This window comes from Blastococcus sp. SYSU DS0828, from assembly GCF_054050975.1.
Genome location: NZ_JBJHAK010000027.1, coordinates 1 through 54088, shown reverse-complemented (window position 1 = coordinate 54088; position 54088 = coordinate 1). Strand labels below are relative to the sequence as shown.

Below are 54088 nucleotides of genomic sequence, written 5' to 3'. Positions count from 1 at the left end.
CCGCTGCGCATCGACGCCGAGCACCTGGTGCTCGCCGCGCTCCGTGACGTCCCGCTGATCGAGGTCGAGGCCGAGGGGTTGCCGCTGTCGCTGGTCCGCGCGGCCGAGGCCGCCACCCGGTCGGCCGCCGTCCCCGAGCCCGTGCCGGTACCCGACGAGAGCCTGGCCGGTGCGCTGTTCCTCGCCCGGGCGGCGCTCGAGGCTTCCGGCTGCACGGTGCCCGTACCGCCGGAGGAGGCCGACCTCCTGCTGGCCGCGCTCGGCGACACCGGGCTGGAGGCCGAGGAGGTGCCGTCGGTGCTGGTGCACCTGCCCGTGGAGGAGGGCACGATCACCCGGATCGCGGCCACGCTCGCCGGCCACTGATCCCTGCTCCATGTGTCCGGGATCGCTGCCGGGGTAGCCATCGACCCATGGCTAAGAACAACGACCAGGACGCCCAGCGCGCCGCCGTCCGCGAGGCCAAGAAGCAGGGTGTGGCGCCCAGCGCGGCCGGTGTCACCACCGGGGCCAGCAAGCAGATCGAGCACCACACCCACAAGGACGACCGGCACGAGCACTCCAGCGCCCAGGGGAAGAGCAAGACCTGACCCGCGGCGACCCCGGGTTCGTCCGGGGGGCGCCGGTCAGACCTCTTCGACGGCGAAGCTGCGCGACGGCGTCACGAACTCGTCCTGCGCGGCGACCAGCAGGATCTCCCGTGAACCGGCGTCCTCGGTGCGCTGGAGCAGACCGAACACCGACGCCGCCGCCCGCCCCAGCGCCTCACCCGCCGAGCGGGTGTCGAGCCAGTGGGCCAGGAAGAGGGCGGCGATCGCGTCGCCGGCGCCGTTCACCGACACCCCCAGCCGCGGGGTGCGCACGCGGAAGTGCCGGCCGCCCTCGGAGGCGAGCAGGTCGACGGCGTCCTCGGGGGTGTCCTCGGCGACGAGCGACGTGGTGAGCACGACCCGCGGCCCGAGCGCGTGCACCGCCGCGACCGCGTCCTTGACCGAGGTCAGCGAGCGGGTCGGGGTGCCGGAGAGCAGGTCCAGCTCGTAGTGGTTCGGCGTCACCAGGTCCGCGGCCGGGACGGCGACCTCGCGCATGAACTCCTCGATGCCCGGGCGCACGAAAACACCGCGACCGACGTCGCCGATCACCGGATCGCAGCAGTACACGGCGGCCGGGTTGGCCGCCCGCACCCGCGCCACCGTGCCGACGACGGCGTGCCCGATGTCGGCGGAGCCGAGGTAGCCCGACAGCACCGCGTCGCAGCTGCCGAGCACGCCGCGGTCGGCGACCCCCTGGACCAGTTCCTCGATCGACTGGCCGTCGTAGACCCGGCCCGTCCACTGGCCGTAGCCGGTGTGGTTGGAGAACTGGACGGTGTGCACCGGCCAGACCTCGATGCCCAGGCGCTGCAGCGGGAAGACCGCGGAGCTGTTCCCGACGTGGCCGTAGGTGACGTGCGACTGGATGGAGAGGACGGCGGTCACGGGACAGACCCTGGCACATCGGACCCGCTGATCTTCACGGGCGTTCAGCCGGCGCCGGCCGCCCGACCCGGGGGCAGCTGCACGTGCGGGCGGGACTGCCACAGCGCCCACTCGGCGCTGATGTCCCCGGCGGTGCGGAGCAACTGCGGCAGGTGCTCGCCGACCAGCCGCTCGGTGGAGGTCTCGGCGGCGTGCACGGTCACGTTCATGGCCGCACGGACGACGCCGTCGCCGTCGCGGACGGGCACGGCCACCGAGCGGACCCCCGGGGCGAGCTCCTCGTCGGCGAGCGCCCAGCCGCGGGCGCGCACCTCGGTGAGCTCCGCCCGCAGCTGCTCGGGCGAGCGGCCGATCATCGGCGGCAGCCCGGCCCGGCTGGGCTGGGCGAGGGTGTCGACCAGCTGGTCGGGCGGCAGGGCGGCGAGCAGCACCTTGCCCTGCGACGTCTGGGTGGCCGGGAAGCGCGTGCCGATGTCGACCCGCAGTGCGATCAGCTTGGGCACCGCGACCCGCGCGACGTAGACGATGTCGGAGCCGTCGAGCTGGGCCATCGACGAGGACTCGCCGGTGCGGGCGACCAGCGCCTCCAGGTGCGGGCGGGCGATGTCCCACAGGCCGAGGGCGCCGACGTAGGCCATCCCCAGGGTCAGCACCTTGGGGGTGAGGGCGAACCCGCCGGCCGACGACCGGACGAAGCCCAGCTCCTCGAGCGTCAGCAGCAGCCGCCGGGCGGTGGGGCGGGCCAGCCCGGCGGCTGCTGCCACCTCCGACAGCGTCATCGTCGGGTGCTCGCGGTCGAAGCAGGCGAGCACGTCCAGACCCCGTGCGAGCGCCTCGACGAAGTCGGGCCCGCTGCCTCGCCCTGCCATCCCGTTCCCTCCGTCGTCCGCCGTGCCGAGATCGCGCGATCCCCTCGCTCCCGGATGGGAGCAGTGTGCGAGATCGCGCGACCTCGGCGCGCGATGGTGTGCCCGCGGGCACGCTTCCTCAGTGCTCGGTGACCGCCCCGGCCGGACGCTCGGTGGCCAGGTGCTCCTCGAAGGCCTGCTCCCGGGCGGCGTGCGTCCCGTGGGACTTGTACTCGGTGTACTGGTACGGGTTGTCCAGCATCTGCGTGTCGGGCAGGTCGGGGTACATGCCGCCGGCCCACGCCTCCTCGCCCATGGCGCCGCGCAGGTGCTCCACGGTCGCGTCGATCTCCCGGCGCGCCGCGGCCAGGTCGACGTCGACCAGCCGGTGGGCGTGCTTCACGACCCGGCCGTCGACCAGCACGGTGTGCACGTCACCGCGCTGGGCCTGGAAGGCGACGTGGCCGAACGGGTTGAGCAGGGGGAAGGAGACCGGGGAGTCGTCGTTCTTGATCAGGACGACGTCGGCCTTCTTCCCGGGCGCCAGGGTGCCCAGGTCGTCGCGGCCCAGCGCCAGCGCGCCGCCCCGGGTGGCCCACTGGACGACGTCCTGGGCACGCAGCTGGAGGTGGGTGACGGTGTCGCCCTTCAGGTGGGCCTCGAAGTGCTCGCGGGAGCGGTCGGCGCCGAGCGTGGTGCGCATGGCCGAGAACAGGTCACCGCTCCACCAGACGCTGGTGTCCATCGACAGCGACACCGGGATGCCGTGCGAGCGCACCTGCCAGGTGGGCGGGTAGCCCTGTCCGGCGCTCTGCTCCGACTCCGTGGACACCGAGATGGAACCGCCGGTGGCCGCGATGCGGTGGTAGGAGTCCGGCGTCAGGGTGGCTGCGTGCACGTACACCGTCTCCGGCGTCATGAAGCCGTGCTCGTGCATCAGCCGGATGCCGTCGTCGTTGGTGGCGCCCCAGACGCCGGCGTGCGTCGTCACCGGGAGGCCGAGCTCCCGGGCCACCTCGAACGCGGCCTTCTCCGGAAAGGCGGGGTCGCCGGTCACGTCGAAGGCCAGCTGCAGGCCGAGCATGTCGTCGGCGGCGTCGCGCTGCCGGGTGAGGAACGACCGGACGGCGGGGTCGGCGGTCCACTCCCACGGCGCGGCCTGGATGTTGCCGTAGGCCAGGACGAACCGGCCCGGCACCGAGCGCAGCGCGTCGACGGCGGCCTCGGCGTGGTCGACCGACTGCAGGCCGTGCGACCAGTCCACGGTCGTGGTGACGCCGGCCTCGAGCGCCTCCAGCGCCGAGAGCCGGTTGCCCGCCGCGACGTCCTGGGGGCGGAACTTCTTCCCGTGCTCGAGGTAGTACCAGACGAAGTACTGGGTCAGCGTCCAGTCGGCGCCGTAGCCGCGCATCGCGGTCTGCCACATGTGCCGGTGGGTGTCGATCATGCCCGGCATCACGATGCCGCCCCGGGCGTCGATCTCCTGCGTCCCCTCGGGTACCTCGAGCGCCGGCCCGACCGCGGCGATGCGGTCGTCCACGACCAGCACGTCCGCCTCGGGCAGGACGGTGCAGGTCTCGTCCATCGTCAGGACGGTCCCGCCGCGCAGGACCACCGGCCGGCCGGCCGCCGGAGCGGGCTCGGAGTGGGTCATCGTCTCCTCCTGGACGTCGTCGTCGCGTCGCCGGACCGGCGTCCGCTAGACGGACGGCCTGTGCGACGTGGGTCACCATCTCCCGCTCGTCGGATGCTGTCAACCGGGCTGCGCAGTTCGGCGTGCAGCGGCTGGACCCCGGTTGACAGCCCGCAGCGAGCCGTCGGAGACTGCGAGCGTCGAACGCGGACGAGTGTCCGGCAAGGCCTGCGACGAGGAGAGTGCATCCCGGATGAGCGCTGACACTGCGGCCGCGGAGGTCCCCGGGGCGCCGGCTGCGGGGCCCCTGGCCGGGCTGCTGGTGGCGGACTTCTCCCGCATCCTGGCCGGCCCGTACTCCACCATGCTGCTGGCCGACCTGGGCGCGGAGGTGGTCAAGGTGGAGGGCCCGCACGGCGACGACACCCGCACCTGGCAGCCGCCGGTCCGGGACGGCGTGTCGACGTACTACATGGGCGCGAACCGCAACAAGCGCTCGGTCGCCCTCGACCTCAAGGACCCCGCGGACGCCGAGGCCGCGCGGGAGCTCGCGCGCCGGGCCGACGTGCTGGTGGAGAACTTCAAGCCCGGTGGCCTGGCGCGCTTCGGACTGGACTACGACACGGTCTCCGCGACCAACCCGGGCGTGCTCTACGCCTCGATCAGCGGCTTCGGCAGCGCCCCGGAGGGAGCGTCGCTGCCGGGCTACGACCTCATCGTCCAGGCGATCTCGGGCTTCATGAGCCTCACCGGCGACCCGGACGGCTCGCCGTACCGGGCCGGGGTCGCGCTCTTCGACGTCATGGCCGGCCTGCACGCCACGATCGGCGTCCTGTCGGCGCTCAACCACCGGCACGCCACCGGCGAGGGACAGCACATCGAGGTCAACCTGCTCTCCTCGGCGCTGTCGGGCCTGGTCAACCAGACGAGCGCCTACGTGGCCGGGAACGTGGTGCCCTTCCGGATGGGCAACAGCCACCCGAGCCTGTTCCCGTACGAGCCCCTGCCGTGCGCCGACGGCGACCTGATCATCACGGCCGGCAACAACGGCCAGTTCCGCCGGCTGGTGGAGGTCCTCGGCGTGCCGGAGCTCGCCGACGACCCCCGGTTCAGCCGCAACGAGGACCGCACCGCCAACCGCGACGAGCTGCGCCCGCTGCTGGTCGAGCGGCTGCGCACCCGGAGCAAGCAGGAGTGGTTCCGCGACATCATCGGCGCGGGCGTGCCCTGCGGACCCATCAACACGATCGACCAGGGGGTGGCGTTCGCCCAGGAGGTCGGCCTCGACCCGGTCGTCCGGGTGGGCGAGGGCGCGGCCGCCGTGCCCTCGGTGCGCAACCCGATCACCTTCTCCGCGACGCCGCCGGCCTACCGGCTGCCCCCGCCGGGCCTGGACGAGCACGGCACGGAGATCCGGCGCTGGCTGGCCGCGCCCGAGGAGTCCCGGTGACCGACGAGCGCCCCACGTACCCGACCGCGCTGGGCGCCTCCAGCCTCGAGTCGATCACCCTCCTGGGCACCGACCTGGCCCGTGACGTCATGGGCACCGTGGGCTTCGGGGAGCTGGCCTTCTGGCTGGCCACCCAGCGGCGTCCCACACCGGGGGAGACCCGCGTGTTCGAGTCCGTGCTCGCCGCGCTGGCCGATCACGGGTTCACGCCCACCGCGATCGTCACCCGGCTCACCTACCTCTCGGCACCGGACTCGATCCAGGGCGCCCTGGCCGCCGGGCTGCTCGGCGGCGGGTCCCGGTTCCTCGGCGTCACCGAGGACTGCGGCCGCTTCCTGCACGGCGTCCTCACCGCCGTGGACGGCGACCTGCCCACCGACGACGCCGGCTGGGACGCGCTCGCCCTGGAGACCGTGACCGCGCAGCGCGCGGCCGGCCGGTTCGTCCCCGGGCTGGGGCACCACGTGCACAAGCAGGGCGATCCGCGCACCCCGCGGCTGTTCGAGATCGCGGCCGAGGAAGGGCTCGTCGGCCCGCACCTCTCCCTGTTCGCCGCCATCGGCCGCACCCACGAGCAGGTGCTCGGCAAGCGGCTCCCGCTCAACGGCGCCGGCGTCTGCGGCGCGGCCCTGGCCGACCTGGGGCTGCCGATGGAGCTGCTGCGCGGGTTCGCGCTCCTGGCCCGCACCGCCGGGCTGATCGGGCAGCTCGCCGAGGAGCTCCGGCACCCGGTGGCCAACGACGTCTTCCTCTCGGTCGACCTCAACAACCGGCCGGTCGACCCCGACCCGTTCGTCCCCGCGCCGCTGCCCGGCGCCGGGCCGCGGGCCTGAGGGGGCCGGCCGTGCGCGCCGCCGTCCTGCACGCCCCGGGGGAGGCCCCGCAGCTGCGCGAGCACCCCGACCCGGTGCCCGGGGCCGACAGCACCGTGGTCCGCGTGACCGCGGCGCCCCTGGTCCCGCTCGACCTGCTCTGCGCGTCGGGCACCTCCTACTTCGGGCGGCCCGCGGTGCCCTACGTGCCCGGGGTGCAGGGCATGGGCGTGGTCGAGGACGGGCCCGGCGCCGTCCCCGGCACCCGGGTCTGGTTCAGCACCGCCGCGGGCATGGCGCCCGGCGACGGCAGCCTCGCGGAGCGCTGCGCCGTGGCGGCCGGCGACCTGGTTCCGGTGGACGCCGACGTCCCGGACGCCGCGCTGGCCGCGCTGGGGCTCTCCGCCGTGGCCGCCTGGATGTCGCTCACCTGGCGCGGGGACCTGCGCCCGGGCGAGCACGTGCTCGTGCTCGGCGCCGGCGGGGCCGTCGGGCAGGCGGCGGTCGGCGCGGCCCGGCTGCTCGGTGCCGGGCGGGTGGTGGCGGCGGCCCGGTCCGCGGCGGCCCGCGAGCGGGCGCTCGCCGCCGGCGCCGACGCGGTGGTGGCCCTCGATGCCGACGTCGACACGCTCGCCGCCCGGTTCGCCGACGCGGCCGGTGGGCGGCTGGACCTCGTCGTCGACCCCGTCTTCGGTCCGGCGGCCACCGCGGCCTCCCGGGCGCTCTCCGCCGGCGGGCGGCTGGTGAACCTGGGTGGCGCCTCCGGGGACACCGCGGAGTTCTCCTCGGCGGTGCTGCGGGGGAAGTCGGCGTCCGTGCTCGGCTACACGAACAACGCGCTGACCCCGGCCGAGCGTGCGGAGGCGGTCACCGCCATCGCCCGGGAGGCGGCGGCGGGCCGGCTGTCCGTCGCCCACGAGCAGGTGCCGCTCGCGGACGTCGCCGCCGCGTGGCAGCGGCAGGCGACCGGCGACCCCGGCGTCCGGCTCGTGCTGACGCCCTGAACGAGCATGCCCCCGCGGGAGCCGCGGGGGTCGAGGTTGCGCGGCCGGTGCCCCGGCCGCGCGGACGGCAGGAGGACACCGTGCAGCTGGTCACCGAGGAGAACATCACCGACCTCGCCGTCGAGCGCTGGGCCACCGCCCGCGACCCGCGGCTGGCCGAGGTCATGACGGCGCTCGTGCGCCACCTGCACGACTTCGCCCGCGAGGTGCGGCTCACCGAGGACGAGTGGATGGCCGCCGTGCAGTGGCTGACCGCCACCGGCAAGATCAGCACCGAGAAGCGCGAGGAGTTCATCCTCGCCTCCGACGTCGTGGGGCTGTCGATGCTGGTCGTCCAGATGAACCACCGCCTCGACCCGCGCGCGACCCCGGCCACCGTCCTGGGGCCCTTCCACATCGAGGGCTCGCCCGAGCTCGGGTACGCCGAGGACATGTCCGAGGGCCTGCCCGGGACGCCGCTGTTCCTGCACGGCCGGGTGACCGACCTCGACGGCGCGCCGGTGGCCGGCGCGGTCCTGGACGTGTGGCAGGCCGACACCGAGGGCGCCTACGAGTCGCAGCTCCCCGACGTCGACGAGGCCCGGCTGCGCGCGAAGTACACGACCGGGGAGAACGGCGAGTACTGCGTGCGCACCATCGCGCCGCTGGGCTACACGATCCCCATGGACGGCCCGGTCGGCGACCTGGTCGCCCGGACCGACATCAGCCACTTCCGGCCGGCGCACATCCACTTCCTGATCAACGTGCCGGGCTTCGAGCCGCTGATCACCCACCTGTTCCAGGAGGGTGCGCCGTACCTGGACAGCGACGTCGTCTTCGGGACCAAGCAGGAGCTGGTGACGGCGTTCGAGGAGCGGGAACCGGGCGCCACCCCCGACGGCGGCTCGATCGACGTGCCGTGGCTGGAGTCGCGCTACGACTTCGTGCTGCAGCGGCAGTCCTGAGGGCCGCCGCCGGTCCCGGATCGCGGCGGGGCCGGTTCGCCGCCACGATGGGAGCACGGACGCCGGACCGACGGAAGGAGCGTGGGATGACCGACCCGAAGACCCAGGGACAGGCCGAGCCGACCGACGAGGGTTCGCACGCCAGCGTGGGTGACGACCCGGCCCGCCCCGGCGGCGGCCGCACCGGCGGGGAGACCTCCGTCGACGAGGCGATGGGCCAGGAGCCGGCCGACCCGTCCTGAGGAGTCGCGGTGTCGGCGCGTGAACTCGTCGTCCTCGGCACCTCGAGCCAGGCGCCGACCCGCGACCGCAACCACAACGGCTACCTGCTGCGCTGGGACGGCGAGGGTCTCCTGTTCGACCCCGGCGAGGGCACGCAGCGGCAACTGCTCCTCGCCGGGGTGCCCAGCAGCGCGATCACCCGCATCTGCGTCTCGCACTTCCACGGTGACCACTGCCTGGGTCTCCCCGGCGTGCTGCAGCGCATGAACCTGGACCGGGTGGCGCACCCGGTCCCGGTGCACTTCCCGGCCGGCGGCCGGCCGTGGTTCGACCGGCTGCGCCGTGCCTCGGTGTTCCACGACGTGCTCGATGTCCCCGAGCTGCCCGTGGCCGGCGACGGGACGGTCGCGGCCGGCGGCTTCGGGACGCTCGTCGCCCGGCGGCTGGACCACCCGGTCGAGACCTACGGCTACCGTCTGGCGGAGCCCGACGGGCGCCGGATGCTGCCCGACCGGCTCGCCCGGCACGGCATCACCGGCCCCGACGTGGGCCGGCTGCAGCGGCTCGGCTCGCTGGCGCGGAACGGCCGGGTGGTGCGCCTCGAGGAGGTCAGCGCGCCGCGGCCGGGGCAGCGGTTCGCGTTCGTGATGGACACCCGGCTGTGCGACGCCGTCTGGGGGCTGGCCGAGGGCGCCGACCTCCTGGTCATCGAGTCCACCTTCCTCGACGCCGACGCGCGGCTGGCCCGCGAGTACGGCCACCTCACCGCCCGCCAGGCCGCCACCGTGGCCGCCGACTGCGGGGTGCGGACGCTCGTGCTGACCCACTTCTCCCAGCGGTACGACGACCCGCGCCGCTTCGCCGACGAGGCCGGGGCGGTGTTCGGCGGGGACGTCGTCGTCGCGGCCGATCTGCAGACCGTGCCGGTGCCGCTCCGGGCCGGGACCGCCACGGGCGGGCCCGGCGCCGGCGGTCAGGAAGACCCGTCGGCACGCGTGCCCGCAACCGGCCACGGGTAGGAGCCGGTACGACCGGTTGCACATGACGGAGAGACGTGGGAGGCCCCCGTGGCCCTGGACTACCCGACCCTGCCCGGCGACATCGACCACCTCATCGCCGACGACCACGCGGTGGTCGAGCGGCAGTTCCAGCACCTGGAGGCCGGCCGCGGCAACCGCCGGGTGCTGGTCGACCAGATCTCCTTCGAGCTGGCGCTGCACGCCTTCGCCGAGGAGACCGTGCTCTACCCGATCTGGCCCGAGCTGGGCATGACCGACGAGCACGACGACGCCGAGCACGAGCACCAGGAGATCAAGGAGCTGCTCGTCGTCCTCGGCCGCACCGAGCCCGGCGAGGACGAGTTCGAGCAGGCGCTGGCGAAGCTGATGGGCGTCGTCCGCCACCACGTGCACGACGAGGAGGACGAGGAGCTGCCGGAGTTCCGCCGCAAGGCCGGCCCGGAGCGCATGGCGCAGCTGGGCGAGGAGTTCCTGGCCGCCAAGCGGATGGCGCCCACCCGGCCGCATCCGCACGCCCCCGACGAGGGCATCGCCGAGCGCATCGCCGGCATGCTCGCCAAGCCGCTGGACCACGTCCGGGACCTGCTCTCGGGCAAGCAGAAGGAGATGGCCACCGACGCCTCCGGCCTGCTCGACCCGCAGGCCCAGGCGATCGTCGACGCGCACTCCTCCCTCGGCCCGCTGCCGTTCGAGATCCTCGAGCCCGACCAGGCCCGCTCCCAGCCCGGCCCCGACGACGCGGTCGCGAAGGTCATGGCCGACAACGGCCTCGAGGGCCCGGAGCCGGTCGGGTCGGTGGAGGACATCGTGATCCCCGACGCCGCCGGCGGGCAGCAGCGCATGCGGGTCTACAAGCCCGTCGACTCCGGCAGCGAGCCCCTGCCCGTGATCATGTGGATCCACGGCGGCGGCTGGGTGCTGTTCGACATCGACACCTACGACGCCTCCTGCCGAGGTCTCGCCAACAAGGCCCGCGCGATGGTGGTCAGCCCGGACTACCGGCGGGCGCCCGAGGCGGTCTTCCCCGCGGCGCACGACGACGTCCTGGCTGCCTACCGGTGGGTGGTGCAGCACGCCGCCGAACTCGGCGGCGATGCGACCCGGATCGGCATCGGCGGGGAGTCGGTCGGCGGCACGATGGCCGCTGCCACCGTCCTCCAGCTCGCCCGGGCAGGCGAGCCGGTGCCGACGGCGGCGGTCTGCGTCTACCCGCTGACCACCGGCGAGCAGGTCGGTGAGTCGATGGTGGACGCCGCCGACGCGCGGCCGCTGGACCGGCCGCTGCTCTCCTGGATGGCGATGCACGCGTTCGAGGGGAAGCCCGACGGGGCGAAGGACCCGCGGGTCGACCTGCTGGGGTGGGGCCGCGACGAGCTCGCGCTGATGCCGCCGACGCTGGTGATCACGGCCGAGCGGGACGTGCTGCGCAGCCAGGGACAGCAGTTCGCGCAGAACCTGGAGGCCGCCGGCGTGCCGACCACGCACCGCCACTACCAGGGCGTCATGCACGAGTTCTTCGGCGCCGCCGCCGTGCTGGACAAGGCCGAGCAGGCCCAGCAGGAGGCCGCGCGGCACTTCGTCCGCGCCTTCGGGGCGGCCCGGCCGGCGGTGGGGGCGGTACCCACCAGCGGCGGGACGGCGTGACGACGGCGGCGCTGCGGCTGGCGGTCGACGAGCCGGTCGGCGAGCTGGAGGTCGTGCACCTCTTCCACGACGCCATGCCCACCGGCGTCACCGTCTCGCACGGCGGGCGGATCTTCGTCTGCTACCCGAAGTGGGGTGACGACGTCGGGTTCACCGTGGGCGAGCTCCGCGACGGGCAGGCGGTCGCCTACCCGTCGCAGGAGCTCAACGACAACCGCTCCGACGCCGACCCCGAGCGCCTGGTCTCGGTGCAGAGCGTCGTCGTCGACCCGGCCGACCGGCTGTGGCTGCTGGACACCGGCAGCCCGATGTTCCGGCCCACCGAGCACGGGGGGCCGAAACTGGTCTGCGTCGACCTGACCAGCGACACCGTCGAGCGGGTGATCCTCTTCCCGACCGACGTGGCGCTGCCGACGACGTACCTCAACGACGTGCGGTTCGACCTGCACCGGGGCGAGGCGGGGTACGCGTTCATCACCGACTCCTCGGACCAGGGCCCGAACGGCATCGTCGTCGTCGACCTGGCGTCCGGGGAGAGCTGGCGGCGGCTGCACGAGCACCCGACGACGAAGGCCGGCACCCCGCCGCAGCTGCGGATGGTGGTCGAGGGCGTCGGGTTCGCCGAGCGCTCGCCCGACGGCGAGGTCTCACCGGTCACGATGGGCGCCGACGGCATCGCCCTCGCCGCCGACGGCAGCCGGCTGTACTACTGCCCGCTCGCCGGCCGCAGCTGGTACAGCGTCGCGGTGGACGCCCTGGTCGACCGTGGCCGGGACGACGACGCGGTGGCCGCCACGGTGCGGGACGAGGGGGACAAGGGCTGCGTGAGCGACGGCCTGGAGACCGACGACGCGGGGCGGCTCTACGTCACCGACGGGGAGCACGACGCGATCCACCGCCGGCTGCCCGACGGGTCGTGGGAGACCGTGGTGCACGACCCGCGGCTGCTGTGGCCCGACACCCTGAGCGTGGCCGCCGACGGCCACCTCTACGTGACGGCCAACCAGCTCCACCGGCAGTCCACGTACCGCGGTGGTGAGGACCAGCGACGCAGGCCCTACGTCCTGTTCCGCACCCCGATCGACGCCGGGCCCGTACGGCTGCGCTGAACGATCCGGGTCGGCAGCGGCTGCTCCGACCTGCCGCGGCCCGGCGACCCGGGTTGCCGCGGCTCCTGCCGGGCGGGAGGCTGCCCTCAGCGGCGACCACCGACCGGAGGGTGACGATGGCGGCACGTGAACCGAAGGAGATGGCCCAGGTCGCCACCGCGATGGGCGCCAAGAAGGTGGGCCGCACCTGGGACCGGGTGCTGGTCAGCGCCTTCCTCGCCGGGGCCTACATCGCCTTCGGCGGCCTGGTGGCGATCACCGTCTCCGCGGGCCTGGACCCAGAGACGTGGGGCACGCTGCCGACCCTGTTCACCGGCGCCACCTTCACCCTCGGCCTCGTGCTGGTGCTGATCGCCGGCTCCGACCTGGCCACCGGGAACATGCTGCTGGTGCCGATGGGCGCCATGCACGGCAAGCTCGCCGTGACCGACGTGGTCCGCAACCTCACGCTCGTCCTGTTCGGCAACCTGCTGGGCGCGCTGTTCGTCGCCTTCTTCCTCGCCGTCGAGACCGGCGTGATCGGGGACGCCGACGCCGTCGGGACCGCCGGGCTGACTTACGAACGCCTCGCCTCCATCGCCGAGGGGAAGGCGCTGGGGGAGTCGCCGTGGCAGACCTTCCTGCGCGCGGTGGGCTGCAACTGGCTGGTCTGCCTCGCGGTGTGGATGTCGCTGGCGGCGACGTCGGTGTCGGGCAAGATCCTGGCGATCTTCTTCCCGATCATGGCCTTCGTGGCGATGGGGTTCGACCACGTCGTGGCGAACATGTTCTTCCTGCCCGCGGCGATCTTCGCCGGCGTCCCCGATGTCGGCTGGGACGACACGGCGCTGAACTGGCTGCTGGCCGGGGCGGGCAACCTGGTCGGTGCGGTCATCTTCGTGGCGACGTCCTACTGGTACCTCTTCCTGCGCGACACCTCGGAGACGGCGCCGGAGGGCGAGCCCGCCGAACGCGGCTGACCGGCCGGCCGGGGGGTTCGCGGGTCCCACCAGCGGGTCCGTCACGGGATCGTCACGGGCGGCACGTGTGCCCGGCGTCGGGGCGCGGGTAGGGCTCCCGCCGGCGAGAGCCCCCGGGGCGCGACCGCGGCCCGGGCCGACGACCCAGCGAAGGAGGCCGACGTGACCGTCGCCGCCCAGATGCTCGACACGTACCCCAAGGACCTCGGCGGGGTGGACAAGCAGAAGCTCCTGGAGTGCATCGAGGCCTGCTTCGAGTGCGCCCAGGCCTGCACCGCGTGCGCCGACGCCTGCCTGAGCGAGGACTCCGTCGCCGAGCTCACGAAGTGCATCCGCAGCAACACCGACTGCGCCGACATCTGCGACACCACCGGCCGGGTGCTCTCCCGGCACACCGGCTACGACGCCAACCTGACCCGGGCCGTGCTCGAGGCCTGCGCTGCCGCGTGCAAGGCCTGCGGTGACGAGTGCGCGAGCCACGCCGAGATGCACGAGCACTGCCGGGTCTGCGCCGAGGCGTGCCGCCGCTGCGAGACGGCGTGCCGGGAGCTCATCGCCAGCCTGGGCTGACCACCATGCGGGCGACGCGCACCTCTCCCGGGGGTTCCCGGTGACCGTCGACGTCCTGCTGGCGGCGGCGGGCGCACTCGCGCTCGTCGCCGCCGCCTGGTCGGACCGCATCCGCCGGCTGCCGATCAGCGAACCGCTCCTGGCGCTCGCGATCGGCGTCGTCCTCGGCCCCGCCGTGCTCGGCCTCCTGCCGCTGCCGGACCTGCTCGAGGACCACGGCTGGCTGCACACCGCCACCCGGATGCTGCTCGCCGTCTCGGTCATGTCGGTGGCGCTCCGCTACCCGGCCCGTGAGGCACGGGCCCGCTGGCGGCCGGTCCTGCTGCTGCTGGCCGTGGTGATGCCGGTGATGGCCCTGGTCAGCACCGGGCTGGCCGCGGCCACCTTGGGCCTCGGGCTCGGGGTCGCCGCGCTGCTGGGTGCCGCGCTGGCGCCGACCGACCCGGTGCTGGCCTCCAACGTGGTGACCGGCAAACCCGCGGAGGAGGACCTGCCCGGGCGCGACCGGCAGGTGCTCTCCCTGGAGTCCGGTGCCAACGACGGCCTGGCCCTGCCGCTGGTCCTGGTGGCGGTCGCGCTCGCCGGCCCCCTCTCGTTGGGGGAGGCGCTGCTCGAGTCGCTCTGGCAGGTCGCCGGCGCCGTCCTGCTCGGCGCCCTGCTCGGCTGGCTGGGCGGCCGGGCGCTGCGCGCGGGGGCCGACCACGGGGCCACCGACCCCGGCCCCGAACTGGTGTTCACGGTGGTGCTGGCCCTCGCCGTCCTGGGCATCGGGGGCCTGATCCACATCGACGGGATCCTGGCCGTCTTCGTCTGTGGTCTCGCCTTCAACGCGGTGAGCACGGGACGGGAGCGGGTGGCGGACGTCCGGATCGACGAGGCGGTGAACCGGTTCGTCGTCCTCCCGCTCTTCGTGGCGTTCGGTGCGCTGCTGCCGTGGGCGCAGTGGCGGGAACTGGGCTGGTCCGGGGTGCTCTTCGCGGCGCTGATCCTGCTGCTGCGCCGGCCACCGGTGATCTACCTGCTGCGCCGTGGGCTGGGCCTGGCGCCGCCGGACGCCGCCTACCTGGGCTGGTTCGGTCCCATCGGGATCTCCGCCCTGTTCTACCTGACGCTGGAGTCGGAGCGGCTCGCGATCGACCCGGTCGTGCTGGCGGCCGGTTCGCTGGTGGTCGCGGCCAGCACGCTCGCCCACGGGCTGACCGCCACGCTCGGCCGGCGGCTGTACCGCGGCGCCACCGGCGGGCAGCGGGACGCCGGTGCGCAGAGCGCTGAGTCGTCGCAGGGGTCTGCGGGGTAGGGGGACCCCATGTGGTTCGACGAATGGTCCGGTGTCCTCCGAGTGCTGCTGGTGGGATCAGCGGCGTACGTCACCGTGGTGGTGGTCCTGCGGTTCAGCGGGAAACGGACGCTGACCAAGCTCAACGCCTTCGACCTGGTGGTCACCGTGGCGCTGGGCTCCACGCTGGCCACCATCCTGCTCAGCAGCGACGTCGCCTGGACCGAGGGTGCGGTCGCGCTCGGGCTGCTCGCCCTGCTGCAGCTCGTGGTCGCCTGGCTGACGGTGCGCTGGCCGGCCCTCCGAGGCGTGGTCACCTCCCGGCCGACGCTGGTGCTGCGCAACGGGCAGCCGCTGCCGGACCAGATGCGGGAGTCACGGGTCGGCATCGACGAGATCCGGCAGGCCGTCCGCTCCTCGGGGTCCGGTGACCTGTCCGACGTGGCCGCGGTCGTGCTGGAGAGCGACGGCTCGATGAGCGTCATCCCGGCGAAGAAGTACGGCAGCGGCTCCGCCCTCGGGGGGATCGCGGGGGCCGACGAGATATCCCGCGCTGCCCAGGCCTGACGGGACACCGCGGCGTCGTGCGCCGCAGCGCCGGGCGGGCGGCCACGGCGTGGGAGACGCCGCTCGACCCGGCGGTCACCCGGTCGGCCCACCCGGCGGCCCCGGTCGGGGGCTGAGCCGCCGGGCCGGCGACCAGCGCCCCTCCAGCGCGTCCTCGACGGCCGACCGCCAGGCGTTCGTCTCCCGGCTGTCGATCGCGGTGCTCTCCAGCGCCGAGTCCACGCACCGGTCGAGCAGTGCGCGCAGGGCGTCGTCGAGGTCCTCCCCGCGCACCCGCCACGCGACCTCCTGCAGCAGGCCGGCGATCCGGCGCAGGACGGCCGGCTGCCCCGACGCGTACTGCAGGGGCTCCTCCAGGCCGACGGTGAGCAGTTCCTGGGCGGTCCACCGCGGCACGAGCAGCCGCACCGTGCCGTCGTCGTCGCGCCACGACCGCACGGTGCTGCGGCAGGGGAGGAGGTCGGCGAGCAGCGCGGAGACGTGGGACAGGGCGTGGACGGCGGTCGTCGGGTCGTTGATGCCCGGGGAGAGGGCCCGGCCCGCGATGTCGACGATCTTGCGGAGGCTGTAGGCCGCGTCCTGGTCGGGGGTGCGCTCGTAGGACAGCCGCACGCCGCGGTTGACCGCGTCGCGCAGGGGGTCCAGGTCGCCGGCCGGATCTCCGGCCGGTGACCACACCTCGGCCAGCGGTGTGCCGGCGACGACGGCGTCGCCCATGCGGGGGGAGAGGCCGATGACGGCGTCGGCGTCCCGGGCCGCCCGCACGAGCTGATCGACGTCCAGGTCGACGACGAAGCCGCTCCCGGTTGCCTCGATCACCGAGCCCGGCCCGTCGGGGATGCCGGTGTCGTGCTCGAGCCGGTCGTCGTCCACGCCCCGGATCGCCCGGGTCGCCTCGTCGTGCACGTCGCGCAGCATGGTCTCGACCCGCAGCGTGCGCGCCAGGTGCCCGAGGAAGACGACCAGGGCCACGACGCTGCCCAAGGCGAACAGGAACGCCAGCGTGATCGACACCCGGGGGACGAACGAGTTATCACCGGCCGCGGCCTCCGCCGTCCGGACGGTGCGCAGCACGGTGAGCGCGTAGACGAAGGTGCCGGTGAGCTGAGCGAGGGTGAACTGGACGACGCGGTCGGTGGCGAAGGTCTGCAGCAGCCGCGGCGAATACTGGCTGCTGCCCAGCTGCAGCGCCACGACGGTGAGGGAGAAGATCACACCGGTCACCGAGATGAGCGAGCCGGCGATCGCGGCCAGCAGGTCGCGGGCGGCCGCCGGGCCACCGCCGAACACGAAGCCCAGGGGTGACGCCGGGCCGCCCGTGCCGAGGAAACCGTCGAGGAACGGCATCGCGATACCGAGCCCGACGGCGAGCACGACCGCCAGCAGCGGGATCGGCCACAGGGCGCGGCGCATCCACCGCCACTGGCGCTGGACGGGGTGGAGGTCGCTCACGGGGTCAGTCCTCGCCGGGGGTCGCAGGGGAGGAGGGACCGGGGCTGCCGGACGGGGCGACCGAGCGGTACTGATCGCGGCCGACCGGCCCGTCGGACAGCCCGCCGTCGGTGGGCACCTCCACCGGCCTGCCGTCCAGCAGGAAACGCACCTGGCCGGTGCCCGGCAGCTCGGTCAGCGTCCAGACCACCTGGGCGACGGCGAGCAGCTGGTTGCCGCCGGTGATCCTGGCGAACTCCTCGGTCACGCTCACCGACGTCATGCCACCGGGCAGGCCCTCGTCCACCGCGATGGACTGCGGCGCCAGTGCGGTGCGCAGCCCGCCGATGACCTCCGCCCGGGTGGGGCCGGCCGCCAGCAGGGCCAGGATGCTCCCCGGGGTCGCGGCCTGCGCCGCGCGCGGGACCGGGGCCAGCTCGGCGCCGTGCACGAAGTAGACGACGACCTCCGGCCCGGCGTCGTCGGTCGGCAGCGCCGGGCTGCCGACCGTCGCGGCGGGCACGGCGACGCGTTCGGGCCGCGGCTGGGACCCGACGCCGCAACCGGTGAGCAGCGCCACGAGCACGCTGAGCAGGACGGCGAGCGCTCTCACGAGGCGGCTCCCACGGGCAGCTCCACGACGAACCGGGCCCCACCGCCGGGACGACCCTCCACGTGCACCGCGCCGCCCATCATCCGTGTGTGCCGGGCGACCAGGGCGAGGCCGAGGCCCGCTCCCTCCGTGCGGGTGCGGACGCTGCCCGCCCCCCGGGCGAACCGCTCGAAGATGCGGTCGCGCTCGGCCTCGGGAACGCCGGGACCGGCGTCGTCGACGGCCACCCGGAGGACGTCGCCGGCGCGGGTCACCGCGACCCCGGTGACGCCCCCGGCGTGCTTGTCGGCGTTGTCCAGGAGATTCCCCAGCACGCGTTCCAGCCGGCGCTTGTCCGCGTGCACCAGCGCCTCCTCGGCGTCGGGGTCGACGGTCAGCAGCGCCGTGACCGTGCCGTCCAGCCGGTGGCGTCCGACCACCTCCCGGACCAGTGCGGACAGCTGCACGGGCTCGACGGCGATGTCGGTGCTCCCGGCGTCGGCGCGCGAGATCTCCAGCAGGTCGGCGACCAGGCGCTCGAACCGCTCCACCTCCGAGCGCAGGAGGCCCAGGGCCTCGGCCTGCTCCTCGTCCGCGGGGTCGGCGGTGGCCTCGACGAGGTGCAGCGCCCCCAGCATCGTGGTCAGCGGGCTCCGGAGCTCGTGGCTGACGTCGGCGGCGAACCGGGCGTCACTGCGCACCCGCTGCTCGAGCGCCTCGGCGGTCTGGTTGAACGAGGTGGCGATGGGCGCCAGCGACGGGTCGCCCTGCGGATCGATGCGGGTGTCGAGCGCCCCGGCGGCGACGGCCGCCGCGGCGGCGGAGATGCGGTCGAGCGGGCGCAGCGCCGGCCCGGTGACCCACCAGCCGACCACCAGGGCGAGCGGCACCGAGCCGAGCACCGACACGGCCAGCACGGTGGCCAGCACCCGGTAGGTCTTGTCCAGCTCGACCAGCGGGAAGACCTCGATGTAGGCGGATCCGAGCTCGGCGAGCGGCACCGCGACGGCCATCACCGTCTCGCCGTGCACCTCGATCCGCTGCCGGACCGGCGTACCCGCCTCGGCCGCTGCGCGCAGCTCCTCCGGCAGGTCGTCGCGGCCCACCAGCAACGACGTGGTGGTCCAGGCACCGGCGTCGACCAGCAGGGACGTCGACCCCGTCTCCCGCGGGAGCTGGGCGAGCACCTGGGCGACGCTCAGGCCCTCGGTGGCCAGGGAGCGCTGGACCTGGGCCGCGTTGTCGGCGGTCTGCACGAGCGTGACCCGCTCGCGCTGCAGGAGCAGGAACTGCGAGACCGCCACCCAGACCGCGACCGCCACGACCGAGGAGAGCACGAGGGTCACCGCGGTGAAGGCCGCCGTCGCCCGGGCCCGGAGGGTGCGCGGGCCCCACGGGGTGCGCCCGGGGGGCTCAGGAGGGGCGAGGGCGGTCACCCGGGAACCCGGTAGCCCATGCCCCGGACGGTCGTCACCAGCGTCGGGTTCCCCGGGTCGGGCTCGATCTTCTTCCGGAGCCGGCGGATGTGGACGTCGACCAGCCGGGAGTCGCCGAAGTAGTCGTACCCCCAGACGCGCTCGAGCAGCTCCTCGCGGCTGAGCACCCGACCGGGCTCGGCGGCGAGCTCGCAGAGGAGCCGGAACTCCGTGCGGGTGAGGTTCAGCAGCTGCCCGTTCCGTGCCACCGTGCCCTCCGCCGGCGAGATCTCCACGTCGCCGACGGTCAGCCGTGCCCGCGGTTCCGGGGCGCGGGTACGACGGGCCAGGGCCCGGATGCGCGCGGAGAGCTCCTTGACGACGAACGGCTTGGAGACGTAGTCGTCGGCACCGGCCTCCAGGCCGGCGACCACGTCGTGGCTGTCCGACCGGGCCGTGACCATGATGACGGGCGTGTTGGAGGAGCGCCGGATCTCGCGGCACACCTCGAAGCCGTCCTTCCCGGGCAGCATCAGGTCCAGCAGGATGACGTCGAACGACCGCTCGCCCAGCCGTGCGAGCCCGTCCTCGCCGCTCTCGGCCTCGGTGACCTCGAGGCCCTCGCGCTGCAGCGTCATCTGCAGCATCCGCCGGATCCGGGGGTCGTCCTCGATGATCAGCACCGACCGGGACATGCCGGTCAGTCTGCCCAGCGCGGTGGGCAACTAGTCGCCCCGCCCCGTCCGGGTGACGGAGCCGGCCGTGCTGCTCGCGGGGAGCACGGCTGCCGCGCCGCGAAGGTGACAACTCCGTGACGTCCGGGTCGGCCGGCCCGCCGCTGGTCACCCCGACCGGGACAACCGGTCGTCCGTGCTGCCGGTGAGGAAGGAAGCGTGCTCCCGATTCCCCTGGCCCCGTCCGCCCGGCCACCGCGGACGGAGCGCCCTCTGCCCGTTTCCGGCCCGGCCGGCTGGAGCCGGCCGGTCCTCGGCGTGACGGCCGGTCGCCGGTGAACGTCGGCGCGTCCGTCGTCGCGGTCGGCACGGGTCTGCTGGTCAGCGCCCTGGTGACGTGGGACGTGGTCTCCACGACCCTCACCATCGGTGAGGGCGCCGGCCCGCTGACCCGGCGGGTGCTCACCGGCGGGTGGCGGCGGCTGCTGCGCCGGCACCGGCGCAGCGACGGGCGCCGGGCGAGGCAGCTCACGGCAGCCGGGCCGCTGCTCATGGTCACCACCGTGGTCCTCTGGGTCACGCTGTTCTGGGCCGGCTGGTCGCTGGTGTTCCTCGGCGCCGAGGCGGTGGGGGACGCCGATCCCCGCCGGCCGGCGTCGGTGCTGGACACCATCTACTTCGCCGGCACCGAGATCTCGACGCTCGGGGTCGGTGACTTCGTCGCGACCACGCCGACCTGGCGCGTGGCCGCCGCCGTCGCCGCATTCAGCGGGCTGGCGCTGATGACCCTGGCCATCACCTACCTGTTCTCGGTGATGTCGGCGGTGGTCTCCCGCCGCGCCCTGGCCACCCAGCTGCACGCGCAGGGCGGGACCGCCGAGGAGATGGTGCTCGGGTGCTGGGACGGCGACCGGTTCAGCCCCGTGCTGACCCAGCAGCTCCTCCAGCTGCCCGCGCAGCTGGCGTCGCTCGCGGAGCAGCACCTGGCCTACCCGGTGCTGCACTTCTTCCGCAGCCGCCGCCCCGAGGCCGCCGCTCCGCTCGCGATCGCCCGGCTCGACGACGCGCTGCTCCTGCTCGAGTCCGCGGTCGCCGCGCCGGTGCGCCCACCCGTGGCGGCGGTCGCCCCGGTGCGCCGGGTGATCGACCGGTACCTGTCCACGGCGGGCAGCGACCACCCCGTGGTCCCGGACGACGGGGGACCGCCGCCACCACCGTGCACCGACCGGCTGGCCGCGGCGGGCGTGCCCCTCGTCGACGCGCACGCGTGGCAGGGGGCCGTCGATCGGGCCGCCGGGCGTCGCGCCCGCCTGCGCCGGTTGGTCGAGGACGCCGGGTGGGAGTGGGACGTCCCGGGGCCGGCCTGACCCTCCGACCATGCAGTGTCCGCCTCGGGGCACCCCGACGGCGCGGCCCGGGCTCCGATTTCTGGACCGCCCGATCCGGAGCCCGTCGCCACGACCTCCGCACCCCCCGGCCGCGGGAGGTCCGTGTGACGTCCCTGCAACACCGGCACGGCGCTGCGCCCGCAGCGTTTTGCGATGCGGTGACGAACGGCCCGCACGGGGGAGGGCGCGTGCCGCATGGGGCAGCAACCGGAGGCTCCGCCGCGGAACCCCGCGGCGGCACCGGAGCCGGAGAGGACACCCGCCATGACGACCAGCTGGCCCAGTTCCGTGGCGCCCGCCGCCGATCCCGCCTCGCGGCACGGGGGATCCCGGTGATGCGCCGGGGCCTGGGGTCCCGCCGTCGCGTGACCACCGTCCTGCTGGCCGCCGCCCTCGCCGGGGGCGTCCTCGGCGGCTGCGGTGAGGACGACGTGGACGACACGACGGCGGCCGACGTCGATGTCCGGGCCTCCGACGACCTCGAGGACCCGTACGACGGCGAGTACACCGCCGCCTTCCGCGAGGACCTCGAGGCCTACGACGGCCTGGAGGTCACGCTCCTCGGCGAGGTGGAGCGGATCGTCTCGCCGGTGGCCTTCACCCTGACCGGCGACGACGTCGAGCCGATCCTGGTCATCGCGGACGAGGAGTTGCCCGACCTCCGGCCCGGCGAGCGCGTGGCGCTGGCCGCCGAGCCGGCGGCGGAGTTCGAGCTGGTGGCGTTGGAGGAAGAGCTGGGGACCGATCTGCCCGATGACGCCTACGCCGGGTGGGAGGGGGAGCCGTACCTCGACGCGAGCCGGGTGGAGGTACGCGGCTGATCCCGTGGCGCACGGCAGGCGGCCCGGTGAGGTCGCGCGACCGCCACCTCACCGGGCCGTGCACCGGCGGCGCCCCCGCGACGGCGGGAGCGCCGGTGTGATCAGCGGCGGGCGCCCAGCGCGGCGATCTCGTGGGCGGACTCGAGCGTCGGGGCCGTGGCGAGCGCCCGGGCCAGCGCCCGCTCGTCGCGCAGGTGCGCGCGGACGGCGTGCCGGCGGGCGAGGACGGTGCGGAGGCGGGTCATGGCGGGTCCTTCCGGAGCAGCGGTGGTGGTGCGAGCGCTGCAGGGGGCCGGGCGGGCCGGCCGGAGACCGTCCGCCTCCTGGGTTCGCACCACGAACTCTGCTCCTCGACGCGAAGTTCGGCAAGTGAACCCAGCATGGTTATGCTCACACTGTGAGCGACGCCTCGTTCGACCGGTCCCGCTGCTCCGTCGCCGGCACGCTCGCCGTGGTGGGGGAGAAGTGGAGCCTGCTCGTCCTGCGGGAGGCGTTCCTGGGTGTCCGCCGGTTCGCCGACCTCCAGCAGGCCCTGGGGGCGCCCAAGGCGGTCCTGACCGACCGGCTGGCCACCCTGGTGCGCGAGGGGGTGCTCAGCCGGGAGCCGTACCGGGCCGAGGGTGAGCGCCAGCGGCACGAGTACCGGCTCACCGACAAGGGGCGCGACCTGTACCCGACCCTGGTGGCCCTCATGGAGTGGGGCGACCGCTACCTCGCCGACGGGCCGGCCCCGCTGGCGCTGGAGCACCGCGAGTGCGGCGCGCCGGTGCGGGTCGCGGTGGTCTGCGGGGACGGTCACGAGATCGGGGGGCCGCGCGAGGTCCGGCCCCGGCCGGCCGGGGCGGCCGCCGCCCCGGGGTGAGGCGCGGTCCGGGGGTGGGGCGCCGGGATCCCCACCGATGAGTTCCCGGCGGCGGCCCCGTCCTAGCTGACGAGCCCGCCGCGGACGACGGCGGGCCGCCCCGAACCGGAGGAGCTCACCGTGCGCATGATCTTCGTGAACCTGCCCGTGGCCGACCGCGACCGCGCCGACGCCTTCTACGGAGCGCTCGGTTTCCGGCGCAACGACCAGTTCTCCGACGACCGCTGCGTCTCCTACGCGATCGAGGAGAACATCCACGTCATGCTGCTGACCCGCGAGCGGTTCGCCGACTTCGTCACCGGCGAGGTCGGCGACCCGGCGCAGGCGACCTCCGTGCTGACCTGCCTGTCCGCCGGCAGCCGCGAGGAGGTCGACCGGCTGGTCGCCGACGCGATCGCGGCCGGTGGCAAGCCCTGGCTGCCCGCCCAGGACCACGGCGCGATGTACGGCGCCAGCTTCGCCGACCCCGACGGCAACGTCTGGGAGGTCATGTGGATGGACCCGGCGGTCGTCCAGGGCTGACCGGCGGGCGCTCCCCGGGTTGCCCGGTCCGCCCCCTCCCGCCACGCTGGGTCGACCGGTCGCGACGGCCGGTGATCGAGGAGCGGGCGCTGTGCCACCCGGCCGCCCCGTGACGTCCCGACGGGGGAGGCGCAGTGACCGATCCGGGAAACCAGGGCAGCGTGCGGCCCGGGGCGGCCCTGCCGCCGCCGCGGACCACCGGCCGGCAGGTCGTCGTGTTCGCCGACGCGCCGGAGGACGACGTCCCCGTCGACTGGGCGCGGGCCGGGGTGCGCGACGTCGCCGACTCCCGGGACTTCGCCGACGGCGACGTGCCGCCGGAGACCCTCCGCGAGGCGGGCGCCACCGTCTTCGCGGCGCTCGGCATCGCCGTCGTCGCCGGCCCCGCCCGGCTGGACGACCTGCAGGCCGCGTCGGCCCGGCGGTTCCTCTCCGTGTCGCCGGAGCTGGTCCACCACGCGCTCCCCGCCGACACCGGCAGCTACGCGCGGGGCTATCGGGACGGGGTGGCCGACCTGGCGGGCCGGCTGCTCGCGGCGGACGAGCGCCCCGCCGGGCCGGCCGCGCGCTTCGAGGACACCGCGCAGGCCACCTGGGGGGTGCAGGCCGTGCGGGCCGACGTCTCCCCGTACTCCGGCCGCGGCATCCGGGTGGCCGTGCTGGACACCGGCTTCGACCTCGCGCACCCCGACTTCGCCGGCCGGGCGGTGATCGCCCGGTCGTTCGTCGCCGGGGAGGACGCCCAGGACCGGCACGGCCACGGCACGCACTGCATCGGCACCGCCTGCGGGCCGGCGACGCCGCCCGCCGGGCCGCGCTACGGCATCGCCCACGCGGCCGAGGTCTTCGCCGGCAAGGTCCTGGGGGACGACGGCAGCGGCACCGACGCGGGCATCCTGGCCGGGATCAACTGGGCGGTGACCAGCCGCTGCCCGGTCGTCTCCATGTCGCTGGGGGCCGATGTCGCGGCTGCCCACCCGCCGTACTCGGCGGCGGGGCGTCGCGCGCTCCAGCGGGGCTCGCTGGTCATCGCGGCAGCGGGCAACAATGCCGACCGGCGGGCGGGTGACCCGGGTTTCGTCGGCGCCCCGGCCAACAGCGTCGAGATCCTGGCCGTCGGAGCGGTGGACCGGTCGCTGGAGACGGCGTACTTCTCCGCGCGCAGCCTGCCCGGCCGCGGCGGGCAGGTGGACGTCGCCGGTCCCGGTGTGGACGTGTACTCGGCCTGGCCCATGCCCGAGCGCTACCGGACGATCAGCGGCACCAGCATGGCCGCGCCGCACGTCGCCGGCGTCGCCGCTCTGTGGGCGGAGGCCACCGGCCGGCGCGGCCTGGAGCTGTGGGCCACCCTGCTGCAGGAGAGCGAACGGCTGCTCCAGCCCTCGGCCGATGCCGGTAGCGGTCTCGCCGTCGCCCCCCGCTGAGTCGCCGCCGCGTACTCTGCGCGCCATGACCCAGGTCAGCGTGACCGTGGACGACGGGCACCTGTCCGCGCTCGACGGCGTGGTGCGTGGGCTGCGGGCGCGCGGCATGCGGGTGGACCAGGTGCTCGACGGGCTCGGGATCATCACCGGCTCCGTGCCGCCCGGCAGCGTCCGGGAGCTCACCGGCGTCGCCGGTGTCGTGTCGGTCGACGAGCGGCTCGTGCACCGGCTGCCGCCACCGGAGGCGCCGGTCCAGTGACGGTCCCGGTGTGCCCACCCGCGGCGCACCGGTCAGCTGACGAACGGCGTCCGGTCCGGGGTCGACCGCCGGCGGTTGGGGTCGCGCACCGCGGCCAGCGAGCGGCGGGTGCGCCGGGTCTCCGCCACGTCGGCGCTGACGGCCGGTGGCGGAGGAGGCGTCTCCAGCAACTGGTCGAGCCCCACCAGGATCACCAGCCGGTGGACGCACGGGCTGGGCAGCACCTCCAGCTGGGCGCCGCGACCGCGCGCCAGGCAGTGTGCGGACAGCAGCACGCGCAGGCCCTCGGCGTCGCAGAAGGTCACTCCGCCCGCGTCGAGCGTCCAGCGGGTGCCGTCCGCGACGGACAGCGTCGCCAGGGCATCGAGGACGTGGTGCGCGTGCTCCCGGTCCAGCTCCCCGTGGACCGTCACCCGGGCCGCGGACGGGTCGACCGACAGGAGGAACGGGCCACCCTCGGGGGCGGGGAGTGCGATGTCGTGCGGACCCATGGGGAACTCCCACCCGGGCCCCCGGTGCCTGGAACGGGGAGCTCCGGGGCGCCGCGGCGCCCGTGACGGCGCTGCTCGGGCCGGAGCTTCGACCCGCCCGGGACGCTACCAGCCCCGGGCTCGGCCGACCCGCGGCGGCGGCGCCCCGGACGGCCGCCGCCGCGGCCGTGGTGGGATGGGTGCGATGAGCGAGAACACGAGCGGTCTGCGCGATGTCCGCCCCGAGGACGCCTTCGACGTCGATGCCGTGCACGCCTGGCTGAGGCCCCGCGTGCCGGTGGTCGAGGGGCGCTCCGCGCCCGCCGTCCGGCAGTTCTCCGGCGGGGCCAGCAACCTCACCTACCTCCTCGACTACGGCGACCTGGAGCTCGTCCTGCGCCGGCCGCCGCACGGGCACAAGGCCGCCTCGGCGCACGACATGGGCCGCGAGGTGCGGGTGCAGCAGCGGCTGCGCCCGCACCTGGACGTCGTCGCCGAGATCCACGCCTTCTGCCAGGACCCGGCGGTGATCGGCAGCGACTTCTACGTGATGGAGCGGCTGCGCGGCGTCGTGCTGGGGCGGAAGCTCCCCGAGGGCGTGGAGATCTCGCCGGAGCAGGCGCGGGTGCTGGGGGAGACCGCCTACGACACCCTGGCCGACCTGCACTCCATCGACGTGGACCAGGCCGGCCTGGCCGACCTGGGAAGGGGCCCCGGCTACGTCCGCCGGCAGGTCGAGGGCTGGTCGCGGCGGTTCCGGGACGCGCTCACCGACGACGTACCGCCGGCCGAGGAGCTGATGGCCTGGCTCGCGGCGCACCAGCCGCAGGACGTGCGGGCCAGTCTGCTGCACGGGGACTGGAAGCTGGACAACCTGGTGCTCGACCTCTCCGGCACGCCGCGCATCACCGGCGTCCTCGACTGGGAGATGGCCACCGTCGGCGACCCCCTCATGGACCTCGGTGCCTCCCTGGCCTACTGGGTGACGGCCGACGACGACGAGGAGTTCGGGCTGGTCGCCACGCAGCCGAGCACCCTGCCCGGGATGCCGACCCGTGAGCGGCTCGTCGAGCGGTACCTGGCCCGGACCGGGCTGCAGCCGGCGAACTGGACCTTCTACGAGGTGTTCGGGCTGTTCCGGCTCGCGGTGATCATCCAGCAGATCTGGGCGCGGTACCGCTCCGGGCACACGACCAACCCGCGCTTCGCGCACTTCGGCATCGCCGCCGCCGTCCTGCTCCAGCGCGCGGAACGGCTGGCCGGATGCCGCTGATCTGCCTCGTCCGCCACGGGCAGGCCTCCTTCGGCGCCGAGGACTACGACGTGCTCAGCGAGCTCGGTCGCGAGCAGGCCGGCTGCGTGGGGGAGGAGCTGCGCCGGCGCGACCTGCGCGACCCGGTGGTCGTCTCCGGCACCCTGCGCCGGCAGCGGGACACCGCGGCGCTGCTGGCAGCGGCGGCCGGCTGGGCAGCCCCCGAGCAGGTCGACCCCCGCCTCGACGAGTACGACCACCTCGACCTGTTGAAGCGCTACCCGGGGGACGTGGGAGCGGTCGGCGACTCGGGGTCGCGGCAGGTGCAGCGGCTGCTCGACAGCGCGCTGCGGTCCTGGATCGCCGCCGGTGACGCCGACGGCTGGCCGGCCTTCTCCAGCGGGGCCCTCGCGGCCGTCGGCGGGCTGGCCGCCGGCCTGCCCCGGGGGCGTGACGCGGTCGTCGTCAGCTCCGCCGGGGTGATCGCCGCTGTGGTGGCCGGCCTGCTGGGCGCCCGGGACGGGGGTGTGGTGGCGCTGAACCGGGCCGCCGTGAACGTCGGGATCACCTCGGTGGTGGCGGGTGGTTCCGGCCTGTCGCTGCTGGCGTTCAACGACCACGCGCACGTCACCGGCGACCGGCGGCACCTGCTCACCTACCGCTGACCGGGCGGGCCGCGCGAGCGACCAGGATGGGGCCGTGCCCGCCCTCCCGCCCGCCGCAGGGCAGCCGTACCCCAAACCGGTGCCCGACGTCGTCGCGCCCGGACTCGACGTGCTCTTCTGCGGGATCAACCCCTCGCTGATGTCGGCGGAGACCGGCCACCACTTCGCCCGGCCGGGCAACCGGTTCTGGCCGGCGATCCACCTCGCCGGGTTCACCCCCCGGCTGCTGCGCCCCGAGGAGGACCGCGAGCTGCTCCGGTGCGGGCTGGGGGTGACCAACGTCGTCGACCGCCCGAGCCGCACCGCCGCGGAGCTGTCGGTCGAGGAGCTGCGAGCCGGCGCGGAGGCGCTGGAGCGGCTGGTGGCCCGCATCCGGCCGCGGGTGCTCGCGGTCCTGGGCATCACGGCGTGGCGGCAGGGCTTCGGCCGGCCCCAGGCGGTCGCCGGCCGTCAGCCCGAGCGCGTGGGCGGCGTCGTGACCTGGGTGGTGCCGAACCCCAGCGGGCTCAACGCCCACGTCCAGCTGCCCGAGCTGGCCCGCGTGTACCGGCAGCTGCGTCCGGACGGGGAGGGTGCGGCCGGCTGACCTGCCGGGTCAGCCCACGACCACGTTCCACGGCCGGATCGACCATGCCGAGACGAGGCCGTGCGCGACGTAGGGGTCCTGCGCCACGAACCGCTCCACCGCCTCGCGCGGCGCCGTCCACACCAGCAGCGCACGGTCGTACGGGTCGGGCAGCGCGCCGGCCAGCAGCAGCTCGCCGCGCTCGTGCGCCGCCTGCGCCAACGCCAGGTGGTCGGCCCGCAGGGCGGTGCGACGTTCCAGGTAGTCCTCGGCGAGCACGTACTCGAGCACCAGATGCACGCCACCACTCTCACACCCGGCGGGCGGCGGTGGTGCCTCGGGTCGGTCAGGATCGAGAATGCCGGTATGGCCCGTCTCCTCGTCGTCCACCACACCCCCTCGCCGGCGCTGCAGGCAGTGCTGGAAGCGGTCCGGGAGGGCGCCGCCCTCGTCGACGACGTCGAGCTGACCCTCCGGCCGGCGCTCTCGGCCGGGGCGGCCGACCTGCTCGCCGCGGACGGGGTGCTGCTGGGCACCCCGGCGAACATCGGTTACATGTCGGGGGCGCTCAAGCACTTCTTCGACACCGTCTACTACCCCTGCCTGGAGGCGACGGCCGGCCTGCCGTTCGGGGTCTACGTGCACGGCAACGACGACACCGCCGGCGCGTTGCGCAGCATCGAGCGGATCACCGGGGCCCTGCGCTGGAAGCAGGTGGCCGCGCCGCTGAGCCTCACCGGCGGGCCCGGCCCGGCGGAGCTGGAGGCCTGCCGGGAGCTCGCGGCGACCGTCGCGGTCGGTCTCTGAGGCGGGGCGGACCGGTGCCCGATCGGCGGACCGTGCTCGCGGCCGGCGTCACGGCGGCCCTTGGCGGTCTGCTGGGGGCCTGCGGGGCCGAGCGGCGGTCCGGGACGGAGGGCCGGGGCGGGCAGGAGGCGGCGCCGGGGAACGGCGCCTCGCTCGGCGCCCGGCCGGCACAACCGCCGGCGGCGCCCGACGAGCCTCCCGGGGCCGGCACCCGCGAGCTGGCCGGCACCGATGGGGCGCTGCTGCACGTGCCCCCCGGCCTGCCCGCGGGGGAGCCGGTGCCGCTGGTCCTCAGCCTGCACGGCGCCGGCGGCGACGCGGCGGCGGGGCTGGACCTGTTGCGCCCGCTCGCCGAGGAGCACGGGCTGGTGCTGCTCGCACCGTCCTCGGAGTCCTCGACGTGGGACGCCGTCGGCGGCGGCTTCGGCCCGGACGTCGAACGCATCGACCGCGCGCTGGAGGAGGTGTTCGCGACCCTGCCGGTCGATCCCGGGCGGATCGCCGTGGCCGGCTTCTCCGACGGTGCCTCCTACGCCCTCGGGCTCGGCCTGGCCAACGGCGGCCTGTTCTCGCACGTGGTCGCCTTCTCGCCGGGCTTCGTGCCGTCCGCGCCGCGCTCGGGGCGCCCGGCGGTGTTCGTGTCCCACGGCGTGGCGGACGAGGTGCTGCCGATCGACCGGACCAGCCGCCGGATCGTCCCCGCGCTGGAGGACGACGGCTACGACGTCACCTACCGGGAGTTCGACGGGCCGCACACCGTGCCGCCCGACGTGGCCCGCGAGGCCGTCGAGTGGCTGGCGGCCGGCTGACCGGTGCCGGTGACCGTCGGGGACGACGCCCGGCACGGTGGCGGGTGAACTGTCCCCGAGCCGGCCGGTGCGGGTTGGTTCCCCGGCCGGACGCCGTCGCCACCGCTGCAGGTGGGGCGGCGACGTCCGGCCGGGGAGGCTGCACGGCGGGGTCGGAACACCTGCGATGCAGCAGCTTCAGGGAGCCGAGGGCTGCGGGCTCACCAGCGCAGGGGGTGGGTCGACCGGGAGTGCGCGGTCCGGCAGGCCCGGCAGTTCCCCCAGGACACGATGCACAGCGGAGTCGTCGGCCCGCCGCACTCGGGGCACTCGACCGCACCCTCGGAGCTGGCGCGTGCCTCGCGGAGCGCGCGGGAGCTCTCCTCGTGGATCGTCTCGTCCCCCCGGCAGGAGCAACCGAGATGGACGTCCTCGCAGCGTGTGGCGATGGGGTTTCCCTCGATGTCGTGGTCGACGGGCGCCTGCGGCGCCCCTCGTCGGAGCCGGTGCGCGGATCGCCCGGCACCGATGCGAAGGGGGCCACGGCGCAGCGCCGCGGCCCCCTCCTCACGCGTCGATCAGAGAGCGCGGACGTTCTCCGCCTGCGGGCCCTTCTGGCCCTGCGTCACGTCGAACTCGACCTGCTGGCCCTCGTCGAGGGACTTGTAGCCGCTACCGGTGATGGCGGAGTAGTGGCAGAAGACGTCGGCGCCGCCGCCGTCCTGGGCGATGAACCCGAAGCCCTTCTCCGCGTTGAACCACTTCACAGTGCCCTGAGCCATGTCGTTCTTCTTCCGTGCTGGGAGGTGACCGCACAGGTACGTACCGGGTGCGGGGCCGCCGCACCGACCGGCAGGACCGAGAGGAACGTCAGGCAGAGACGACCGCGGACGTTCGAGAACGAAAGCAGAGGCGCAACAGCGACCGAGGAGAACACTACTCCTCCTGCGGCTCTCCCGGGAACAGCCGGGTCGGCGGTGCCCCTCCGGTGGGCGACCCGGCCGGCGGACGTCGCGGACCGGTGCGCGAGCATCGTCGGTATGACTCTTCCGGGCCCCCGCGAACCCGGCTGGGTGCACGACGCGATCTGGTGGCACGTCTACCCCCTCGGCTTCGTCGGGGCGGAGCGGGAGACCACACCCGGCCAGCCGCTGCGCCACCGGCTGCGCGGGCTGGTCCCCTGGCTGGACCACGCACTGCAACTGGGCGTCTCGGGCCTGGTCCTGGGACCGGTGTTCGCGGCGGAGACCCACGGCTACGACACCACCGACCACCTGCGCATCGACCCCCGGCTCGGCGACGACGCCGACTTCGACGCCCTGGTCGCGGAGTGCCGGTCCCGCGGCCTGAGAGTGCTGCTGGACGGCGTCTTCAACCACGTGGGCCGGGGGCACCCGGCGTTCCAGCGGGTGCTGGCGGAGGGTCCGGCCGCGGCCACAGCGGGGTGGTTCCGGCTGCGCTGGCCCGGCGGCCCGGAGGTGTGGACGCCGGGCACGGAGCCCGACCACGACGACTTCGAGGGCCACCGCCACCTGGTCGCGCTCGACCACGGGTCGCCGGCCGTTGCCGACCACGTCACCGAGGTGATGTCGCACTGGCTGGACCGCGGCGCCGACGGCTGGCGGCTGGACGCGGCGTACGCCGTCCCGACGTCGTTCTGGGCGGAGGTGGCCGGGCGGGTGCGCTCCCGGCATCCCGGGGCCTACCTCATGGGTGAGGTCATCCACGGCGACTACCGCCGGTTCGTCGACGAGTCGACCCTCGACTCGGTGACCCAGTACGAGCTGTGGAAGGCGATCTGGAGCGCGCTGAACGACCGCAACTTCTTCGAGCTGGATGCGGCGCTGGACCGGCACGGCGGCTTCCTCGAGGGTTTCGTGCCCTACACCTTCGTCGGCAACCACGACGTCACGCGCATCGCCAGCCGGCTGCGCGACGACCGCCACCTCGCGCACGCCCTGGTCGTGCTGCTCACCACCGGGGGGACGCCCTCGGTCTACGCCGGCGACGAGCACGCCTTCCGCGGTGTCAAGGAGGACCGGGCCGGCGGCGACGACGCCGTCCGGCCGCCGTTCCCGGGCTCGCCGGCCGAGCTCTCACCGGTCGGCCTGCCCGTCTACCACCTGCACCAGGAGCTCATCGGCGTGCGCCGCCGGCACCGCTGGCTGCACGCTGCCCGTACGCGGACGCTGCACCTGACCAACGAGACGGTCGTCTACGAGGCGGTGGCGGGCAGCGAGCGGCTCGTCGTGGCCCTCTCGGTCGCCGACGGCCCGGCCGAGCTGCCGGCGCCGCGGGCGGGCGCGGTGCTGTCGGGGGCGGCCGACGTCTCCGCACCCGGCTCCGACGGAGCCCGGGTGCGGGTGCCGGCGCACGGGTGGGCGGTGCTGGCCGGCTGACGCCGGCTCAGCGGCTGGTCGCCAGGTCCTTCACCGCCTTCACCACGTACAGCGAGGCGAGGGCCAGGAAGACCGCGCCGACCGCTGCCCGCACCTGGTCCTCGGTGACCGACGTCCGCTGGGCCACCGGCCCGGCCACGGTGTCGGCCACGCGCGCCCGCCAGCCCTTGAGGCCGGCCTTGCCGAAGGTGATCGCATCCATGGCCGGGATCCCTACCCCGCGCACGCCCGGATAGCCACCACCGGCACCACCGGACGAGGCCGAGGCCACGTGCAGGGACACGGGCAGGTGGGCAGTGACCGTTCATGGAGCTACCCATCGGAGCGGCGCGCACGGTGCAGGTCGGCGATCACCGGCTGGGGGTCTGGGAAGCCGGGAGCTCGGGGCCGGCGGTGCTGCTGGTCCACGGCATCCCCACCAACTCCCGGCTGTGGTGGGACGTCGTCCCGGAGGTGTCCGCCTCGGCCCGGGTGCTGGCCGTCGACATGCTCGGCTATGGCGACTCCGACCCCTCCGGCGACCACCCGGTCGACCTCGCGGCCCAGGCGGCGCGGCTGCTGCGGCTGCTGGACACCCTCGGCGTGGACCGGGCGGTGGTCGTCGGCCACGACCTGGGCGGTGGCGTGGCGCAGATCCTGGCGACCACCGCCACCGACCGGGTCGCCGGGCTCGGTGTGGTCAACGGCGTCTGCTACGACGGGTGGCCGGTTCCCCTGGTGCGGGCGATGAAGGGCACCTGGCCCGCCCTCCAGCTCCTCCCGCCGCCGCTGCTCGCGAGCGCGCTGCGCCCGGCGCTGCGCTCGCTCTTCGTCCACCAGCAGCGGGCCACGCCGTTCATCGACCGCTTCGTCGCGCCGTGGGCCCGCCCGGGCGGCCCGGCGCAGCTCGCACGCCACCTGCGGTCGCTGGACTCGGTGTACACCCAGACGGTGGCCCCGTTCCTGCCCCGGCTGGAGATGCCCGCCGAGGTGGTGTGGGGCCGCCAGGACCACCAGATGAAGTCGCGGTACGGGCAGCGGCTCGCCGACGACATCCCCGGCGCGCGCCTCACCTGGGTGGACGACGCCAGCCACTTCGTGCCCGCGGACCGGCCGGACGTCGTGGCCGAGGCGGTGCTCCGCCTGGTCCAGCAGGCCTGAACGTGCTCGCCGACGTGTCCGGCCGCCCGGGGTCGGGTAGGCCTTCCGTCATGACATCACCGCTGGTCAGGCCACGTTCGCAGAAGATGATCGCCGGGGTCTGCGCGGCCCTGGCCAACCGGTTCGGCGTCTCCACCGGACTGGTCCGGATCGCCTTCGTGCTCTTCGGGCTCTTCGGGGTCGGCGAGATCGTCTACATCGGGCTCTGGATCATGATCCCGAAGCAGCGCTGACGCGCCGCGACGGCTGTGATTGGCTGACGGCCGTTCCGCACGCCTGCGAAGGGACCGCCATGCCGATCCTCCCGAGCCTCGCCGAGGCGCTGGTCAGCGCGCGGGTCGAGGTCGTCGACCTCACCGCGCCCCTGTCGGCGGAGACGCCGGTCATCCAGCTGCCCGAGCAGTTCGCCCAGACGGCGAGGTTCGAGCTGGAGGAGCTGAGCCGGTACGACGACCGGGGCCCGGCCTGGTACTGGAACAACTTCCGCACCGGTGAGCACACCGGCACGCATTTCGACGCGCCCAACCACTGGGTCACCGGGCGGGACGGCGACGACGTCGCCTCGGTGCCCGCCCGCCGGCTGATCGCCCCGGCGGTGGTCCTCGACTTCTCCGCGCAGGCGGCCGAGGACCCGGACTTCCTGCTCGAGGTCGAGCACGTGCGCGCGTGGGAGGCCGAGCACGGGCCGCTGCCCGAGGGCGGCTGGCTGCTCTACCGCACCGGCTGGGACGCCCGGTCGGCCTCCCAGCAGGAGTTCCTCAACGCCGACGACACCGGCCCGCACACCCCCGGCCTGTCCGTGGAGTGCGCGCGCTGGCTGGCCGAGGAGTCGCCGGTGCTGGGGCTGGGTGTGGAGACCGTGGGCACCGACGCCGGCGCCGCGCACTCCTTCGACCCGCCGTTCCCCTGCCACGCGGCGCTGATGGGCAGCGGGAAGTACGGGCTCACCCAGCTGCAGAACCTCGCGCTGCTGCCGCCCACCGGCGCCCTGCTCGTGGTGGCCCCCCTGCCGATCGTCTCCGGCTCCGGCTCGCCGTCGCGGGTGCTGGCGCTGGTCGAGCGGGGATGACCCGGGTTCCCGGGCGCACGGTCGCGGCGGCCGTCGGGGAGACGCTCGTCGCGCGCGGGGTCGACACGGTCTTCGGCGTCGTCGGCTCGGGCAACTTCGTGGCGACCAACGCGATGGTCACCGCCGGGGCCCGGTACGTGGCCGCCCGGCACGAGGGCGGCGCGGCGACGATGGCCGACGCGTACGCCCGCACCACCGGCCGGCCGGCGGTGCTCAGCCTGCATCAGGGCTGCGGGCTCACCAACGCGCTCACCGGCATCACCGAGGCCGCGAAGAGCCGGACCCCGCTGGTGGTGCTCACCGCCGAGGCCACCTCGCCGCGGTCGAACTTCTTCGTCGACCAGTTCGCCCTGGCCACGGCCGTCGGAGCGGCGCCGATGCGGGTGACCTCGGCGGCGGACGCGGTGGCGTGCGCCGCGGCCGCGGTGGATGCCGCCCGGCTGGAGCGGCGCACGGTCGTGCTCAACCTCCCGCTGGACGTCCAGTCCCTCGCGGCGGAGGAGGGCGAGGCGCCGCCGGCACCGCACCGGCCGCCCGCGGTGCCCGCCGACGCCGAGGTGGTCCGCCTGGCGGAGGCGCTGCGGGCGGCGCGGCGGCCGGTGTTCGTGGCCGGCCGGGGCGCGCGGGGTGCCCGCGCGGCGCTGGAGGCCCTCGCCGAGCGCTGCGGCGCGCTGCTGGCCACCTCTGCGGTGGCCCGGGGCCTGTTCCGGGGCAACGCGTGGGACCTGGACGTCTCCGGCGGGTTCGCGACCCCGCTGGCCGCCGAGCTGATCTCCGGCGCCGACCTGGTCATCGGCTGGGGGTGCCAGCTCAACATGTGGACGATGCGGCACGGCCGGCTCATCGCCGACGACGCGACCGTCGTCCAGGTCGACCTCGACGCCGACGCGATCGGGGTCCAGCGGGCGGTCGCCCTCGGCGTGGTCGGCGACGTGCGCGCCGTCGCCGAGGCCGCCGCGGCCGCCGCGGCCCGGCTGGGGGAGCCGGTCGCCGTCGGCTACCGGACGCCGGAGGTGCGCGCGGCGCTGGCCGCCCGCGGCCGCTGGCGGGACGAGCCGTACGGCGACGGCGGGAACGGCGGGCGGATCGACCCGCGCGCGCTCACCGTCGCGCTGGACGACCTGCTGCCCACCGAGCGCGTGGTCGCCGTCGACTCGGGCAACTTCATGGGCTACCCGAGCATGTTCCTCGACGTCCCCGACGAGCAGGGCTTCTGCTTCACGCAGGCGTTCCAGTCCGTCGGCCTGGGCCTGGCGACGGCGATCGGCGCGGCGCTGGCCCGGCCCGACCGGCTGCCCGTGGCGGCGCTCGGCGACGGCGGCGCGCTCATGGGGGCCGCCGAGCTGGAGACCGTCGTCCGGCTGGGCCTGCCGATGGTGGTGGTGGTCTACGACGACGCCGGCTACGGCGCCGAGGTGCACCACTTCGGCCCGCACGGGCACCCGCTGGACACCGTCCGCTTCCCGGAGACCGACTTCGCCGCGATCGCCCGCGGGCACGGCTACGCGGCGCTCACCGTGCGGCGGACCGCCGACCTCGAGGGGGTCGCCACCTGGCTGGCCGGCCCCCGGACGGCGCCGCTGCTCGTCGACGCCAAGGTGACCCGCGAGCAGCCGTCGTGGTGGCTGGAGGAGGCGTTCCGCGGCCACTGAGGCACGATCCGGCTACCAGGCGGTGGTGGCCTGCAGCACGGCCTCGGTGAGGGCGCGGGTGCGCAGCTCCGTCACCCGCTGGTACTCGGGGTCGGCCACCATCTTGCTGAACGCCTCGCGCGAGGGGTAGCGGACCAGCAGCACCGCGTCCCAGGACTGCCCGTCCTCGGCCACCAGCGAGGTCGAGCCGTCGCCGGCGTAGAGCACCTCGCCGCCGTAGCGGGGGAGGAAGGTGCTGTTCAGCGCATCGGCGTACTGCGCGTAGAGCTCCCGGCCGCCCTCGGCGAACCGGAGCAGGTTGAGCATCACGACGGGACCGCCGGGGTCCTCCTGCAGATAGCGCTTCAGGTCCGTCCCGCGGGGGTCGATCGCCATGCCTGCAAGCTAGCAAGCGCGGCCGGTGGCCGGTGGCCGGTGGCCGGCCGCCGCGGTCACGGCCAGCCCTGCTCGTGCAGCGGCGTCACCGTGACCTGGTTGAGCACCAGGTGGTCCGGGGCGCTGACCACCCACGCGACGAGGTCGGCGACGTGACCGGCCGGCAGAGCTTCGGTGGCCGGCTTCTCCGCGCCCTCGCGGCCGGTCGTGCGGCGGTCCGCCGGATCCCACGCGCCCCAGGACGTCGCCATCGCGCCGGGGTAGAGCACGCACGCCCGGATGCCGTGCTCCCGCCCCTCGGCGGCCAGCGACTGCGTCAAGCCGGTCAGGGCGAACTTCGAGGAGCAGTAGGCAGCCGCGTTCGCCCACCCGCGCAGCCCTGCGACCGACGAGATGTTCACGATCGTGCCCCCGCCGGCAGCACGCAGGTGCGGGAAGACGGCCTTGCTCAGCACGAAGGGGGCGCGCAGGTTGACCGCGAGGACACGGTCCCACTCTTCGACCGTCGTCTGCTCGACGGTCCCGGGGACGTCGGTGCCGGCGGCGTTGACCAGGACGTCCACCGATCCCCAGGCCGCGACGACCTCGTCGACGGCGGTCTGGGTCTCCGCCGCGTCGGCGAGGTCCACCGCACGACTCAGAGCCGTCCCACCCGCTCGCTCCACGTCGCGCTCGACGGCGGAGAGGTCACCGGCGTCGCGCGCGAGGAGGGCCACGCGGTACCCGTCCTTCGCCAGCCGGAGCGCCACCGCCCGCCCCAGCCCGCTGCTCGCCCCGGTGACCATCGCCACCCGCTGTCGTGCCGTTTCCGTGCCGGCCACCTGGCCTCCTGGATCCGCTGGGCGCCCGGGCGCACCAGCACGGCTGGGACGCGGGCGCACGAATGTCTCGGCTCAGCGCCGTCCGGCGGGATCGAGCAGCCGGTCGAAGACCGCCCCGGTGGCCTGCGCCTGGACGTACTTGTCCACCACGTCCACCACCAGGTCACGCCTCGACCACCGCGTGGGGTGGTAAAGCCCCAGGGCGGAGTTGAGCAGCACGTCACCGGGGTAGACGGCCGCGAAGACGGCGTGCACCGCTTGCTGGCCACGGGCTCCCCGGAGCGCGGCGACGCCGTAGGCGGCACCCCACATCGCTCCCAGCGAGAAGTGCGTGACCCAGTTCAGCCGCCGACGCCCCTGCGCGGTCTCCGGGTCGACGGGCAGCACCTTCTGGGCGAAGTCGGCCGGCGCGTAGCTCTCGCCCCGCCGGGTCAACGGCATCTCGACGAACTCCTGGAAGGCCGTCATGACGACGGTGCCGCCGATGCCGGCGAGCACCCCCCGTCCCATCAGGCTGGCGGTCGACGGCTCCCTCGACGTTGGCATCCGTGACGGCTACCCGCGGAGATCACGGCCACACCTCCGCACGGGGTTCGGGGTGCGCACCGACATCCCATGGGGTCCGCCGCGCCACCGACAGCCGGGCGGTGCGCCGGGTCCAGCCTCGCGCGCGGGCGCGCGAGGCGGCCCGGACGGTGGGGATCCGCCCGGCCCGGGTAGGGGCGCAGGCATGCAGAGCGCACCCCAGCTCCGGGAGAGCAGCATCCGGCTCCGTGACGGCCGCACGCTCGCGTACGCCGAGTACGGCGACCCCGCGGGACGGCCGGTGCTGGGCTGCCACGGGTCGCCCAGCTCCCGGCTGGAGCGGCACGTCGAGGACCCGGAGGACTACCGGCGGTGGGGCGTCCGGTTCGTCGTCCCCGACCGTCCCGGCTTCGGGCGCTCGGACCCGCACCCCGGCCGCCGGGTCGCCGACTGGCCCGACGACGTCGCCCAGCTGCTGGACCACCTCGGCATCGAGCGGTGCGCGGTGCTCAGCCTCTCCGGCGGCGCCGCCTACGCGCTTGCCTGCGCGCACGCGCTGGGGGACCGCGTGTCGACCGTCGGAATCCTCGGCGGCGCACCCCCGCCGGACGTGCCATGGCCCTGGCCGCGCTGGATCCCCCGGCAGCTGCGGGCGGCCGTGCACCGTCCGGCCCGGCTGGCGGCCGTGCTGCGCCCGGTGCTCGCCCCGGTCGGGCTACGACCGCGGACGATCCCGCGCTACCTGCAGCTGCGGCTCAACGCGGCCGACCGGCGGGTGCTCGGGCGCCCGGCCGTCCGGCGCATCCTCGCCGACACCTTCGCCGAGGGCCTGCGCAACGGCAGCGCGGTGCTGGCCGAGGACCGGGCCCTGCTGTTCCGGCCGTGGGGGTTCCCGCTGTCGGCCGTCCGCCAGCAGGTGCACCTGTGGCACGGCACGCAGGACTGGCAGGTCCCCGTCGTCCTCGGTCAGGTGCTCAGCGCGATGCTGCCCCGCTGCTCGGCACACTGGCTGCCCGGGGAGGGGCACTTCTTCGTCTTCGACCGGGCCGAGGAGGTCTACGACGCGCTCCGGCCGTGAGCGGCCGGGCTCAGGCCAGCTGGGCGGCCACCAGCGGCTCGAGGGTCACCCGCGGGTGCCGCTGCTGCAGCATCCGCAGCGCCCACTTGTCGGGGAACAGCGCCAGCAGCTCGCCGCTGGTCCGCCGTACCACCTCGACGCCGCCGGAGGAGGCGATCAGCGGAAGGGACTCCTCGTCGGTTCGCATGGCCAGGCTGTAGGGCAGCCGGTCCAGGGCGACGGGGGCGTGGAACTCGTGCTCCATGCGGTGGGTGGCGACCTCGAACTGCATCGGCCCGACGACGGCCAGGACCGGGGATCCGTCGCCGCGGCGGTCCGAGCGCAGCACCTGGACGACGCCCTCGGAGTCCAGCTGCTCGATGCCCTTGCGGAACTGCTTGTGCTTGGCGGTGTCCTGGCTGCGGACGACGGCGAAGTGCTCCGGGGCGAAGGTGGTCAGCGGCGGGAAGGTGACGGGCCGCTCCACGTACAGGCTGTCGCCGACGCCCAGGGCCGAGGCGTTGACCAGCCCGACGACGTCGCCGGGGTAGGCGGTCTCGATGCTCTCCCGCTCCCGGCCGAACACGTGCTGGGCGTACTTGGTGGTGAACGGGCGCCCGGTGCGGCCGTGGGTGACGACCATGCCGCGTTCGAACACCCCGCTGCAGACGCGGATGTAGGCGAGCCGGTCGCGGTGCGCGGCGTCCATGCCCGACTGCACCTTGAAGACGAAGGCGCTGAACGGCTCGTCCAGGCCGCGGACCACGCCCTCGGCGTCGGGCCGGCCCGACGGCGCGGGGGCGAGGTCGACCAGCGTGTCCAGCAGCGCACCGACGCCGAAGTTGGAGACCGCGGAGGCGAACAGCACCGGCGTGGTGACGCCGGAGAGGAACGAGTCCTGGTCGTGCTCGGCGCCGGTGGCCTCGAGCAGCTCGGCCTCCTCCTGCGCCTGCTGCCAGACGTCGCCCTCCTGGGCCGCGGCGTCGGCGGCGCTCAGCAGCTCCTCGGGCGCGATCGTCGCGCCGCCGGCGGTACGGGTGAAGCGGCGGAAGGTGCCGTCCCCGCGGTCGAGCACGCCGCGGAAGTCACCGGCGATGCCGACCGGCCAGGTGAGCGGCGTGGGGCTGAGTCCGGTCCGCTCGGCGATCTCGTCCATGAGCTCGAGGGCGTCCTTGCCGGGGCGGTCCCACTTGTTGACCACGGTGACGATCGGGATGCCGCGGTGCTTGCAGACGGCGAAGAGCTTCATCGTCTGGGTCTCGAGACCCTTCGCGGCGTCGATGAGCATGACCGCGGCGTCGACGGCGGTGAGCACCCGGTAGGTGTCCTCGGAGAAGTCGGCGTGCCCGGGCGTGTCGAGCAGGTTGATCACCGCGTCGCGGTACTCGAACTGCAGGGCCGCCGACGTGATGGAGATGCCGCGCGCCTTCTCCATGTCCATCCAGTCCGATACCGTGCCGCGGCGGCCGGCCTTGCCGTGCACCGCACCGGCCTGGCCGATGACGCGGGCGTGCAGGGCGAGGGCCTCGGTGAGCGTGGACTTGCCGGCGTCGGGGTGGCTGATCACGGCGAACGTGCGCCGGCGGGTGGCCTCGGCGAGGGCCGACTGTGCGGCCCGGCCGGCCTCGTGTCGTTCGGCTGCGTCGGTGACGGCGGCCACGGTGGCACTCTCCTCGTTCGGTCTGCGTCCGCGGCGGCCGGCCCTCGGGCGGCGTCCAGCGGGTCCGGGCAGGCGACCCGGACGAGCGGCCCGGAAGGGCGGCCCAGGAGAAGAACGCTACATGCGTCAGCCGACGTAGCCGCTGCGCATGTCGTCGACGATCCGCGGTCGGTCGAGGGTGGAGGGCTCCAGGTGCTGCGGGCGCCGGTCGGCCGGGAAGACGCCGGAGGCCGCCAGGACAGCGTCGTCGAGGAACCGCAGCGGCGGGGCGCCGGGGGAGAGGGCGAGCCCGGGCGGGGTCGCGCCGGGCTGCGCCAGGGCGAACCCCCAATCGCCGAAGCTCGGCACGTGCACGTGGTACGGCGTGGCCGCGAGCCCGGCGGCGTCGAGGGTCGAGACGGTGCGCCAGAAGGCGGTCGGCGTCGAGTAGGGGCTGCCGGCCTGCACCGAGACCAGCCCGCCGGGCGCCAGGGCGGCGCCGACGAGCCCGTAGAACTCGGTCGAGTAGAGCCGGCCGAGCACCGGGGTGTCCGGGTCGGGCATGTCCACGATCACCGCGTCGAACCCCGCGGCGGCCGGGGAGCGCAGCCAGCGGAAGGCGTCGTCCAGCACGACGTCGACCCGCGGGTCGTCCAGCGCGCCGGCGTTGAGGTCGGCCAGCCGGGTCCGCGCCAGGTCGACGACCGCGGGGTCGAGCTCCACCTGCACGACCTCGCGGACGGTCGGGTGGCGCAGCACCTCGCGCGCGGCGAGGCCGTCCCCGCCGCCGAGGATCAGCACCCGCTCCGGGTCGCGGGCGAGCACCGGGTGGACGAGCGCCTCGGTGTAGCGGTGCTCGTCCCGGCTGGAGAACTGCAGGTCGCCGTCCAGGTACAGCCGGACGTCGTCGGCGCGCTCGGTGACCACGATCTCCTGGTAGTCCGAGCGCTGCGCGGCCACCACGGGGTCGGCGTAGAGCCGCTGCCGGGAGGTGGTCTCGATGTCACCGGCCCGGACGAGCAGCACCCCGAGGACGGCGGCCGCGGCGAGCAGCGCAGCCGTGGCGGTACGGCGGGCACGGGGGGTGAGCTCCCCGCGGAGGACGAAGGCGGCCACGACCGCGGCCGCCAGGAGGTTGAGCACCCCGGTCAGGGCCGCGCCCCGGATCTGGCCGGCCAGGGGCAGCAGCAGGAACGGCCAGGCCAGGCCGCCGAGCAGGGCGCCGGCGTAGTCGGCGGCGTTGAGGTCGGCGAGCAGCGTGCCCGAACCGCGTGCGTCGATGCCGCTGCGCCCGGACTGCAGCAGCGTCATGAGCAGCGGCACCTCGGCACCCACGAGGACCCCGATCACGGCGGTGCCGGTCACCAGGACGGCGCTGCTGGTCCCGTAGAAGGAGAACGAGACGTAGAGCGTCACCGCGCTCAGCCCACCCACGATGCCGAGCAGGATCTCCACGGCGACGAACGTCGCGGCGGCGTGCCCGAGGAACGGCTTCACCAGCAGCGCGCCCGCGCCGAGCGCCGCGACGAACCCGGCCACGATCAGGGAGGTCTGGGTGATCCCGCCGCCGGTGAGGCTCGCCGACAGCGTGAGCAGCACCAGCTCGTAGATCAGCCCGCACGCCGCGCAGACCGCGACGGCCGCCAGCAGCAGGGGGCGCGAGCGCACTCCGCCGCCCGCCGCGGCCGGCCCTGCCGCCGGCACGCCCCGTGCGGACGCCGTCACGGCCTCAGGACAGCGCGGCGGCGTTGACCGCGCCGATCGCGACCAGGCTGACGGCGACCGCCCAGGCCGATCCGCGCATCCGCGGCTGGTTCACCAGGGAGCGCAGGTCGGCGGGGATGACCGCGTCCAGCACCCGGAGCGCCAGGGCCTGCAGCAGCACGCCGATCAGGCCGTAGACCGCCGTGTCCACCAGTCCCTGGCCCAGGTTGTCGGCGCTGGTCATGATCGCCGTCACCACGATGATCGCCAGCGCGAGGTGGTTGGCGCCGAGCAGGATCGCCGCGTTCGGGTTGTGGTCGAGGTAGACCTGCGTGCGCAGGTTGCCCGGGGTGATGAGGTCCAGCGCGAGGAACCCGAGGGCGAGCACGCCCACCCCGATGACGAAGAACAGCAGCGTCCCGACGACGCCCTGGATCAGCAGATCGGCGTCGACGTGGCCGAACTGCACGGCCTGGTAGGTCGTGCTCACGTGAGGTCGCTCCTGGTCTCGAGGGGAGTGGGGACGTGCAGGGCGGGGGTCACTTGGCGTCCCCGGGGCCGCCGCTGCCGCCCGTGCCGACGGGGGAGCCCGGCCGGAAGCCCGGCCCGAGGAAGGCGAAGAAGCCGCTGCGGTACCGCTCGTCGAGGTCCTCGACGCGCACGGTGCTCCCGTCCGCAGCGGGGCTGACGATCACGATGTCGTCGTCGTAGCGCAGGTACTCGTTCCCGCCGTCGGCCTGCCGTTCCGCCGGGGGGACGGCCTCGGTGATGGCCGCGGTCGTGGTGCCCACCGGATCGGGCGAGGCGTAGACCGCGGCGTTGCCGACGATCTCGGTCCGCTCGTAGGTGTCGTCGAGGAAGGCGCGGATGCGGGTACCGGTCCCGCAGCTGCTCAGGAGCAGGACGGCGGCCAACGCGAGGGCCACCATCCGGGACATGTTTCTCACGGCGTCCACCTGGTCTGTGTCGTGACGACCTCGCCGGTGTCGCCGGCGGGGTAGAGGTGCCAGGTCCGCCACGCCCACCCGCCCCCGGCCAGGGGCCGCGCGGTGAGCGCGGTCAGGGCGCCGGCCGCCCCGGGGAAGGCGCCGCAGAGCCACGCCGGGTCCGCGCCGGCCCGGTCGCGCAGCCGCAGCGCGCTCACGTCCAGCTCGGCCCGGCTCACGGTGGTGACCGAGGAGGTGAGCGCGTAGCCGCCGGACCGGGTGCTCCGGGGCAGCGGGTCGCCGCCGGCGCCGACGGCGTCGCAGGAGACCTCCTCGGTCAGCCGGGAGCCGGGGACGGCGGCGGTGACCACGTGCGAGGCGCCGAGCACCCCCAGCGTGATGGAGCCACCCCGACCGTCGTCCAGCCGGAGCCGGGCGAGCGGCTCGGCCAGGGGCCCGTCGAGCACCAGGCCGAGCGCCGTCGCGGACACGTCGCGCGGCTCCACGTCCAGCACGTGCAGGCTCATGCGCCGGGGGTGCGGTGGTAGACGGTGAGCTCCCCGCGGCTGACGGCTCGGCCGGTGGAGACCTCCCAGGACTGGGTGGGTGCCCAGCGCTCGAAGGCCAGCAGCCCGGTCTTGTCCGCCGTGGCGTAGTCGGCGTACTCGACGGTGCCGCTCGGCGGGGTGCCGGTGGTGCCCTCGGCGGTGTAGGCGGCCCGGCCCCGCTCGATCTGGCGGTGCACCCGGTCGTCGAGGATCACGTCGCCGTCGGGGGTGAGGTTGGTGCCCTCCCGCCGCATCCACAGCGTCATCTCCAGCTCGCCCTCGTCGTCCTCGACGGTGAGCCAGCGGCGGCCGGTCGACCCGTCGAGCAGGTGCTCGCGCCAGGTCATCCCGCCCTCCTCGAGGACGATCGTGCCGCGGACCACGTGGTCGACGCCCGCGTACGTGATCACGTCACCGACGCCGATGGCGTGCGGGTCGTAGACGTCGGGCTCGTCGGCCAGGGGGTCGACGCGGGGCCGCGGTGCGGCGGCCCGGGCGAGGTTCCGCCGGCGCAGCACGAGGACCACCACGGCGAGCGCGGCGAGCGCCACGAGGACCACGACCAGGAGGACGAGCAGGACATCGGGCATCGCGGGCCTCCGGGCTCGGTACGGACGGGTCGAACCTATCGCGGCGGGCTGGCTAGCGTGGCGGGCATGGGCGGGATGAAGGACCGGATGCTGTCGGGCCGGCCCTACCGGCCCGACGACCCCGACCTCGCCACCGACGGCCGGCGGGCGGCGGCTCTGCTGGCCCGCTACAACGCCGAGTCCGACGGCGTGACCCGGCACACCCTGCTCACCGAGCTGCTGGGGTCGGTGGGCGGCGGCACGACGATCCGCTCGGACTTCCGCTGCGACTACGGCTACCGCATCTCCGTCGGCGCGTTCTGCTTCGTCAACTGGGGCGGGGTCTTCCTCGACGTCGGGCCCATCACCCTCGGGAACCACGTGCAGCTCGGCCCGGGGGTCCAGCTGCTGACCGCCGGCCACCCCGTGGACGCCGGGCTCCGCCGGGCCGGCTGGCAGCAGGGGGCGCCGATCACCCTGGGCGACGACGTCTGGCTCGGCGGTGGCGTGATCGTGCTGCCGGGCGTCACAGTCGGCGCGCGCACGGTCGTGGGAGCGGGCTCGGTGGTCACCCGTGACCTGCCACCGGACGTGGTGGCCGTCGGGAACCCCGCGCGCGTCGTCCGCTCGCTCGGCGCGGAGCGGCCCTAGACCGGAACCGGCGGGGAGACCGTGCCGGCCGGCCGGCCGGTCACCGCGGTCAGCCAGTCGTCGGTCCGGCGGGCCCAGGTGCGCCCCGCCGCCCAGGCCCGGCGCTCGTCGGCCCGGCCCGGTGGTTCCGTGGCGGCCGCGCGGAGCGCCTCGACCATCTCGTCGGCGCCGGAGACGACCGCCGTGTGCGGCGGCACCTCCCCGGAGTGCTCGAGGTGCCCGGCGGTGGCCACCACGGGCAGGCCCCGGGCGGAGTAGTCGTAGGTCTTCATCGACGACTGCCCCAGCGCCCGCGCCGCGACGTCGGGGACCAAGGCGACGCGGGCGGCGTCCAGCACGGCCGGCAGCCGGTCGCGGGGCGTCAGCCCTCGGTAGGTGAAGCGCCCGGGGAACTCGCCCTCGAGCGCGAGGAAGCGGGCGCGGGCCGGGGCCGAGCGCTCGGGGAACACCAGCTGGCCGTGCACGGCGAGGGTCCAGTCGGGCAGCGCGGTGAGCACGGCCCGGACCAGCTCGACGTCGAAGCGCTCCGCGACGCTGCCCACGTAGACGGCGTGCCGCTCCGCGCGGGGGGCGGAGCGTGGTGCGGTCAGCAGCGCCTCGTCGGTGCCGTTCGGCACGACGACCGGGCGCCGCCCCGGGAACAGCCCGGCGAGGACCGGGTTCACCACGACGATCTCGTCGGCCTCGTCGGCGATCCGGCGCAGCTGGGCCGGGACGTTGCGGGCGTGCGGGAGGAGCCGGGCCCAGTCGTCGGTGCAGTCGAAGACCACGCGGCCACCGAGGCCGCGGGTGGCCCGCCAGTCCCACGGCAGCATGAGGACGGTGACGTCCTCGGCCCAGCCCGAGCGGCGGAGGAAGGCGCGCAGGAGCGCGGCGTCCACCCGCTCGGACAGGGCTCCCCGGGAGCCGGGCAGGACCGTGGAGCGCTCGGTCACGGTGACGCCGTCGCAGACCTCGGCGAACCGCGCCGCGCGCAGGTGCCGCCACCAGTTCCCCGGGTCGGTGCGCACCCGGTGGGCGTCCGCCGGGGCCTGGACGAAGCGGACGTCGCCGCCCCGGCGGACCAGCTCCCGGGCGATCATCTGCTCGCGGCGGATCGCAGGGTGCCAGGGGTCCTTCGCGACGAACCCGACCCGGGTGGCCGGTGCGGCTGGGGGGACGGGGTTCAGCGGGGGGCTCCTGCGGTGCGCACGACCCCCGACCCTAGGGCGCCGGGGCGCGGGCGGCTCGGCAGACTGGGCAGCCGGGAGCCGGGCGGAGCGCGGCGGGTCGAGGGGCGGTGCGTCGGGTGCTGGACAGGCTGCCCCGGGAGGTGTTCCGCAGGCTGCCGTTGCCGGCGAAGCGGGCGCTGCTCTTCCGGGAGGCGCACGGCCGGTTCCCCCGCCGCCCGCCGCGCACCTTCACCGAGAAGCTGAACTGGCGGGTGGTCCACGACCGCCGCCCGCTGATCGCGCAGCTCGGCGACAAGCTGGCGATGAAGGCGTACGCGGCCCGCGTCTGCCCGGAGGTGCGGGTGCCGCGCGTCCTCTGGGCGGGCACGGACGTCGCCGACCTGGCCGGGGTGCCGCTGCCCGAGCACTGGGTGCTCAAGCCCAACCACGGGACCATGCGGGTGCGGCTGGCCTCCGGACGGCCCGACGTCGCTGCCCTGCGGGAGGCCACCGCGGGCTGGCTGGACGAGCCGCTGTTCCCCACCCGCGGGGAGTGGGTGTACAGCCGGGCCCGGCGCCTGCTGCTCGTCGAGGAGTTCCTCGGGCGCCCCGGCGTCCCGCCCGCCGACCACAAGCTGCTGGTGTTCGGTGGTCGGGTGCGGCTGGTGCAGGTGGACACCGGCCGGTTCAGCGCTGGGCATCGGCGCCGGCTCTACACCGCGGAGTGGTCGCCGTTGCCGTTCGTCGACCCGGGGATGACCCTGGGACCGGCCGACCCGCCGCCGGCGAGCTACCCGGCGATGCGGGCGGTGGCGGAGGCGCTCGGCCGGGAGTTCGACTTCGTGCGCGTGGACCTCTACGACGTCGACGGCGAGCTCTGGTTCGGCGAGCTGACCCCGTACCCCGGCGGCGGGCTGGACCGGCTGCACCCCGTGGTGGACCGGGCGCTGGGCGCCTGCTGGGACCTGCCGCCGCGAGCGGCCGTCCGTGCGCCCCGGAGGAGCCGCCGCGGCACGCCGCCCGCGCCGTGACCGCGCACCGCGGGCGGCCCGCCGGCCGGGCAGTGGCGGGTCAGGAGCCGGAGGCGGGGGCGCCCGCGGGCGCCGTCCGGCTCTCGGCGTCCTCCTCCGACCGCGCCGTGCTCCCGGCGCTGTTGGAGTGGAAGGCGGTGCGCTGCGGCGCGGGGCCCGGTCGCCGGCCCGGCTCCGCGGCGGCGAGCGCCTCCGGGGCCAGCGCCGGGTCGACGCGGCCCCACTCGGTCTCGACGTCGGTGAGCAGGGCCTCCAGGTAGGCCCGCAGCTGCGCCCGGCAGGCCTGGGCGAACGCCCTGAGGAACGCCACCTGCTCCTCGAGCTCGGCGGCGGTCCGCTGCCCGGCGGCGTCGCCGCCGCCGTCCCCGGTGGGGCCCCCGGTGAGCCGGGCGGCCGCCTCCTGCGCCGCCTGCATGATCGCGCCGGCGTTCTCGCGCGCCAGCCGTAGCTGCTCCTCGTACTGGTCGCGGGCCTCGGCGGTCATCTGCCGGCTGAAGTCCTCCGCCTCGGCGACGTACTCGTCCGCCGTCTGCTGGGCGCTGGCGAGGATGCGGACCGCCTGCTCGCTGGGGGGCTCGGGCACGGTGATGCCGTCCAGGCGCTGCTGCAGCTCCGCCACCTGCCGGTGCAGCCGCTCCCGCTCGCCGACCAGGGTGCTCACCTCCGCGGCCACCAGCTCCTGGAAGCGGTCGACCTGCCCCTGGTCGTACCCCGGGTGCAGCATCGTGCCCGCGGCGAACCGCGCCCCCCGGATCTGCTCGGGCGTGAGCCGCCGAGCGTTCCCTCCGGTCCCGGACGTCTCGGTGGTGGTCATTCGGTCACCTTCCCCTCGGCACTGGGCCCCGGTCGGCTGGGGGCGAACACCTCGCTGCGCACCCGTTCCCGCGGCACGCCGTGCTGCAGGAGGCCGCTGACGGTCGCCTCCACCATGGGCGCCGGGCCGGCCACGAACACCTCCCGGCTGAGCCACGGACCGTGCCGGAGGACGACGTCACCGACGTCCCCCTGCTCCAGGCCCGACAGGTCGTCGTCGGACACCGCGTAGGTCACGCCGAGCCACGGGTGGGCCGCCCGCAGCTCGTCCAGGGCGGCGCGGTCGTGGAGCTGGTCCTCGGTGCGGGCGCCGACGAACAGGTCCACCCGGCGGGCGGGCCCCTGCCGGGCCACCTGGTCGACCAGGGCCTTCAGCGGCGCCAGCCCCATGCCGCCGGCGACGAGCAGGAGGTCGCGGTCGGAGTCGCCGGCCAGCGTGAGGTCGCCCAGCGGGGGGCCCAGCCGCAGCAGGTCGCCCTCCTCGGTGCTGCGGACGAGCGCGGTGCTGACCGGTCCGCCGGGGCGGGCCTTCACGTGCAGCTCCAGGGTGCCGTCGTCCCGGGGGGCGTTGGCGGGGGAGTAGTACCGCCACAGCCGCGGCCGGCGGTCGATCTCCAGGGACAGCGACTGGCCGGCCAGGTAGTTGACCGGCACCTCGGGCCGCACCTGGAGCACCGCCACGTCGATGGCGCGGCGCTCGTGGGACACGACCTCGGCCCGCCAGGTGGCCGGCTGGTCGCCGGACTCCTCGGCGCCCTGGATCATCACCGAGGCGACGAGCTCGTAGGCCTCGGTCCAGGTGCGGGCGCGGTGCTCGTCCCACTCGTCGTCGAAGTGCTCGAGCGTCGCGAGCAGGCTGGGCATCACCGCGGGGTAGTGCGCCGGCAGCGTGCCGAACTTGCGGTGGTCGTGGCCGAGCTGCTTGAGGATCGGGACCAGCGCGTCGAGGTCGTCGACGTGCGACACCACCTCGCCAAGCGCGTGGAAGAACCGGTCGCGCTGGTGGGCCATGGACACCGGGAACATCGCCCGCGTCTCGGGGTGGCTCAGGAACAGGTGCGAGTAGAAGTACAGCGGTGCCTCGTCGCCGGTCGCCGCCGCCTTGGCGAAGCTCGCCCGCATCGCGGCGATGTCCATGCGTGCCTCCTCGCGGCGGGGTCCGGCCGGCTACCTGGCGCGGCATCGGCTCCGGTGCGCGACGACGCCTGCGCGCTCCGCCGTCCCCTTCCCCGGTGCACGCGGCGTCACACGGGCACCGGCGAGGTTTCTGCCCGCCGGCCGGCGGGGCCGCGGAAAAGTCGTTCGCCGCCGATGAGATATCCGGGGAGAGTCCGTCTGCACCACGACGACACCGACCCAGGGTGAGGTACCCATGCCGCAGCACGCACCGCTGGCCGTGGAGGCGACGGCGCTGGTCAAGACCTACGGGGAGACCCAGGCGGTCGGCGGGCTGGACCTCGCCGTGCCGGCCGGGAGCATCTACGGCGTCCTGGGGCCCAACGGGGCGGGGAAGACGACCACCATCCGGATGCTGGCCACGCTCGTCCGCCCCGACTCGGGCAGCGCCCGGGTGCTCGGGTACGACGTCGTCGCGGAGGCCGACGCGGTGCGCGCGCAGGTGAGCCTGACCGGGCAGCTCGCGTCGGTCGACGAGGAGCTGACCGGGCGGGAGAACCTGGTGCTGCTCGGCCGGCTCCTCGGGCTGTCCCGCCCCGGGGCCCGGGCGCGGGCCGACGAGCTGCTGGACGCCTTCGGCATCGCCGCGGCCGCGGGCAAGCTGGTGAAGCACTACTCCGGGGGGATGCGGCGCCGGCTGGACATCGCGGCCAGCATCGTGGTCACCCCGCGGCTGATGTTCCTCGACGAGCCGACCACCGGGCTGGACCCGCGGTCACGCAACCAGGTGTGGGAGATCGCCCGCGCGCTCGTGGCCGAGGGGACCACGATCCTGCTCTGCACGCAGTACCTGGAGGAGGCCGACCAGCTCGCCGACGGGATCGCGGTGATCGACCGGGGGCGGGTGATCGCCGAGGGGACCCCGGCCCAGCTGAAGGCGTCGGTCGGCACCGGGGCGCTGCACGTGCGGCTGCTCGACCCGGTCCGGCGCGCCGAGGCGGCCGCGGTCCTCGAGAGCGCGCTCGGCTCGGTCGCCCTGGAGCCGGACCCGGCGGCGCTGTCGGCCACCTGCCCCGACTCCGCCCGGGCCGCCGCCGGCGTGGCCGAGCTGGCGCGGACCGGCATCGGCATCGCCCACTTCTCCCTCGACCAGCCCAGCCTGGACGAGGTCTTCCTCGCCCTGACCGGCCGCGGCGCCGAGGACCCACCCGGAGCGGCACCGACCCTCGAGGAGCGGACGTCATGAGCACGGCGACCACGACCACCGACGCCGACGCCGCGGCCGTCCGCCGGGCGATCGCCGGCCGCGAGCGGCCCCCGCGGCCCGGACCGCTGTCGGCGGCCCTCACGTTCGGCTGGCGGGGGATGCTCAAGGTCAAGCACGTCCCCGAGCAGCTGCTCGACGTGACCGTGACGCCGGTGATGTTCCTGCTGATGTTCACGTACCTCTTCGGCGGCGCCATCGCGGGCTCCACCAGCGCCTACCTGGACTACACGCTGCCCGGCCTGCTGGTCATGTCGGTGCTCTTCACGACGGTCTACTCCGGCGTCTCGCTCAACACCGACCTGACCAAGGGCGTCGTCGACCGCTTCCGGTCGCTGCCGATCTGGCGGCCGGCGCCGCTGCTGGGCTCGCTGCTCGGGGACAGCGTCCGGTACGTCGTGGCGGGCACGGTGATCATCGTCGTCGGCGTGCTGCTGGGTTACCGCCCGGACGCGGGGGTGGCGGGCGCCGTGGCGGCGCTGGCCCTGGTGGTGGTCTTCTCGTTCGGGCTGTCGTGGGCCTTCTCGGTGCTCGGCCTGCTGATGCGCAGCCCGAACGCCGTGATGAACGCCGGGTTCATGAGCATCTTCCCGCTGACGTTTCTCTCCAACGTGTTCGTCGACCCGGCCACCCTGCCCGGGCCGCTGCAGGCGTTCGTCGACGTCAACCCGATCTCGGTGCTGGCCACGGCGTGCCGCTCGCTGATGGACGGCACGCCGGACGGCGTCGCGATCGGCGTCTCGCTGGCGGTGGCCGCCGCGCTGGCCGCGGTCTTCCTCCCGCTGACCACCCGGCTGTACCGCAGCCGCTGACGCCCGGTTCCCGCCGACGACCCCGCCCGGTTCCCGCCGTCCACGCCGGTGCTCGTGAGCCCGGCCCGGGAGCTCGGGCAGGTGCCCTCTGCATGACTCGTGCCCTGCCCACAGGAGTGGGCAGGGCACGAGTCATGCTGAGATCACCGGGCCGGGAGGCGCGGAGCGGACGGCGCCTGCCGGCAACCGGTGAACCTCGGCGACGAAGCGGCCGGGGTGGATCAACGGCTCGTCCTCACCGCCGTCGGGATCCGGGGTCAGGCGGCCGGCGTCGCCGCCGGCGCCGGGGCGGGCGCGGTCCTCGGGATGGCCAGCCCACCGAGGAGCCCGGCCGCGAGCACCGCGGTGCTCACGCCGAACGCCGCCTGGAAGCCGGCCACGTCGGTGAGCCAGCCGGCGATCAGGGGCCCGGCGATGGCACCCAGGTCCGCCGACATCTGGAACACCGCGACGACCCGGCCGCCCCGCCCGGCGCTCAGGTCGCCGACCAGGGCCGCCGGGGCGCTGGCGAGCAGCGAGGCGGCGAGCCCGAAGACGGCCATGGACAGCAGGAAGGCCCAGAGGACGGGCGGCAGGACCAGCACCGCCATGGCCGCCGTCGCCAGCGCCGCGCCCACGATCAGCGAAGGCCGGCGTCCCCAGCCGTCCACCAGCCGGCCGGATCGGAGCAGGCCGAGCGCCTGCGCGACCGAGCCGACGAGCAGCCCGGCCCCCGCCCAGGCCACGGTCCGGCCCAGCTCCTCGGTGACGTAGAGCGGTACCAGGGAGTTGCGGACGCCGAACAGCACCCAGCCGACGCCGAAGTTGGCCAGCAGCGCGGCCAGGTAGACCCGCGAGCGCAGCGCGCTGCCCAGCCGGACCGGGCCGGCGTCGAGGTCGGGGCCGGCGGCGTCACCCGCCGGGGGCGCGGCCGGGTCGGGCTCGGCGGTGCGCAGCAGCGCGACGCCCACCGCACCGGCCACCAGCAGGAACCCGGCGTAGAGGAAGAACGGCAGCCGGGGGGAGAGCTCCGCCAGCAGCCCGCCGGCGGCCGGCCCGGCGATGCCGCCGAGGATGAAGCCGCCCTGCCAGGTGGCCGCGGCCCGCCCGCGGTGCGACGGCGGGGCCACCCGCAGCAGCAGCGAGAGCGCCGCGACGGTGAACATGGCGCTGCCGATCCCGCCGGCGGCCCGCAGCCCGAGGAAGAGCGGGAAGGACCCGGCCAGCCCGGCGAGACCGGTGGTGACGGCGACGACCACCAGCCCGGAGGCGAGCACGAGCCGCTCGCCGAACCGCTCGACCAGGGTGCCGCCGCTGAAGGCGGAGACGAAGCGGAAGAACGCGAAGGCGCTGACCGCCAGCCCGACGGCGGTGGTCCCGACCCCGAAGTTGCGGGCGAACAGGGGGATCGCCGGGGCGACGATGCCGAAGCCGAGCGCCACGACGAAGGCGATGACCGCCAGGACCCTGACCTCGCGGGGCAGCTCGCCCCGTGTCCCCACCCGCACGAGAGGCGATCGTCGCACGTGCGGTGGCCCGACACGCACGAGACACCCGGGCGCGCGGGGCGGACGGACCGCGCCGCGCGCCCGGGTGTCTCAGCCGGCGGTCGTCAGCCGGCGATCCGCCGGGCGCTGTTGTAGCCGCCCATCGAGTCGATCGACGCGACCTTCACCGGGACACCGGACGTGGCGGCGTGCACCATCTGGCCGTTGCCGATGTAGATGCCGACGTGGCTGACCGGGCTGTAGAAGAAGACCAGGTCACCCGGCTGCAGGGCGGAGCGGGAGACCGGCGTCCCCATGGTCGACTGCATGCGGCTGGAGTGCGGCAGGCTGATGCCCGCGGCCGCGTAGGCGTACTGCACCAGGCCCGAGCAGTCGAAGGCGTTCGGGCCGGCGGCCGCCCACACGTAGGGGTCGCCGATCTGGGCCATGGCGGTGTTCACCGCGGTCTGCGCCGCGCCGCTGCCGCCGGACACCGGCGCGGGCGGCGCGGGGGCGGGGGCCGGGGCGGGAGCCGCCGGGGCCGGGGCGGGAGCCGCGGCTGCGGGAGCCGGGGCGGCGGGAGCCGGGGCGGCGGCCGGCGCCTCCTCGGCGGCCTGGGCTGCCTGGGCCGCGGCGGCCTCCTCGGCGGCGTGCCGCTCGGCGGCGGCGCGGGAGGCGCGCTGCTCCTCGGCGCTCAGCCGGTCGAAGTGCGCCTGGTAGACGGCGATCTCCTCGTCGAGGCGCGCCCGCTCGGCGTTCACGCGGTCGACCTGCGCCTGGGCGTCCGCCGCGGCCCGCTCGGCGTCCGCACGGGCGCGCTCGGCGTCCTCGTCGGCGGTCCGGGCCTCCCCGAGCACGCCGTTGTTGTGGGCGGCGATCGTGTCGAGCAGGCCGACCCGGTCGATCAGCTCCGTGGGCGAGCCGCTGGTCAGCATCGCCGTCACGGTGTCCAGCCGGTCACCGGTGTACGCGCTGCGGGCCACCGTGCGGACGCGGTCCTGCGCCTGGGCCAGGGCGGCCTGCGCGGCGGTGAGCTCCTCGGCGGCCGCGTCGGCGGACGCCTGCGCCGCCTTGAGGTGCTCGCGGGTCTCGTTGAAGCGCTCGGTGAGCACCTCCAGGTCGTGCGCGCGGGCGGCGACGAGGTCCGCGGCCTCCTGGGAGGTGGCCGGCTCGGGGTCGGCGACGGCGGGGAGCGGCGCCAGGACGACGCCGCCGGCGGCCACGAGGGCCAGCAGGGCCCGCCGTCCGGTGATGCGGCGGTGGGCAGGGCTGAGCGAACTCGCCATGTTCGGCGGGTCTTCCTTTCTTCCACGGCCGCCTACCGGGTTAGCTGACGGGTTCGGGCGGGAAGTCGCCCGGCGGCGGACGGCCCGTGCGGGCCGCTCGTCGCTTCACCCCAGGTGGTGCGTTGGGTCCCCGGTCCGGGTGCCGGACGGATCCGGCGGGTGGTTCGGCGGCGTCCGGGCGGCTGTCACGGGTTGAGTGACGAGAGGGTCCGTCCGGACGGGCCCACGCTAGGTGCCGATCCGGCGGATCACCATGCCTGGGGACGACTTCGTCCAGCACCGTGGCCGACAGTCCGGCGGGCGTTCACGCCCAGTCACCGACGCGCCGTGACACGCCCGCGGTCGGCTGACGTGAGGTGGACCACCTCGCCGACGACCCAGACCGCCGGGGGGCGGACTGCGTGCTCGGTGAGGGTGGCCGGGAGGTCGGCCAGGGTGGTGCGCAGCGACCGCTGGGTGGGGGTGGAGCCGTCGGTCACGACCGCGACGGGGGTGTCGGGTGCGCGGCCGTGCTCGACGAGGGCGGCGGCGATGGCGGGGGCGGTGTCGACGCCCATGAGGACGACGAGGGTGCCGCGCAGTGCGCCGAGGGCGGCCCAGTCGA

Annotated in this window: 62 protein-coding genes and 1 riboswitch (1 of these 63 cut by a window edge); of the genes, 35 read left to right on the top strand and 27 right to left on the bottom strand. The window is 75.1% G+C overall.

The features are described from left to right. Window positions 1-366: the 3' end of a hypothetical protein gene (locus ACI79Q_RS18125; protein WP_456615133.1), read on the top strand. The gene continues 456 nt to the left of window position 1, outside the view; 366 of the gene's 822 nt are visible here — the last part of the coding sequence; the start codon falls outside the window, past its left edge; its stop codon occupies window positions 364-366. Between the two features lie 47 nt (window positions 367-413). Continuing rightward, entirely contained in the window at window positions 414-590 is a 177-nt protein-coding gene (locus ACI79Q_RS18120; RefSeq protein WP_456589768.1) for a hypothetical protein, read from the top strand. A gap of 36 nt (window positions 591-626) precedes the next feature. On the opposite strand, the gene pdxY is transcribed toward ACI79Q_RS18120, so the two are convergent. From pdxY to ACI79Q_RS18105, 3 genes are all read right to left on the bottom strand, one after another. Then, window positions 627-1478: a pyridoxal kinase PdxY gene (pdxY, locus tag ACI79Q_RS18115; RefSeq protein WP_456589767.1), complete on the bottom strand. Its 852-nt coding sequence runs from the start codon at window positions 1476-1478 to the stop codon at window positions 627-629. 44 nt (window positions 1479-1522) lie between these two features. Continuing rightward, window positions 1523-2347, bottom strand: coding sequence for an IclR family transcriptional regulator domain-containing protein (locus ACI79Q_RS18110; protein WP_456589766.1), 825 nt, complete (start codon window positions 2345-2347; stop codon window positions 1523-1525). A gap of 118 nt (window positions 2348-2465) precedes the next feature. Continuing rightward, window positions 2466-3980 carry an amidohydrolase family protein gene (locus ACI79Q_RS18105; protein WP_456589765.1) on the bottom strand — a complete coding sequence of 505 codons (1515 nt, stop codon included), beginning with the start codon at window positions 3978-3980 and terminating at the stop codon, window positions 2466-2468. 232 nt (window positions 3981-4212) lie between these two features. On the opposite strand from ACI79Q_RS18105, the gene ACI79Q_RS18100 reads away from it, so the two are divergent. The 12 genes from ACI79Q_RS18100 to ACI79Q_RS18045 all read left to right on the top strand — a co-directional run bounded on the left by ACI79Q_RS18100 (window position 4213) and on the right by ACI79Q_RS18045 (window position 15535). Continuing rightward, a complete protein-coding gene (locus ACI79Q_RS18100) occupies window positions 4213-5409 on the top strand; it encodes a CaiB/BaiF CoA transferase family protein (protein ID WP_456589764.1) in 1197 nt (398 codons plus the stop codon). Next, window positions 5406-6242, top strand: coding sequence for a citryl-CoA lyase (locus ACI79Q_RS18095; protein ID WP_456589763.1), 837 nt, complete (start codon window positions 5406-5408; stop codon window positions 6240-6242). The genes ACI79Q_RS18100 and ACI79Q_RS18095 overlap by 4 nt, the downstream gene beginning before the upstream one ends. An 11-nt stretch (window positions 6243-6253) precedes the next feature. Further along, window positions 6254-7225 (top strand): zinc-binding dehydrogenase, encoded by a 972-nt coding sequence (locus ACI79Q_RS18090; protein WP_456615132.1) that lies wholly within the window; start codon window positions 6254-6256, stop codon window positions 7223-7225. A gap of 80 nt (window positions 7226-7305) precedes the next feature. Next, the gene (locus ACI79Q_RS18085) at window positions 7306-8169 is read left to right on the top strand and encodes a dioxygenase family protein (protein WP_456589761.1); all 864 of its coding nucleotides are present in this window, start codon (window positions 7306-7308) and stop codon (window positions 8167-8169) included. Window positions 8170-8255: 86 nt separating this feature from the next. After that, window positions 8256-8411 (top strand): hypothetical protein, encoded by a 156-nt coding sequence (locus tag ACI79Q_RS18080; RefSeq protein WP_456589760.1) that lies wholly within the window; start codon window positions 8256-8258, stop codon window positions 8409-8411. 9 nt (window positions 8412-8420) lie between these two features. Further along, the gene (locus ACI79Q_RS18075; protein WP_456615131.1) at window positions 8421-9410 is read left to right on the top strand and encodes a ribonuclease Z; all 990 of its coding nucleotides are present in this window, start codon (window positions 8421-8423) and stop codon (window positions 9408-9410) included. 48 nt (window positions 9411-9458) lie between these two features. Beyond that, complete coding sequence (locus ACI79Q_RS18070) at window positions 9459-11054, top strand: alpha/beta hydrolase fold domain-containing protein (RefSeq protein WP_456615130.1); 1596 nt, start codon at window positions 9459-9461, stop codon at window positions 11052-11054. Next, a complete protein-coding gene (locus ACI79Q_RS18065; RefSeq protein WP_456615129.1) occupies window positions 11051-12163 on the top strand; it encodes an L-dopachrome tautomerase-related protein in 1113 nt (370 codons plus the stop codon). The genes ACI79Q_RS18070 and ACI79Q_RS18065 overlap by 4 nt, the downstream gene beginning before the upstream one ends. Window positions 12164-12279: 116 nt before the next feature. Beyond that, window positions 12280-13122, top strand: a complete 843-nt coding sequence (locus tag ACI79Q_RS18060) for a formate/nitrite transporter family protein (RefSeq protein ID WP_456589756.1) — start codon at window positions 12280-12282, stop codon at window positions 13120-13122. A gap of 162 nt (window positions 13123-13284) precedes the next feature. Then, entirely contained in the window at window positions 13285-13692 is a 408-nt protein-coding gene (locus tag ACI79Q_RS18055) for a four-helix bundle copper-binding protein (RefSeq protein ID WP_456589755.1), read from the top strand. 40 nt (window positions 13693-13732) lie between these two features. Then, window positions 13733-14989, top strand: coding sequence for a cation:proton antiporter domain-containing protein (locus ACI79Q_RS18050; protein ID WP_456600369.1), 1257 nt, complete (start codon window positions 13733-13735; stop codon window positions 14987-14989). A gap of 9 nt (window positions 14990-14998) precedes the next feature. Then, window positions 14999-15535, top strand: a complete 537-nt coding sequence (locus ACI79Q_RS18045) for a DUF421 domain-containing protein (protein WP_456589753.1) — start codon at window positions 14999-15001, stop codon at window positions 15533-15535. Window positions 15536-15610: 75 nt separating this feature from the next. Here ACI79Q_RS18045 and ACI79Q_RS18040 read toward each other — a convergent pair whose 3' ends face one another. The 4 genes from ACI79Q_RS18040 to ACI79Q_RS18025 are packed head-to-tail and all read right to left on the bottom strand — an operon-like array spanning window position 15611 to window position 19668. Then, the gene (locus ACI79Q_RS18040) at window positions 15611-16987 is read right to left on the bottom strand and encodes a DUF2254 domain-containing protein (RefSeq protein ID WP_456589752.1); all 1377 of its coding nucleotides are present in this window, start codon (window positions 16985-16987) and stop codon (window positions 15611-15613) included. A 4-nt stretch (window positions 16988-16991) separates the two neighbouring features. Continuing rightward, window positions 16992-17579 (bottom strand): GerMN domain-containing protein, encoded by a 588-nt coding sequence (locus tag ACI79Q_RS18035; protein ID WP_456615128.1) that lies wholly within the window; start codon window positions 17577-17579, stop codon window positions 16992-16994. Continuing rightward, the gene (locus tag ACI79Q_RS18030; protein ID WP_456589750.1) at window positions 17576-18994 is read right to left on the bottom strand and encodes an ATP-binding protein; all 1419 of its coding nucleotides are present in this window, start codon (window positions 18992-18994) and stop codon (window positions 17576-17578) included. The genes ACI79Q_RS18035 and ACI79Q_RS18030 overlap by 4 nt, the downstream gene beginning before the upstream one ends. Then, window positions 18991-19668, bottom strand: a complete 678-nt coding sequence (locus ACI79Q_RS18025; protein WP_456589749.1) for a response regulator — start codon at window positions 19666-19668, stop codon at window positions 18991-18993. The genes ACI79Q_RS18030 and ACI79Q_RS18025 overlap by 4 nt, the downstream gene beginning before the upstream one ends. Window positions 19669-19982: 314 nt before the next feature. Between ACI79Q_RS18025 and ACI79Q_RS18020 the strand changes: the two genes are divergently transcribed. Then, window positions 19983-21014, top strand: a complete 1032-nt coding sequence (locus tag ACI79Q_RS18020) for a potassium channel family protein (RefSeq protein ID WP_456615127.1) — start codon at window positions 19983-19985, stop codon at window positions 21012-21014. Between the two features lie 386 nt (window positions 21015-21400). Beyond that, window positions 21401-21856 (top strand): hypothetical protein, encoded by a 456-nt coding sequence (locus ACI79Q_RS18015; RefSeq protein WP_456589746.1) that lies wholly within the window; start codon window positions 21401-21403, stop codon window positions 21854-21856. Window positions 21857-21957: 101 nt separating this feature from the next. Here the strand turns inward: ACI79Q_RS18015 and ACI79Q_RS18010 are convergent, their stop codons facing one another. After that, window positions 21958-22101, bottom strand: a complete 144-nt coding sequence (locus ACI79Q_RS18010) for a hypothetical protein (protein WP_456589745.1) — start codon at window positions 22099-22101, stop codon at window positions 21958-21960. Window positions 22102-22253: 152 nt separating this feature from the next. Here ACI79Q_RS18010 and ACI79Q_RS18005 point away from each other — a divergent pair, with 152 nt between their 5' ends. The 4 genes from ACI79Q_RS18005 to ACI79Q_RS17990 all read left to right on the top strand — a co-directional run bounded on the left by ACI79Q_RS18005 (window position 22254) and on the right by ACI79Q_RS17990 (window position 24923). Next, the gene (locus ACI79Q_RS18005; protein ID WP_456589744.1) at window positions 22254-22718 is read left to right on the top strand and encodes a winged helix-turn-helix transcriptional regulator; all 465 of its coding nucleotides are present in this window, start codon (window positions 22254-22256) and stop codon (window positions 22716-22718) included. Window positions 22719-22844: 126 nt separating this feature from the next. Further along, a complete protein-coding gene (locus ACI79Q_RS18000) occupies window positions 22845-23240 on the top strand; it encodes a VOC family protein (RefSeq protein WP_456589773.1) in 396 nt (131 codons plus the stop codon). A gap of 134 nt (window positions 23241-23374) precedes the next feature. Continuing rightward, on the top strand, window positions 23375-24664 hold the full coding sequence (locus tag ACI79Q_RS17995) for a S8 family serine peptidase (RefSeq protein WP_456615126.1): 1290 nt from the start codon (window positions 23375-23377) through the stop codon (window positions 24662-24664). 25 nt (window positions 24665-24689) lie between these two features. Continuing rightward, complete coding sequence (locus ACI79Q_RS17990) at window positions 24690-24923, top strand: hypothetical protein (protein ID WP_456589742.1); 234 nt, start codon at window positions 24690-24692, stop codon at window positions 24921-24923. A 32-nt stretch (window positions 24924-24955) separates the two neighbouring features. Here the strand turns inward: ACI79Q_RS17990 and ACI79Q_RS17985 are convergent, their stop codons facing one another. After that, window positions 24956-25414, bottom strand: a complete 459-nt coding sequence (locus ACI79Q_RS17985; protein ID WP_456589741.1) for an STAS domain-containing protein — start codon at window positions 25412-25414, stop codon at window positions 24956-24958. Between the two features lie 184 nt (window positions 25415-25598). Between ACI79Q_RS17985 and ACI79Q_RS17980 the strand changes: the two genes are divergently transcribed. From ACI79Q_RS17980 to mug, 3 genes are read left to right on the top strand one after another with little or no spacing between them, the layout of a single operon-like run. Next, window positions 25599-26666 carry a phosphotransferase family protein gene (locus ACI79Q_RS17980; RefSeq protein WP_456589740.1) on the top strand — a complete coding sequence of 356 codons (1068 nt, stop codon included), beginning with the start codon at window positions 25599-25601 and terminating at the stop codon, window positions 26664-26666. Then, entirely contained in the window at window positions 26657-27310 is a 654-nt protein-coding gene (locus tag ACI79Q_RS17975) for a histidine phosphatase family protein (protein ID WP_456600358.1), read from the top strand. Before ACI79Q_RS17980 ends, ACI79Q_RS17975 begins: the two co-directional genes overlap by 10 nt. A 34-nt stretch (window positions 27311-27344) precedes the next feature. Continuing rightward, window positions 27345-27896: a G/U mismatch-specific DNA glycosylase gene (mug, locus tag ACI79Q_RS17970; RefSeq protein WP_456615125.1), complete on the top strand. Its 552-nt coding sequence runs from the start codon at window positions 27345-27347 to the stop codon at window positions 27894-27896. Between the two features lie 9 nt (window positions 27897-27905). Here mug and ACI79Q_RS17965 read toward each other — a convergent pair whose 3' ends face one another. After that, complete coding sequence (locus ACI79Q_RS17965; protein ID WP_456589737.1) at window positions 27906-28175, bottom strand: YciI-like protein; 270 nt, start codon at window positions 28173-28175, stop codon at window positions 27906-27908. A 66-nt stretch (window positions 28176-28241) separates the two neighbouring features. Between ACI79Q_RS17965 and ACI79Q_RS17960 the strand changes: the two genes are divergently transcribed. Together ACI79Q_RS17960 and ACI79Q_RS17955 are read left to right on the top strand one after the other, a co-directional pair. Next, the gene (locus tag ACI79Q_RS17960) at window positions 28242-28682 is read left to right on the top strand and encodes an NAD(P)H-dependent oxidoreductase (RefSeq protein ID WP_456613718.1); all 441 of its coding nucleotides are present in this window, start codon (window positions 28242-28244) and stop codon (window positions 28680-28682) included. Between the two features lie 14 nt (window positions 28683-28696). After that, the gene (locus ACI79Q_RS17955; RefSeq protein ID WP_456613717.1) at window positions 28697-29491 is read left to right on the top strand and encodes an alpha/beta hydrolase; all 795 of its coding nucleotides are present in this window, start codon (window positions 28697-28699) and stop codon (window positions 29489-29491) included. Window positions 29492-30048: 557 nt separating this feature from the next. On the opposite strand, the gene ACI79Q_RS17950 is transcribed toward ACI79Q_RS17955, so the two are convergent. Next, a complete protein-coding gene (locus ACI79Q_RS17950; RefSeq protein ID WP_236826100.1) occupies window positions 30049-30252 on the bottom strand; it encodes a cold-shock protein in 204 nt (67 codons plus the stop codon). A 258-nt stretch (window positions 30253-30510) separates the two neighbouring features. On the opposite strand from ACI79Q_RS17950, the gene ACI79Q_RS17945 reads away from it, so the two are divergent. Then, window positions 30511-31869: an alpha-amylase family protein gene (locus tag ACI79Q_RS17945; RefSeq protein ID WP_456589734.1), complete on the top strand. Its 1359-nt coding sequence runs from the start codon at window positions 30511-30513 to the stop codon at window positions 31867-31869. A gap of 7 nt (window positions 31870-31876) precedes the next feature. Here the strand turns inward: ACI79Q_RS17945 and ACI79Q_RS17940 are convergent, their stop codons facing one another. Continuing rightward, on the bottom strand, window positions 31877-32071 hold the full coding sequence (locus ACI79Q_RS17940) for a hypothetical protein (protein ID WP_456600355.1): 195 nt from the start codon (window positions 32069-32071) through the stop codon (window positions 31877-31879). 104 nt (window positions 32072-32175) lie between these two features. Between ACI79Q_RS17940 and ACI79Q_RS17935 the strand changes: the two genes are divergently transcribed. Genes ACI79Q_RS17935 through ACI79Q_RS17920 form a run of 4 tightly spaced genes read left to right on the top strand, consistent with a single transcriptional unit; the run spans window position 32176 to window position 35730 of the window. Continuing rightward, window positions 32176-33009: an alpha/beta fold hydrolase gene (locus ACI79Q_RS17935; protein ID WP_456600354.1), complete on the top strand. Its 834-nt coding sequence runs from the start codon at window positions 32176-32178 to the stop codon at window positions 33007-33009. 50 nt (window positions 33010-33059) lie between these two features. Next, window positions 33060-33242 (top strand): PspC domain-containing protein, encoded by a 183-nt coding sequence (locus tag ACI79Q_RS17930; protein ID WP_456589731.1) that lies wholly within the window; start codon window positions 33060-33062, stop codon window positions 33240-33242. Between the two features lie 59 nt (window positions 33243-33301). Beyond that, a complete protein-coding gene (locus ACI79Q_RS17925; RefSeq protein WP_456615124.1) occupies window positions 33302-34078 on the top strand; it encodes a cyclase family protein in 777 nt (258 codons plus the stop codon). Then, window positions 34075-35730, top strand: a complete 1656-nt coding sequence (locus ACI79Q_RS17920; RefSeq protein ID WP_456615123.1) for a thiamine pyrophosphate-binding protein — start codon at window positions 34075-34077, stop codon at window positions 35728-35730. The genes ACI79Q_RS17925 and ACI79Q_RS17920 overlap by 4 nt, the downstream gene beginning before the upstream one ends. Window positions 35731-35742: 12 nt before the next feature. Here ACI79Q_RS17920 and ACI79Q_RS17915 read toward each other — a convergent pair whose 3' ends face one another. The 3 genes from ACI79Q_RS17915 to ACI79Q_RS17905 form a co-directional block, all read right to left on the bottom strand. Beyond that, entirely contained in the window at window positions 35743-36105 is a 363-nt protein-coding gene (locus ACI79Q_RS17915; protein ID WP_456589728.1) for a DUF1330 domain-containing protein, read from the bottom strand. A gap of 56 nt (window positions 36106-36161) precedes the next feature. Continuing rightward, window positions 36162-36926, bottom strand: a complete 765-nt coding sequence (locus ACI79Q_RS17910) for an SDR family oxidoreductase (RefSeq protein WP_456589727.1) — start codon at window positions 36924-36926, stop codon at window positions 36162-36164. Window positions 36927-36998: 72 nt separating this feature from the next. Next, window positions 36999-37472 (bottom strand): hypothetical protein, encoded by a 474-nt coding sequence (locus ACI79Q_RS17905; protein WP_456615122.1) that lies wholly within the window; start codon window positions 37470-37472, stop codon window positions 36999-37001. A 184-nt stretch (window positions 37473-37656) separates the two neighbouring features. On the opposite strand from ACI79Q_RS17905, the gene ACI79Q_RS17900 reads away from it, so the two are divergent. After that, entirely contained in the window at window positions 37657-38529 is an 873-nt protein-coding gene (locus ACI79Q_RS17900; protein WP_456589725.1) for an alpha/beta fold hydrolase, read from the top strand. Between the two features lie 10 nt (window positions 38530-38539). Here the strand turns inward: ACI79Q_RS17900 and ACI79Q_RS17895 are convergent, their stop codons facing one another. From ACI79Q_RS17895 to ACI79Q_RS17870, 6 genes are all read right to left on the bottom strand, one after another. Continuing rightward, a complete protein-coding gene (locus tag ACI79Q_RS17895) occupies window positions 38540-40168 on the bottom strand; it encodes a peptide chain release factor 3 (RefSeq protein WP_456600349.1) in 1629 nt (542 codons plus the stop codon). 126 nt (window positions 40169-40294) lie between these two features. After that, window positions 40295-41872 (bottom strand): polyamine aminopropyltransferase, encoded by a 1578-nt coding sequence (locus ACI79Q_RS17890; RefSeq protein WP_456589723.1) that lies wholly within the window; start codon window positions 41870-41872, stop codon window positions 40295-40297. 4 nt (window positions 41873-41876) lie between these two features. Then, window positions 41877-42341: a DUF350 domain-containing protein gene (locus ACI79Q_RS17885; protein WP_456613712.1), complete on the bottom strand. Its 465-nt coding sequence runs from the start codon at window positions 42339-42341 to the stop codon at window positions 41877-41879. Between the two features lie 49 nt (window positions 42342-42390). Next, window positions 42391-42789, bottom strand: coding sequence for a DUF4247 domain-containing protein (locus ACI79Q_RS17880; RefSeq protein WP_456589772.1), 399 nt, complete (start codon window positions 42787-42789; stop codon window positions 42391-42393). A gap of 5 nt (window positions 42790-42794) precedes the next feature. Then, window positions 42795-43304: a DUF2617 family protein gene (locus tag ACI79Q_RS17875; protein ID WP_456589721.1), complete on the bottom strand. Its 510-nt coding sequence runs from the start codon at window positions 43302-43304 to the stop codon at window positions 42795-42797. Beyond that, window positions 43301-43915 (bottom strand): DUF4178 domain-containing protein, encoded by a 615-nt coding sequence (locus ACI79Q_RS17870; protein ID WP_456589720.1) that lies wholly within the window; start codon window positions 43913-43915, stop codon window positions 43301-43303. The genes ACI79Q_RS17875 and ACI79Q_RS17870 overlap by 4 nt, the downstream gene beginning before the upstream one ends. 66 nt (window positions 43916-43981) lie before the next feature. On the opposite strand from ACI79Q_RS17870, the gene ACI79Q_RS17865 reads away from it, so the two are divergent. Next, window positions 43982-44545, top strand: a complete 564-nt coding sequence (locus ACI79Q_RS17865; protein WP_456589719.1) for a sugar O-acetyltransferase — start codon at window positions 43982-43984, stop codon at window positions 44543-44545. On the opposite strand, the gene ACI79Q_RS17860 is transcribed toward ACI79Q_RS17865, so the two are convergent. Then, complete coding sequence (locus tag ACI79Q_RS17860) at window positions 44542-45627, bottom strand: glycosyltransferase family protein (RefSeq protein ID WP_456589718.1); 1086 nt, start codon at window positions 45625-45627, stop codon at window positions 44542-44544. The genes ACI79Q_RS17865 and ACI79Q_RS17860 overlap by 4 nt on opposite strands. Before the next feature lie 206 nt (window positions 45628-45833). Here ACI79Q_RS17860 and ACI79Q_RS17855 point away from each other — a divergent pair, with 206 nt between their 5' ends. After that, entirely contained in the window at window positions 45834-46727 is an 894-nt protein-coding gene (locus ACI79Q_RS17855; RefSeq protein WP_456589717.1) for an ATP-grasp fold amidoligase family protein, read from the top strand. Between the two features lie 40 nt (window positions 46728-46767). Here ACI79Q_RS17855 and ACI79Q_RS17850 read toward each other — a convergent pair whose 3' ends face one another. Together ACI79Q_RS17850 and ACI79Q_RS17845 are read right to left on the bottom strand one after the other, a co-directional pair. After that, window positions 46768-47541, bottom strand: coding sequence for a DivIVA domain-containing protein (locus tag ACI79Q_RS17850; protein WP_456589716.1), 774 nt, complete (start codon window positions 47539-47541; stop codon window positions 46768-46770). Beyond that, window positions 47538-48677, bottom strand: a complete 1140-nt coding sequence (locus tag ACI79Q_RS17845; RefSeq protein WP_456589715.1) for a globin domain-containing protein — start codon at window positions 48675-48677, stop codon at window positions 47538-47540. Before ACI79Q_RS17845 ends, ACI79Q_RS17850 begins: the two co-directional genes overlap by 4 nt. 235 nt (window positions 48678-48912) lie before the next feature. Between ACI79Q_RS17845 and ACI79Q_RS17840 the strand changes: the two genes are divergently transcribed. Next, complete coding sequence (locus tag ACI79Q_RS17840; protein ID WP_456615121.1) at window positions 48913-49902, top strand: ATP-binding cassette domain-containing protein; 990 nt, start codon at window positions 48913-48915, stop codon at window positions 49900-49902. Then, entirely contained in the window at window positions 49899-50732 is an 834-nt protein-coding gene (locus ACI79Q_RS17835; protein ID WP_456589713.1) for an ABC transporter permease, read from the top strand. The genes ACI79Q_RS17840 and ACI79Q_RS17835 overlap by 4 nt, the downstream gene beginning before the upstream one ends. 257 nt (window positions 50733-50989) lie before the next feature. Here the strand turns inward: ACI79Q_RS17835 and ACI79Q_RS17830 are convergent, their stop codons facing one another. The 3 genes from ACI79Q_RS17830 to ACI79Q_RS17820 form a co-directional block, all read right to left on the bottom strand. Next, the gene (locus tag ACI79Q_RS17830; protein WP_456615120.1) at window positions 50990-52219 is read right to left on the bottom strand and encodes an MFS transporter; all 1230 of its coding nucleotides are present in this window, start codon (window positions 52217-52219) and stop codon (window positions 50990-50992) included. Window positions 52220-52323: 104 nt separating this feature from the next. Continuing rightward, window positions 52324-53484, bottom strand: a complete 1161-nt coding sequence (locus ACI79Q_RS17825; RefSeq protein ID WP_456615119.1) for a C40 family peptidase — start codon at window positions 53482-53484, stop codon at window positions 52324-52326. A 14-nt stretch (window positions 53485-53498) separates the two neighbouring features. Continuing rightward, window positions 53499-53652, bottom strand: a riboswitch (cyclic di-AMP (ydaO/yuaA leader). 146 nt (window positions 53653-53798) lie between these two features. Then, window positions 53799-54088 (bottom strand): uroporphyrinogen-III C-methyltransferase (locus ACI79Q_RS17820; protein WP_456615118.1); only part of this gene is annotated, 290 nt, incomplete at its 5' end.

Excerpts from the sequence above, each read along its gene's own strand:
- ACI79Q_RS18120 (WP_456589768.1), top strand. The coding sequence starts at position 414 with ATGGCTAAGAACAACGACCAGGACGCCCAGCGCGCCGCCGTCCGCGAG.
- ACI79Q_RS18110 (WP_456589766.1), bottom strand. The coding sequence starts at position 2,347 with ATGGCAGGGCGAGGCAGCGGGCCCGACTTCGTCGAGGCGCTCGCACGG.
- ACI79Q_RS18105 (WP_456589765.1), bottom strand. The coding sequence starts at position 3,980 with ATGACCCACTCCGAGCCCGCTCCGGCGGCCGGCCGGCCGGTGGTCCTG.
- ACI79Q_RS18100 (WP_456589764.1), top strand. The coding sequence starts at position 4,213 with ATGAGCGCTGACACTGCGGCCGCGGAGGTCCCCGGGGCGCCGGCTGCG.
- ACI79Q_RS18080 (WP_456589760.1), top strand. The coding sequence starts at position 8,256 with ATGACCGACCCGAAGACCCAGGGACAGGCCGAGCCGACCGACGAGGGT.
- ACI79Q_RS18060 (WP_456589756.1), top strand. The coding sequence starts at position 12,280 with ATGGCGGCACGTGAACCGAAGGAGATGGCCCAGGTCGCCACCGCGATG.
- ACI79Q_RS18045 (WP_456589753.1), top strand. The coding sequence starts at position 14,999 with ATGTGGTTCGACGAATGGTCCGGTGTCCTCCGAGTGCTGCTGGTGGGA.
- ACI79Q_RS18025 (WP_456589749.1), bottom strand. The coding sequence starts at position 19,668 with ATGTCCCGGTCGGTGCTGATCATCGAGGACGACCCCCGGATCCGGCGG.
- ACI79Q_RS18010 (WP_456589745.1), bottom strand. The coding sequence starts at position 22,101 with ATGACCCGCCTCCGCACCGTCCTCGCCCGCCGGCACGCCGTCCGCGCG.
- ACI79Q_RS18000 (WP_456589773.1), top strand. The coding sequence starts at position 22,845 with ATGATCTTCGTGAACCTGCCCGTGGCCGACCGCGACCGCGCCGACGCC.
- ACI79Q_RS17990 (WP_456589742.1), top strand. The coding sequence starts at position 24,690 with ATGACCCAGGTCAGCGTGACCGTGGACGACGGGCACCTGTCCGCGCTC.
- ACI79Q_RS17985 (WP_456589741.1), bottom strand. The coding sequence starts at position 25,414 with ATGGGTCCGCACGACATCGCACTCCCCGCCCCCGAGGGTGGCCCGTTC.
- ACI79Q_RS17980 (WP_456589740.1), top strand. The coding sequence starts at position 25,599 with ATGAGCGAGAACACGAGCGGTCTGCGCGATGTCCGCCCCGAGGACGCC.
- ACI79Q_RS17975 (WP_456600358.1), top strand. The coding sequence starts at position 26,657 with ATGCCGCTGATCTGCCTCGTCCGCCACGGGCAGGCCTCCTTCGGCGCC.
- ACI79Q_RS17960 (WP_456613718.1), top strand. The coding sequence starts at position 28,242 with ATGGCCCGTCTCCTCGTCGTCCACCACACCCCCTCGCCGGCGCTGCAG.
- ACI79Q_RS17950 (WP_236826100.1), bottom strand. The coding sequence starts at position 30,252 with ATGGCTCAGGGCACTGTGAAGTGGTTCAACGCGGAGAAGGGCTTCGGG.
- ACI79Q_RS17945 (WP_456589734.1), top strand. The coding sequence starts at position 30,511 with ATGACTCTTCCGGGCCCCCGCGAACCCGGCTGGGTGCACGACGCGATC.
- ACI79Q_RS17940 (WP_456600355.1), bottom strand. The coding sequence starts at position 32,071 with ATGGATGCGATCACCTTCGGCAAGGCCGGCCTCAAGGGCTGGCGGGCG.
- ACI79Q_RS17935 (WP_456600354.1), top strand. The coding sequence starts at position 32,176 with ATGGAGCTACCCATCGGAGCGGCGCGCACGGTGCAGGTCGGCGATCAC.
- ACI79Q_RS17930 (WP_456589731.1), top strand. The coding sequence starts at position 33,060 with ATGACATCACCGCTGGTCAGGCCACGTTCGCAGAAGATGATCGCCGGG.
- ACI79Q_RS17925 (WP_456615124.1), top strand. The coding sequence starts at position 33,302 with ATGCCGATCCTCCCGAGCCTCGCCGAGGCGCTGGTCAGCGCGCGGGTC.
- ACI79Q_RS17920 (WP_456615123.1), top strand. The coding sequence starts at position 34,075 with ATGACCCGGGTTCCCGGGCGCACGGTCGCGGCGGCCGTCGGGGAGACG.
- ACI79Q_RS17915 (WP_456589728.1), bottom strand. The coding sequence starts at position 36,105 with ATGGCGATCGACCCCCGCGGGACGGACCTGAAGCGCTATCTGCAGGAG.
- ACI79Q_RS17905 (WP_456615122.1), bottom strand. The coding sequence starts at position 37,472 with ATGCCAACGTCGAGGGAGCCGTCGACCGCCAGCCTGATGGGACGGGGG.
- ACI79Q_RS17900 (WP_456589725.1), top strand. The coding sequence starts at position 37,657 with ATGCAGAGCGCACCCCAGCTCCGGGAGAGCAGCATCCGGCTCCGTGAC.
- ACI79Q_RS17880 (WP_456589772.1), bottom strand. The coding sequence starts at position 42,789 with ATGTCCCGGATGGTGGCCCTCGCGTTGGCCGCCGTCCTGCTCCTGAGC.
- ACI79Q_RS17875 (WP_456589721.1), bottom strand. The coding sequence starts at position 43,304 with ATGAGCCTGCACGTGCTGGACGTGGAGCCGCGCGACGTGTCCGCGACG.
- ACI79Q_RS17870 (WP_456589720.1), bottom strand. The coding sequence starts at position 43,915 with ATGCCCGATGTCCTGCTCGTCCTCCTGGTCGTGGTCCTCGTGGCGCTC.
- ACI79Q_RS17865 (WP_456589719.1), top strand. The coding sequence starts at position 43,982 with ATGGGCGGGATGAAGGACCGGATGCTGTCGGGCCGGCCCTACCGGCCC.
- ACI79Q_RS17860 (WP_456589718.1), bottom strand. The coding sequence starts at position 45,627 with ATGATCGCCCGGGAGCTGGTCCGCCGGGGCGGCGACGTCCGCTTCGTC.
- ACI79Q_RS17850 (WP_456589716.1), bottom strand. The coding sequence starts at position 47,541 with ATGACCACCACCGAGACGTCCGGGACCGGAGGGAACGCTCGGCGGCTC.
- ACI79Q_RS17845 (WP_456589715.1), bottom strand. The coding sequence starts at position 48,677 with ATGGACATCGCCGCGATGCGGGCGAGCTTCGCCAAGGCGGCGGCGACC.
- ACI79Q_RS17840 (WP_456615121.1), top strand. The coding sequence starts at position 48,913 with ATGCCGCAGCACGCACCGCTGGCCGTGGAGGCGACGGCGCTGGTCAAG.
- ACI79Q_RS17835 (WP_456589713.1), top strand. The coding sequence starts at position 49,899 with ATGAGCACGGCGACCACGACCACCGACGCCGACGCCGCGGCCGTCCGC.
- ACI79Q_RS17825 (WP_456615119.1), bottom strand. The coding sequence starts at position 53,484 with ATGGCGAGTTCGCTCAGCCCTGCCCACCGCCGCATCACCGGACGGCGG.